The sequence below is a fragment of the Aromatoleum bremense genome, from assembly GCF_017894365.1.
Classification (GTDB): domain Bacteria; phylum Pseudomonadota; class Gammaproteobacteria; order Burkholderiales; family Rhodocyclaceae; genus Aromatoleum; species Aromatoleum bremense.
In genome coordinates, this window is sequence record NZ_CP059467.1 from 172,303 (window position 1) to 229,973 (window position 57,671).

Below are 57,671 nucleotides of genomic sequence, written 5' to 3' on the forward strand. Positions count from 1 at the left end.
AACAGTAGACGATCCGCTCGCCGCGGTGCACCGGCACCGAGACGCTGAGCGCCGGCCGGTGCACCACCGGCCCGACAAAAAGCCCGGAGACATACGTACGCCCTGTTTCCAGGACGTGCCTCAACTGCGGCATCACCCCTCTGAAAGGCAAGGGTTCACCGAACGGCCGGAACGTGTTGATCCGCTGTCGGCCGGTCGTATCGGTCAGCACGACGTTATTGGCCGACCGGGTTTGCAGAACCTGCATCGCCTGGTCGTGGAAGGCCGCGAGATCGTTGGAAGCCAGGTAGGGCGACGTCGCGAGGACGTTCAGCGCCGACTCCGTCGCGGCCAGTTCGCGGTCGACGGCGGACCGCAGTGCGCGGGCAGTCGCGATCACCTCGCGCACGAGTTGAGCGTTCTCGCGCTGATAGTTGTAATGGATCAGCGCCGCGGTCATCAATGACGCGGGCAAGATGCACGCCGTGACGAGCAGGGCGAGTCGGGAACGGATGGTCGGAGTGCGCGCTGCCGTCATGGGGCGATGATCGCTGAGCTGGCCGGATTTTCGTTTTTGGTCTTCGGCAGACTGCGAATGCCGCGATGCGCGAGGGTAGCGCCTTCCCACCTCCAGGGCCAGCCAATCGAATAACGCAAATTGAATAACGTCAGTCTATGATCAAACGATGAATGGCATCCGCTGCACGAACCCGGGCAGCGAACCATCCTGGCACGACGAGTACCGTCTGACCACAGTCGCCTCCCGGGCAACAAATTTTCCGGCGCACGAGCGGTCAAAGCGCCAGCAGGGGGAACTCCCGATGACTGCCGTTTGCCTTCATCCAGGCCGATTGACGCTCGCCGAACTGCGCACGATCGCGTTCAGCGACAGCCGGCTCGAGCTCGAACCGGCCTGCTTTTCGATGGTCGCACGCGGCGCCGCGACGGTTGCGGCGATCGCGCGCAGCGGCGAGCCGGCCTACGGCATCAACACCGGTTTCGGCCGCCTCGCGCAGACGCACATCCCGGACGATCAGCTCGAACTGCTGCAGAAAAACCTCGTGCTGTCGCACGCGGTGGGAGTCGGCGAACCGCTCTCGGTGCCGACGGTGCGCCTGGTGCTGGCGCTGAAGATCGCGAGCCTTGCACGCGGACACTCCGGTGTGCGCATGGAACTCATCAACGCGCTGCTCGGCCTCTTCAACGCCGGCGTCATCCCTCGCGTGCCGTCCAAAGGCTCGGTCGGCGCGAGCGGCGATCTCGCGCCGCTCGCACACCTTTCGGCGCTGCTGCTGGGCATCGGCGAGGCATATGTCGACGGCCGACACGTACCCGCGACCGAGGCCCTGGCGATCGCGGGACTCGCGCCGATGACGCTCGCGGCGAAGGAAGGCCTTGCGCTGCTCAACGGCACGCAGGTGTCGACGGCGCTGGCGCTCGTCAATCTGTTCGCGATCGAGACCGTGTTCCGCACCGCGCTCGTCGCCGGAGCGCTGTCGGTCGACGCCGCGGCCGGCTCGTTCAAGCCGTTCGATGCCCGGACCCACGCGTTGCGCGGCCAGCCGGGGCAGATCGACGCTGCCGCCACCTACCGGCAGCTGCTCGAGGGCAGCGGGATCAACCTTGCGCATCGCGACTGCGGCAAGGTGCAGGACCCGTACAGCCTGCGCTGCCAGCCGCAGGTCATGGGTGCCTGCCTCGACCAGACGCGCCACGCCGCGCGCGTCCTGCTGATCGAAGCGAACGCCGTGTCCGACAACCCGCTGGTTTTTCCGGACAGTGGCGAAGTGCTGTCGGGCGGGAACTTCCATGGCGAACCGGTCGCTTTCGCCGCTGACGCGCTCGCGCTGGCGGCGGCCGAGATCGGGGCGCTGGCCGAGCGGCGCATCGCGCTGCTGATCGACGCCACGCTGTCGGGCCTGCCGCCTTTCCTCGTCACCGAAGGCGGCGTCAATTCCGGCTTCATGATCGCGCACGTCACGGCGGCCGCGCTCGCCTCCGAGAACAAGCTTCTCGCGCATCCGGCGAGCGTCGATTCGTTGCCGACGTCGGCGAACCAGGAGGATCACGTTTCGATGTCGACGTTCGCAGCACGCAAGCTCGGCGAGCTCGCCGACAACACCGCGACGATCCTCGCGATTGAGCTGCTCGCCGCGGCGCAGGGCGTCGAACTGCGCGCACCGCACCGCACCTCGCCGCGCCTGCAGGCCGTGCTCGCGCTGATCCGCAGCCGCGTGCCGCATTACGACATCGACCGCTATTTTGCGCCGGACATTGCATCGATCAAGGACGAGGTGTCGGCGGGAGCCTTCGCACGCCATTGTCCCTTCTCCTTCGACTCCGAACGCGTGGCGGACGGCGAGGCGTCCCGCTCCGTCACACCGGATGACGAATCCCTCTGAAGCGCTCGCAGGAGGCTGCGATGAACGAAGTCCACAGCACCGATCCCCGCTACGCGCCGGGCCGCATCGTGCGGTCGCCGCATGGCGCGACGCTGCACTGCCGCAACTGGTTGATCGAGGCCGCGTGGCGGATGATCCAGAACAACCTCGACCCCGAAGTCGCCGAGCACCCCGAACATCTCGTCGTCTATGGCGGCATGGGGCGCGCGGCGCGCGACTGGGCGTGCTTCGACAGGATCCTCGCGACGCTGCGCGAACTGGGCGAGGACGAGACGCTGCTGGTGCAGTCCGGCAAGCCGGTCGGCGTGTTCCGCACCCACGTCGATGCGCCACGTGTGCTGATCGCAAATTCCAACCTGGTGCCGAAGTGGGCGACCTGGGAGCACTTCAACGAGCTCGACCGCAAAGGCCTGATGATGTTCGGCCAGATGACGGCGGGTTCGTGGATCTACATCGGCTCGCAGGGCATCGTGCAGGGTACGTACGAAACGTTCACCGCCTGCGCCGACCGTCATTTCGGCGGGCACGCCACGCGGCGGTGGATCCTCACCGGGGGGCTCGGCGGCATGGGCGGCGCGCAGCCGCTCGCGGCAACGATGGCGGGCTTCTCGATGCTGGCAGTCGAGTGCGACGAGACGCGCATCGACCTGCGCCTGAAGACGCACTACCTCGACCGCAAGGCCGCTTCGCTCGACGAGGCGCTCGCATTGCTCAATGCGGCGCGGGCCGAGGGCCGCGTGCTGTCGGTGGGCCTCGTCGGCAACGCGGCCGACGTGTTCGAGGAGATCGCGCGCCGCCGCGTCATCCCCGACGTCGTCACCGACCAGACCAGCGCGCACGATCCGATCCACGGCTATCTGCCGCAAGGCTGGACGCTGCAGCAATGGCGCGAGCGCCAGCGCAGCGACCCGCAGAGCATCATCGAGCCGGCGAAGCACTCGATGGCCAACCAGGTGCGCGCGATGCTGGCGCTGCAGCGAGCCGGTGCGGCGGTATTCGACTACGGCAACAACATCCGCCAGATGGCCCACGACGCCGGCGTCATCGACGCATTCTCGTTTCCCGGCTTCGTCCCGGCGTACATCCGCCCGCTGTTCTGCCGCGGCTACGGCCCGTTCCGCTGGGTCGCGCTGTCGGGCGAGCCGAAGGACATCCATCGCAGCGACGCGAAAGTGAAGGAGCTGATCCCCGACGACCGGCACCTGCACAACTGGCTCGATCTCGCTCGCCATCGCATCACGTTCCAGGGCCTGCCAGCGCGCATCTGCTGGCTCGGCCCGAAGGACCGTTACCGCGTCGGCCTTGCGTTCAACGAGATGGTGCGCCACGGCGAACTGCATGCGCCGATCGTCATCGGCCGCGACCATCTCGATACCGGTTCGGTCGCGAGCCCGAACCGTGAAACCGAGGCGATGCGCGACGGCTCCGATGCCGTGTCCGACTGGCCGCTGCTCAACGCGTTGCTCAACACCGCGAGCGGCGCGACGTGGGTGTCGTTTCATCACGGCGGCGGCGTCGGCATGGGGTATTCGCAGCACGCGGGCCAGGTGATCGTCTGCGACGGCACTGACGGCGCGGCGCGCCGGATCGCACGCGTGCTGTTCAACGACCCGGCAAGCGGCGTGATGCGCCACGCCGACGCGGGCTACGAGGAAGCGCTCGCGACGGCGCGGGAAATCGGCCTGCGCCTGCCGATGCACGACGCCTGATCACATGGCCGCCTGGGACCTGCTGTTCCGCCGCGTGCATCTCGCGACATTCGCCGGCGACGAACCGTACGGCACGCTGCGTGACGGCGCGCTCGCGGTGCGGGCCGGGCGCATCGTCTGGCTCGGCACCAAACGCGACCTGCCGCGCGAGGCCCGCGCCGCACAGGAGATCGATGGCGCCGGCGGCTGGCTGCTGCCGGGGCTGATCGACTGCCACACGCATCTCGTCCATGCCGGCAACCGCGCCCGCGAGTTCGAGCTGCGCATGCAGGGCGCGAGCTACGAGGAGATCGCGCGCGCCGGCGGCGGCATCCGCGCGACGGTCATCGCGACGCGGGCCGCCGACGAGGAAGCGCTCGTCGCCGCAAGCCGACCGCGTCTCGCCCGACTGATCGCCGAGGGTGTCACGACAGTGGAGATCAAGTCGGGCTACGGGCTGGAACTTGCAGCCGAGCGACGCATGCTGCGCGCGGCGCGCGCGCTGGGAGCCACCGCGCCGGTACGCGTGACGACAACGTTCCTCGGCGCGCACGCACTGCCGCCCGAATACGACGGACGCGCCGACGACTACATCGCCGAAGTCTGCGACGTGATGCTGCCGGCGCTCCACCGCGAAGGCCTCGTCGATGCCGTCGACGCGTTCTGCGAGCGCATCGCGTTCAGCCCGGCGCAGACCGAAGCGGTGTTCCGCGCGGCCCGGGCGCTCGGGCTTCCCGTCAGGCTGCATGCCGAGCAGCTCTCGGATTCGGGCGGCGCGGCGCTGGCGGCCCGGTACGGCGCGCTGTGCGCCGATCATCTGGAACACCTCTCCGAAGCCGGTGCAGCGGCGCTCGCTGCGGCCGGCAGCGTCGCCGTGCTGCTGCCGGGGGCATTCTATTTCCTGCGCGAGACGCACCTTCCACCGGTCGCGCGGCTGCGCGCGCTCGGCGTGCCGGTCGCCATCGCCACCGACTGCAACCCCGGCACTTCGCCGCTCAGTTCGCTGCTGCTCGCGCTCAACATGGCCTGCGTGCTGTTCCGTCTCGCCCCCGCCGAGGCGCTCGCCGGCGTCACGCGCAACGCGGCCCGGGCGCTCGGTCGCGGCGACGACCTCGGCACGCTGGAGGCCGGAAAACTCGCGGATCTCGGCCTGTGGAACGTCGATACCCCGGCCGAGCTGTGCTACCACCTCGGCTACAACCCGCTCGCACTGCGCGTGTTCGGTGGACGAATCAGCGGAGCAGGTGATGTCGCACAAGGATGAGGAGGATCGGGGGCCGTGGCAGGGCCGCATCGACGTGCATGAAGGCCCGCGGGCATTGCGCTGGCACCAGTGCGTCACGATGCTGCCGCCGCAGGCGTCCCCCGGCATCGCGCTGCTCGGTTTCCCCTGCGACCTCGGCGTGCGGCGCAACCATGGCCGCGCCGGAGCCGCCGCAGGCCCGGCGGCGCTGCGCCGGACACTCGCGAACCTGGCCTGGCACGGAGCGCGGCCGGTGTACGACGCGGGCGATGTGGGCGATGTGGGCGATGTGGGCGATGTGGGCGCCAGCACGCCCGACGCCGGCGAGAAGACGCTCGAGACGATGCAGGCCGGCTACGCTCGACGCATCACGGCGCTGCTCGACGCCGGGCATGTGCCGATCGGCCTCGGCGGCGGCCACGAGATCGCGTGGGCGGCCTGGCAGGGGCTCGCCGCACATGCTGCACGCGAACCACACCCGCCGCGCATCGGCATTCTCAACGTTGACGCTCATTTCGACCTGCGCACGGCACCCGCGGGCAATTCGGGCACGCCGTTCCGCCAGATCGCCGAGGACTGCGGAGTCCGCGACTGGAATTTCCGCTACTGCGTGCTGGGGATCGCCGAAGCGGCGAACACTGCCGCGTTATTCGACCGCGCCCGCGCGCTCGGCGTCGCGTTTCGCCTCGACGAGGAAATGGGCGCGCGCGATCTCGACGCGATCGACAGCACGGTGCGCGATTTCCTCGCCGGCATCGACTGGCTCTACCTGACGCTGTGCCTCGACGCGCTGCCAGGTGCGTGCGCCCCCGGCGTCAGCGCGCCGGCGACGATCGGCGTCGAGCCGGCCGTCGTCGAGGCGGTGATCCGCATCGCCGTCGCGAGCGGCAAGCTTCGCCTCGCCGACGTCGCCGAACTCAACCCTTCCCTCGACCCCAACGGCCGGACCGCGCGTCTGGCAGCACGCCTCGTCTGGCGGCTCGCGCGCGAAATCGCCCGTCGCCCATGTGATGTGCGGTCTGGGCTGCATCTCCCCGCGCGCGATTGAGCCAAGCGGCACAGGCGGGATTTCGGTACGATGCGCTTCATTCGTGAAGCGCCCCGTTTCTCTCGACGGCTCGGCGCCTTTTCCCTTTCCGCTGCCCGCACCAGACCTCCATGACTTCCCCCATCGAAAGCTTCGCCCAACTCGATCTCCGTGCACCGCTGCTCGATGCGCTGTCCGAAATCGGCTATGAAACGCCGTCGCCGATCCAGGCGGTCTGCATCCCGCATCTGCTCGCCGGGCACGACCTGCTCGGCGAGGCGCAGACCGGCACCGGCAAGACCGCCGCGTTCGCGCTGCCGCTGCTCGACCGGCTCGACCTCAGCATCAAGAATCCGCAGGTGCTCGTGCTCGCGCCGACCCGCGAACTCGCGATCCAGGTTGCCGAGGCTTTCCAGCGTTATGCGAAGAACCTGCCCGGTTTCCACGTACTGCCGGTGTACGGCGGCCAGAGCATGGTCGTCCAACTGCGCCAGCTCGCCCGCGGCGCACACGTCATCGTCGGCACACCGGGCCGCGTCATGGACCATATCGAGCGCAAGAGCCTCAATCTCGACAGCCTGACGACGCTGGTGCTCGACGAAGCCGACGAGATGCTGCGCATGGGGTTCATCGACGACGTCGAATGGATCCTGCAGCACACGCCGGCCGAGCGTCAGACCGCGCTGTTCTCGGCGACGATGCCCGATGCGATCCGCCGCGTCGCGCACCGCTACCTGCGCGACCCGCGCGAGGTCAAGATCAAGACCAGCACGACCACGGTCGCGGCAATCCGCCAGCGCTACTGCCAGATCAGCGTCGCGCACAAGCTCGACGCGCTGACGCGCATCCTCGAAGTCGAGGAGGATTTCGACGCCGCGATCATCTTCGTCCGCACCAAGACCGCGACCGTCGAGCTTGCCGACAAGCTCGAGGCGCGCGGCTACTCGGCCGCCGCGCTGAACGGCGACATGACGCAGCAGCTGCGCGAACGCGTCATCGAACAGCTCAAGGGCGGGCAACTCGACATCGTCGTCGCCACCGACGTCGCCGCACGCGGCCTCGACGTCTCGCGCATCAGTCACGTCATCAACTACGACATCCCGTACGACACCGAAGCGTATGTGCATCGCATCGGGCGCACCGGGCGCGCGGGCCGCACCGGCAGCGCGATCCTGTTCGTCGCGCCGCGCGAGATACGGATGCTGAAAGTCATCGAGCGCGCGACCCGCCAGCCGATCGAGGCGCTGCAACTACCGTCGCGCGAAGCCGTCGCCGACAAGCGAGTCGCCGCGTTCCGCCAGCAAGTCGCCACAGTGCTCGAATCCGAAGACCTCGCGTTCTTCCGCGACGTCGTCGCCGGCATGGAATCCACCCACGAAGCCGAACTCCACGACATCGCCGCCGCCCTCGCCTTCCTCGCGCAGCGCGAGCGCCCGCTGCAACTGCCGGAGTCGAAAGGCCCTGACATCGCGCGCCTGGCCGAACCGCAGCGTGAACCGGGCGCCGAGCGAGCCCCGCGCGAAAACCGCGAGAAAATACTCGAACGCCGACGCGAGTTCTCCGAGGGCAATCTGCAACGCTACCGCATCGAAGTCGGCCGCAACCAGCAGGCGACGCCGAAGGACATCGTCGGCGCGATCGCCAACGAGGCCGGCATCGAAAGCCGCTATATCGGGCAGATCAATCTCTACGAGGACTACAGCACCGTCGAACTGCCGAGCGGCCTGCCACACGACGTCCTCGACATCCTGCGCCGGGTGCGCGTGCGCCAGCACCAGCTGAACATCCGCCCGCTCGACGCCGAGGAAGCGAAGCGCGACGCGGCCCGCGTGCGGCCGGGAGCCCCTCGTCCCGGAGCAGCGCCGCGTCACGCCGCCCACCCCGGCGGCAAACCCGCCCGTCCCGGAAGCCCCGGCCCGAGATCCTTCAGCGGCGAAAAGCGCACGCCCTCCACCGGCTTCAAGCCCGGCAAGAAAAAACCGCATGATCGCTGAGCCGGCTTCGCGGCCAGGCACAGCCGGAGCCGTTGTGCAGGGGTGTCGGTCGCAGGGTAGAATGCGCCACCCATCGGCGCCGGGGTGGTGAAATCGGTATACACAGCGGACTTAAAATCCGCCGCCTTCGGGCTTACGGGTTCAAGTCCCGTCCCCGGCACCAGCGAGCGCGCTGCGCGTGATTTTCTCCAGGACTTCCTGCGGTGATCGTTCTGAACCTTTGCTGCGACCACGAGCACCTGTTCGAAGGCTGGTTCGGCTCGGCTGCCGCGTTCGAAACCCAGCGTGAGCGCGGACAGGTCGTCTGTCCCGTTTGCGGCTCAGCCTCGATCAGCCGGCGTCCGACCGCTCCGTACGTCAACACCGGCTCGATGCCCCCGGCAGCTCCACCACCTCGACCCTCGCCGCCCTCCGCAACCACCCGGCAGACGGACGCGGTCGCTACAGTCGTGGCGATGCTGCGCCGCTTCGGCAAGGAGTCGGAGGACGTCGGCGAGCGGTTCGTCGAGGAAGCCCGCCGCATCCACTACGGGGACAGCGAAGCGCGCAATATCAAGGGGAAAGCGTCGAGCGACGACATCGGGGAACTCATCGACGAAGGCATCATGGTGCTCCCCGTACCACCGGACGACGAAGAGTTGCACTGACCCGGGCGCCCCACCCCCGTACCCCTCAGCAGCGGGCGTGAATCAGCGGCACCCACATTTCCTGCGGCGACAGTCCGCCATGCACGCCGATCATCCGGTGCGCGTGTTCGCCGGGCACGCGGTCCGTGATCGTCCAGCCGGGTTCCATCAGCAGCGCATGGCTGCCGATGCGTTCGCGCAACTGCCGGTGTCGCGGCCCCGGGCCGAAAAACCCGCTGCGCAGCAGCTCCGGCGAACGGACCAGCACCGCCTTGCCCGCCAGCTCCGCCTCGACGAACGAACGGAAATCATCCTCCGCCCCCCGGCGAAGCTCACATAGCGCAGCCCGACGTTCGCCGAACAACGGTCCGGCGAGCATTGCCGCGGCCTCCGGAAACCGTTCGAAGCGGATCACGCGCTCCGCAGGCGAATCGATGAAGCCGTGATCTGCGCTCGCAACGACGTCGACGCCGGTTCCGGCCAGTTCATCGAGCAAGGCGGCGAACGCGGCGTCGATGTGGCGAAACTGCGCGACGGCCTCGTCGGACTCGCAGCCGTGCGCATGACTGAGCGCATCGAACACAGGATAGTAGGCGTGGATATAGCCGCCCGCTGCACTCTTCAGCGCCCTTGCTGCAGTCGCTATCGCATCGACCATCCCCTGGATGCCGCGATACGCGACCCTGTCGGCGCCACGGCCATGCCTCACAGAATATGGCGAATACGCGAGGCTGCGCGGATTGACGTAAATCGACTTGCGCCTGCGGTTCTGGAACAGGCTCGGGTACGGGAAGAGCCGCTCTCGCGCCATCGGGCCACGAATGAGTCCGCCCGAACGCTTCCTCATCGGCAATGGCGCGACCACGCCGCCGAAGCGCCGGTCATGGATGAACCAGCCGGTCAATCCATGCCGGGCCGGCGCGAGACCGGTGAGCGTGGTCGTTACCGCGCTCGCCGTCGTGCTCGGGAAAACCGAAGTCATCCGCCGCCGCCGGTGCGCGAGCAGCGCGCTTCCCGCGCCGAAACGCTGCAGAAACGCGTCGCCGAGGCCGTCGATGAGCAGGAACACCAGCACCGGCACGGGTTCATCCTGCGTGCGAGCGGGGCGTTCTTCGCCGGGCACCGCCCAGCGCTGGCCATCGAGATAGTTACGGATCGCGCCGACGAGGCCATAGAGGCCGTTCGCCCCGTAATCGGGTACGACGGCAGCACGCGGCAACGAAAATGGAATGTTTCGGCAGGCGGACATGGCCAGAGCCGGTAAACGACAAAAGGAAGGTGCGCTTGCACCTTCCTTTTGTCAATTTCTGGAGCGGGAAACGAGTCTCGAACTCGCGACCTCAACCTTGGCAAGGTTGCGCTCTACCAACTGAGCTATTCCCGCATGTACTTCTGGAGGCGCGAACCGGAATCGAACCGATGTACACGGCTTTGCAGGCCGTACAACCTTCAGTATTGGCGCGGGTTTGCGGGCCGCTGCCACTCGATTCTGCCACCCTTCGACAACCGCCTGCGTTGTCGAGGCGCGCATAATGCCGCATGTCTGCGCTTTGTGCAAGTGTAGCGTGTGGAGATTGCTGCCAACCGCGGAGCAAATGAGCTGTCCTGCCTTGTAACAAGGGGGCTATCCCCGGTTTCATTCGAGCACTTGCTGCGCCCTTCCCCCGCCGGGTCGAATCGCACCTGATGGACATGGCGGCAGCCAGCGCCGGCCGCGGCCTCGAAGGCGACCGCAGCGAATCCTGCGCCCATGCGTCGAGCGCCTGATCCGGCACGCATATCGGACTACTCAGACCATACTGGGATCGATACGGGCCGCCAGCTTCAGCAGCCTGTCATCGGCGGAAAGGAGGCGCGCCCCGAAGCGCATCGCAAGCACGACATACAGCAAGTCATAAACAGGGTGGTCGTGCAGGATGGCCTGCGACAGCGCTTCGGTAGCCAGTTGGTCGCCAAACTCAAAGGGCGGCTACGCGCAGAGCGCCGCGGCATTGTGCCCCAGCCCCTCGGTCACCGTCGCCGCGAACCCCGCCGCCTCGGTCGCGACGTGGGTCATGTAGAACTGCGCGAGCGCGATCTGCTCGCGGTTGAACTCCGGATCGCCTTCGCCGCGGTCGAGCAGCCCTTTCGCCGCGAGCGCCGCCTTGCCCCACATCCACGCGCCGCACGCCGTGCCCATCAGCATCAGGAACGGCACCGCGACCCACAGCGCCTTGCCCACATCACGCTCGCCCGCATCACGCTCGCCCACATCACGCTCGCCCACATCACGCTCGCCCGCGTCGCGCTTGCCGGCTTCGAGCAGGTGCCACGCGGCCGCCTCGAACTGCTCGATGCACGTCTCGAGGCGCGGTACGAACGCAGCGATCGTCTCGTCATCGACGGTCTTCAGGCTCGCGACCACCGCGCGCATCTGCCCACCGAGCAGCGTCAGCCCCTCGCTGCCGCCGCGCAGCAGCTTGCGCATCACCAAGTCGTTCGCCTGGATGCCGGTCGTGCCCTCGTAGATCGTCAGGATGCGTGCATCGCGCATGTGCTGCGCGGCGCCGGTCTCCTCGATAAAGCCCATGCCGCCGTGCACCTGCACGCCGAGGTAGGCCGAGTCGTTGCCGATCTCGGTGCTCCAGCCCTTCACGATCGGGATCAGGAAATCGACCATCAGCCGCGCGGTCTCGCACACCGGCGCGTCGGGGTGCGCGTGCGCGAGGTCGAACTGGCCTGCGACCCAGTAGGCGAGCATCCGCGCGGCCTGTGTGCGCGACTTCATCCGCAGCAGCATGCGCCGCACGTCGGGGTGCGCGACGATCGCGACGTTGTGGACCCCGGTGATCGCGTCGCGCCCCTGCACGCGCTCGTTCGCGTACGCAAGCGCCTGCTGGTACGCGCGTTCGGCGATCGCCACGCCCTGCAGGCCGACGCCGAAGCGCGCCTCGTTCATCATGATGAACATGTACTCGAGGCCGCGGTTCGGCTCGCCGACGAGGTAGCCCGTCGCACCGCCCGCGTCGCCGAACGCCATCACGCAAGTCGGGCTGCCGTGGATGCCGAGCTTGTGCTCGAGCGACACGCAGCGCACGTCGTTGCGCGCGCCGAGCGAGCCGTCGTCCTCGACGAGGACCTTCGGCACGACGAAGAGCGAGATCCCCTTCACGCCCGGGGGCGCGTCGGGCAGCCGCGCGAGGACGAGGTGGATGATGTTCTCGGTGAGCTCGTGCTCCCCGTAGGTGATGAAGATCTTCTGGCCGACGATGCGGTAGCTGCCGTCGGCGACGGGCTCGGCGCGCGTGCGGATCGCGGCGAGGTCGGAGCCGGCCTGCGGTTCGGTGAGGTTCATCGTGCCGCCCCACTCGCCCGCGACCATCTTCGGCAGGTACTTCTGCTTGATCGCGTGGGAGCCGGCCGTGAGCAGCGCGGCTGCCGCGCCGTCGGTGAGCATCGGCATCAGCGAGAAGCCGAGGTTTGCCGACTGCAGCATCTCGGTCACCGCGGTCGCGACGAGCTTCGGCATGTTCTGCCCGCCGAACGAGGACGGGGCGCCGATCGTGCTCCAGCCGCCGTCGCGGTACGCGTCGTAGGCCTCGCGCCAGCCGTCCGGCGTCGTCACGACGCCGTCTTCGACGCGGCAGCCCTGCAGGTCGCCGACGCGGTTGAGCGGCGCGAGCACCTCGCCGGTGAACTTGCCCGCCTCGTCGAGGATCGCGGCGGCGATGTCGGGCGTCGCGTCCTCGAAGCCGGGCAGCGTGGCGATCTCGTCGAGGCCGACGAGGTTTTCGATGATGAACCGCATCGCCTGGATCGGCGCGTCGTACTGGCTCATTAGGAGTCTCCTTGGGGGTCTTTTCGGGGTTGTCTTATCGGGGATCGGGCGGTCGCGCCGCCGGATCGTCATTCGGTTTCAGAGCGCTTCGAAGATGCCGGCGGCACCCATGCCGGTGCCGATGCACATCGTCACCATGCCGTAGCGCTGGCCGGTGCGGCGCAGGCCGTGCATGAGCGTCGCGGTGCGGATCGCGCCGGTCGCGCCGAGCGGGTGGCCCAGCGCGATCGCGCCGCCTTGGCGGTTGATCTTCGCCGGATCGATATCGAGCGTGCGCATCACCGCGAGCGCCTGAGCCGCGAACGCCTCGTTGAGCTCGAACCAGTCGATGTCGGCAAGGCGCAGCCCGGCCGCCTTCAGCGCGCGCGGGATCGCCTCGACCGGGCCGATGCCCATGATCTCGGGCGGCACGCCGGCGACCGCGAAGCTCACGAAGCGCGCGATCGGCTCGACGTCGTAGCGCCTGAGGGCCGCCTCGCTCATCAGCACCACGGAGCCCGCGCCGTCCGACATCTGCGACGCGTTGCCCGCGGTCACCGAGCCACCGCGCGCGAACACGGGCTTGAGCTTGCCGAGGCTCTCGGCGGTCGTGCCCGCGCGCGGGCCCTCGTCGCTGCGGACGAGCCGCTCGACCCGCCGCACCGCGCCGTCGGCACCCGGGAATTGCTCGGTGACCGCGTAGGGCGTGATCTCGGCGTCGAAGTGGCCGGCGGCGATCGCCGCGAGCGCCTTCTCGTGGCTCACGGCGGCGAACGCGTCCTGGTCGTCGCGCGACACCTGCCAGCGCTCGGCGACCCGCTCGGCGGTGAGGCCCATGCCGTACGCGAGCGCGACGTGGTCGTCGTTCATCCATTTCGGGTTGGCGTGGATGCCCTTGCCGAAGATGTTCGGCATCGCGCTCATCGATTCGGTGCCGGCGCCGATCGCGACGTCGGCTTCGCCGAGGCGGATGCGGTCGGCGGCCATCGCCACCGCGTTGAGGCCCGACGAGCAGAAACGGTTGATCGTGATCGCGGGCACGCTGTCGGGCAGCCCCGCCATCAGCACGCCGAGGCGCGCGACGTTCATGCCCTGCTCGCCTTCGGGGATCGCGCAGCCGACATAGACGTCGCCGATGTCGCGCGGGTCGAGCCGCGGCACCGCGGCGACGCTCGCCTGCAGCACGTGGGCGAGCATGTCGTCCGGGCGCACGTGGCGGAACATGCCGTTGCGACGCGCTACCGGCGTGCGCGTCGCGGCGACGAGGTAGGCGTCCTGGAATTGCTTGGTCATTGGGGTCGGTCTCCGGTCAGTTGCGCAGGGGCTTGCCGGTGTCCAGCAGGTGCCGGATGCGGGCCCGGGTTTCGGGGGTGCGAGCGAGCGCGACGAACTCGCGGCGCTCGACATCGAGGAGCCACTGCTCGTCGACGAGCGAGCCGCCTTCGACTTCGCCGCCGCGCGCGCGACGCGATAGTCGTGCGCCGAGATGAAGCCGCCGTCGCGCAGGTTCACGAGCTGGTGCTCGAGCGTCGCGATGCCGCCACGTCCCGCGACCTTCACCGCGCGCGGCGCGAGCGGCGGGTAGTGGCCTGTTTCGGCGCGCGCACGCGCCTGGCGGATCGCGACATACAGCAGCTCGTGCGGATTGAAGAGGATCGTGTCGGACGGCTGCAGCAGCCCCATCTCGCGCGCCTCGAACGCGCTCTTCGAGACCTTCGCCGACGACACATGCTGGAACGCCGCATAGATCGCCGCGTTCGGCTCGCCGTACTGCTGCTGCGCGGCGATGCGCGCGGCGCGCAGCGCGAACTCCTTGCAGCCGCCGCCGGCCGGGATCAGCCCGACGCCGGCTTCGACGAGGCCGAGCTGGGATTCGGCCGCGACGACGCGGTGCGTGCAGTGCATCGCGAGCTCGCAGCCGCCGCCGAGCGCCATCCCCTGCACCGCCGCGACCGTCGGCACCGCGCTGTCGCGCAGCGACCGCATCGCCGCCTGGAACGCGCGCACGTGCCGGTCGAGCGCGTCAGCATCGTCCGACTCGACGAGCGCGAGCACTTCGTCGAGGTTCGCGCCGGCGGCGAACGGCGCCTCGTTCCAGACGACGAGGCCGGCGTAGTCGCGCGCGGCGCAGGCGAGCGCTTCGGCGATGCCGTCGAGCACCGGTTTCGCGAGCACGTTGAGCTTCGTCTTGAAGCTCGCGACGAGGATCCCGGCATCGACCGCCGGCAGCGTGAAGAGCCGCACGCCGTCGTTCTCCCAGACGGTTTCGCCGCGGTCCTGCGCCTCGCCGAGCACGCGCTCGGGGAAGAGCTGGCGGCGATAGACCGGCAGCGCCGCGCGCGGCTTCAGCCGCGACTCGGCCGCCGACCACGAACCCTCGGCGCCATGCACGCCGTCGCGCGCGACGACCCATGCGGGCAGCGGCACGCCGGCCATCGCCTCGCCGGCCGCGACGTCGTCGCGGATCATCGCCGCGACCTCACGCCAGCCCGCTTCCTGCCACAGCTCGAACGGCCCGCGCCGCCAGCCGTAGCCCCAGCGCATCGCCAGATCGACGTCGCGCGCGTTGTCGGCGATCGCGTCGAGCGTCACCGCGCAGTAATGGAAGAGGTCGCGCAGGCACGACCAGACGAGGCGCGCCTGCGGATGCGGGCAATCGCACAGCATGCGCAGCCGGCGGCCGGCGTCGCGCACTTTGAGGATCTCGCCGACCTCGGGCGCGACGGCGCCGGCGGCGGCGCGGTACTCGCCCGACGCCGGATCGAGCACGGTGAGGTCGCGGCCCTGCCGGCGATAGACGCCGCCGCCCGTCTTCTGACCGAGCGCGCCGCGGTCGATCAGCGCCGCGATCCAGCCCGGCACCACGTAGTGGCGCGCCCACGGGTCGTCCGGCAGCTCGACGCGCATCCCGTCGATGACGTGCGCGAGCGTGTCGAGGCCGACGACGTCGAAGAGGCGGTACGTTGCGCTCTTCGGCAGGCCGATCGCAGGGCCGGTCAGCGCGTCAACGTCGTCGAGCGCGAGGCCGAGCCGCCCGGTGTGGTGCGCGACCGTCAGCAACCACATCGCGCCGATGCGGTTGGCGACGAAGTTCGGAGTGTCCTTCGCGCGCACGACGCCCTTGCCGAGCCGCGACACGAGCCACGGCTCGAGCCGGTCGAGCACGCCGGGGCGCGTCTCCGGCGCCGGGATCAGCTCGACGAGCGGCATGTAGCGCGGCGGGTTGAAGAAATGCACGCCGCAGAAGTCCGCCCGCAGCGACTCGGGCAGCACCGACGAGAGCTTCGCCAGCGAGAGGCCCGAGGTGTTGGTCGCGAGGATCGCGCCCGGCGCCAGATGGGGCGCGATCCTCGCGTACAGGCTCTCCTTCCATTCGAGCTTCTCGGCGATTGCCTCGATCACGAGGTCGCAGTCGCGCAACTGCGCCAGATGCTGGTCGTAGTTCGCGGCGTCGACGTAGTGGATGCGGTCGCGCGTGACGAACGGCGCCGGTTCGAGCTTCTGCAGCCCCTTCAGCGCCTTCGCGACGACGCCGTTCGCATCGCCCGACGGTGCCGCGAGGTCGAACAGCACGACCGGCACCTCGGCGTTCGCGAGGTGGGCCGCGATCTGCGCGCCCATCACGCCGGCGCCGAGCACGGCGACCTTGCGGAAAGTTGAATCATTCAAGGCATGTCTCCCGTACGAAGTTTCTGGTTGCGGGCCCGCGAGGGCCGCGCGGAATAAAAAGGGGGGATGTCCCGATCCTTGAGGAGGAGAGGTCAGGTGGCTGGAGGACACCCCCGCGAAAAGGGTCAGCGCTCAGTGAGCCGCTTGCCGGAACGGGCGGAAAACGAAGTTTCGGCGTAGCCAAAAGCGAAGCGCCTTCCGCCACACGGCGGCCCGACAGGTGTAGCGGTCAAATTGGCGGATAACGCCTTCGGCTCATCCGCCCTACGGCCGGGCGATCGGCCTCGCGTCAATCGAGCTTCATCGGCCTCAAGTCCTCCGAAACCGCGAAGCGCGCCTGCGTCCGCGCCCGGATGTCGGCGAGCGACACGCCCGGCGCGTGCTCGATGAGCACGAACTCGCCGTGTGTGATCCTGAACACGGCCATCTCGGTGACGACCATCGCGACCCGTCCCTTCGCGGTCAGCGGTAGCGTGCAGCGGTCGAGGATGCGCGGCTCACCGTCCTTCGTGCAGTGCTCCATCGCGACGATGACCTTGCGCGCGCCGGTCACGAGGTCCATCGCGCCGCCCATGCCGGGAACCATCTTCCCCGGCACCATCCAGTTCGCGAGGCTGCCTTCCTCGTCGACCTGCAGGCCGCCGAGCACGGTGACGTCGACGTGGCCGCCGCGGATCAGCGCAAACGACATCGCGCTGTCGAACATCGCGGCGCCCGGCATCAGCCCGCAGGGAATACCGCCCGCATTGACGACGCCTGGCAGCGGCTCGCCTTCGAGCGGCGCGAGGCCGAGGAAGCCGTTCTCCGACTGCAGCGTGATGTGCATCCCCGTCGGCAGGTAGCGCGGCACCTGCGTCGGCAGACCGATACCGAGATTGACGACGTAGCCGTCGCGGAACTCGCGGGCGACGCGCCGCGCGATGATTTCCTTCGCTTCCATGTTCAGGGCCTCCGCGCCAGCACGATCTTGTCGACGAGCGCCGCCGGCGTCATCACGAGATCGGGGTCGATTTCGCCGATCTCGACGATCTCGTCGACCTCGGCAATCACGAGGTCCGCGGCGAGCGCGATGATCGGGTTGAAGTTGCGTGCGGCGCGCTCATAGACGAGGTTGCCCGCGCGGTCGGCACGTTTCGCCTTCAGGATCGCGACGTCGGCGCGCAGTGGCAGCTCGATGAGGAAGGCGCGGCCGTCGACGACCATCTTCGTCTTGCCTTCCTCGACGACGGTGCCGACGCCGGTCGGCGTCAGCACGCCGCCAAGCCCCGCGCCGCCGCAGCGGATGCGCTCGACGAGCGTGCCCTGCGGGACGAGCTCGACGTCGAGCTCACCGGCGATCATCTTTTTGCCGGTCACCGGGTTCGTGCCAATGTGCGACACGACGACGCGGCTCACCTGGCCGGACGAGATCAGTGGACCGACGCCGGTGTCCGGCGCCGCGGTGTCGTTGCCGATCAGCGTCAGGTCCTTCGTTCCCTGCTCGCACAGCAGCGACACAATGCCCTCGGGCGTGCCGACACCGATGAAGCCGCCGAACATGATCCGCAGGCCGTCGCGGAAGAGCGGCCCGATTTCGGACCAGTCCACCTCTTTGTTCAATGCCATCTCTTTGTCTCTCCTCGGTGTGCGGACGGCCGTTCCCGCCCTGCCCGCTTCACGGGGCCGGGGCGTCGTCGCCGTCTGTCGTTTATCGGTTGGTGTTGTCGGGCCGCGCCGTGCTCAGCGCATCCACAGCAGGCCGCCCATGATCAGCGCGGCGAGGAACACGGTATTGACCGCGAGCATCGCCACCGGCCGCCAGCCGAGCGCGGCGAGCTGCTGGAACGAGGTCTTCACGCCGAGCGCCGCGATCGCCACGACCAGGCACCAGCGCGACAGGCCGGAGGCGACGTCGGTGACCGGCTGCGGGATCAGCCCGAGGCTGTTGACCGCGACCAGCACCGCGAAGCCGACGAGAAAGCCCGGCAGCACCGGCGGCTTCTTGCCGGCCGGCGCGCCGTTGCGAAACAGCAGCGACACCACCGCGACCACCGGCAGCAGCATCGCGACGCGGAAGAGCTTGACGAAGGTCGCCCCGTCGCCGACCTCGGGCGAGATGAGATAGCCCGCCGCGACGACCTGCGCGACGTCGTGGATCGTGCCGCCGAGAAAGACCGCCGCAGCGTTCGCGTCGAGCCCGAAGAGCTTCACGAGCGAGGGATAGACGACCATCGCGACGGTGGAGAGCGCCGTGACGCCGACCACCGTGAACAAGGTGAAGCGCTGGTTCGCGTCGCTCTTCGGCAGCACCGCCGAGATCGCCAGCGCGGCCGACGCGCCGCAGATCGCCACCGCGCCGCCGGTGAGAATCCCTTCGGTGCCGGGGCGGCCGAGCAGGCGCCCGACCAGCGCCCCGAACAGGATCGTCGCGACGACGCCGCCGGCGACCATCGCGATCGACCCGGCGCCCAGACCCGCAAGCTGCTCCGCGGTGATGCGCGCCCCGAGCAGTGCGACGCCGAAACGCAGCACATGGCGCGACGCGAACTCGATGCCGTCGCGGATCTTCTCGCCGTTCGCGGCGAAGTTGAACGCCATGCCGAAGAACAGCGCGTACAGCAGCTGCGGGCCGCCCTGGTGCTCGGCGACGAAGCTCGCCGCCAGCGCGATCGTGATCGCGGTCAGCACGCCGGGCCACAGCCGCTGCCACGCCGGGAGGTCGATCCATGCAAGCGCGCGCGCCGAAACGGTCGGATTACTCATCGCCTTGCCCATCGCCTTGTCCATCGAGTTGCCGATCGAATTGCCGATCGTATTGGTCATGGCTGCCCCCTTACCGCGCGGCGAGGCCGAGTGCCGGCGCGGCGGCGAAACGCCTTGCGCTGGCCGCATCCTTCAGCAGGAAGTGCGACAGCGCCGGAATCAGGATCAGCGCGCCGGCCATGTTCCACACGAACATGAAGGTCAGCAGGATCCCCATGTCGGCCTGGAACTTGATCGGCGACCAGATCCAGGTGACGACCCCGGCGGCGAGCGTCACGCCGACGAGCGCGACGACCTTGCCGGTGAATTGCAGTGCGCTGCGGTGCGCTTGCGCAAGCGAAGCGCCCGTGCGCTGCTGCGCGAGCTGGATGGAGAGCAGATAGAGCGCGTAATCGACGCCGATCCCGACCCCCAGCGCGATGACCGGCAAGGTCCCGACCTTCACGCCGATCCCCAGCACCACCATCAGCGCCTCGCACAGGATCGAGGTCACCGCGAGCGGCACCACCGCGACGACGACCGCGCGCCAGCTGCGGAAGGTGACGAAGCACAGCACAACCACCGCCGCATACACGTAGAGGAGCATCGTGCGGTTGGCTTCCCGCACGACGATGTTGGTCGCCGCCTCGATGCCGGCCGAGCCCGCTGCGAGCAGGAACTGGCGCTCGGGGGTGCTGTGCGCCTCGGCGAATTGCGCGGCGGTGGCGACGATGGCGTCGAGCGTCTCGGCGCGGTGGTCGGTGAGGTAGGCGATCACCGGCATCACCGAGCAGTCGTTGTTGAAGAGGTCGGGGTTGTTGACGGACGCCTGCTGCGCGCCGTAGTTGAGCACGTCCTGGTTGCGCGCGAGGGTGAGCCACTTCGGGTTGCCTTCGTACGAACCGGCGGTGATCTGGCGCACCGCATCGCCGAGGAACACCGTCGTCTGCACCCCGGGCAGCTGCTGCAGCTGCCACGCGAGGCGGTCGGCTTCGACGAGGGTCTCGTACTTGAGGCAGCCTTCGGCCGCGGTCCTGACGATCACGGCGAACTGGTCGGACGAGAGCGAGTAGTTCGCCGTGATGTAGGCGTTGTCGCGGTTGTAGCGCGAGTCGGCGCGCAGCTCCGGCGCGCCCGGCTCGAGGTCGCCGATCTTGAGCTCGAGGCTGACGACGAAGCCCGCGACGGTGAGCACCGCGGAGACCGCGATCGCGCCGATCGCCCAGCGCCGCTCGGTGAAGCGCTCGAGCCAGCGCCACAGGCCCGCGCCCGTGCCGTCGGCGGCCCCCGACTCGGCCACGAGACTGCGCTCGGCCGCCCGGGCGCTCACGCCGGTGTAGGACAAGAGCACCGGCAGCAGGATCAGGTTGGTGAAGATCAGCACCGCCACGCCGATGCTCGCCGCGAGCGCGAGCGCCTGGATCACCGGGATGTCGATGACCATCAGCACCGCGAAGCCGACCGCGTCGGCGACCAGCGCCGTCATGCCAGCGAGAAAGAGCCGGCGGAAGGTGAAGCGCGCCGCGACCAGGCGATGCGTGCCGCGGCCGATGTCCTGCACGATGCCGTTCATCTTCTGCGCGCCGTGGCTGACGCCGATCGCGAAGATCAGGAACGGCACGAGGATCGAGAACGGGTCGAGCTCGAAGCCGAGCGCGGCGATGAGGCCCATCTGCCACACCACCGCGATCACCGAGCAGGCGACCACCAGCGCGGTGCTCCTCAGGCAGCGGGTGTAGAAGAAGATCACGAGAATCGCGATCAGCGCGGCGATCGCGAAGTAAGCCATCACCTGGCTCACGCCGTCGATGAGGTCGCCGACGAGCTTGGCGAAGCCGATGATGTGGATGCGGATTTCGGGGCCGCCCGAGCCCGCCGCGCGCTCGAACCTCAAACGGATGTTCTCCTCGAGGTTCCGCGACAGCGCGCGGTAGTCGATCGCCGCGCCCGTCGCGGGATCCTTGTCGAGCAGCGGCACGAAGATCATGCTCGATTTGAAGTCGTTGCCGACGAAGCGCCCGACGATGCCCGAACGGGCGATGTTGAGCTTGAGCTCGCCGGTCGCCTGCGGCGAGCCGTCGTAGGAATCCGGCATCACCGGCCCGCCCTGGAAGCCTTCCTCGGTGACTTCGGTCCAGCGCACCGACGGCGTCCACAAGGATTTCACCCACGCGCGATCGACGCCGGGCGTGAGGATGAGCTCGTCGCTGATCTTCTTCAGCGTCTCCTGGTAGGCCGGGTCGAAGATGTCGCCGCTCGGGCTCGCGACGACGACGCGCAGCACGTTGCCAAGGCCGCGCAGCTCCTTGCGGCTCTCGAGGTAGTTCTGGATGTAGGGCTGGCTCTGCGGCAGCATGCTCTCGAAGCTCGCGTTCAACTGCAGCTTCATCGCGCCCACCACGGCCAGCACCACGGTCACCACGGCGCAGATCACGACCACCGCGAGGCGGTGGTTGAAGATCAGGCGCTCGAGGGCATTGCCGGAGTTGCGGTCGAACTCCGAGAGGGCACGCACGACGGGCGTGCGGTCATGCGAATCGAATGCGACGGCCATCGCGTCGGTCTCCTGTTAGCGAAGCGTCTGGACGCGCACGCCGCGGGCACCCGCGACGACCACCGCATCCGTGCCGAGGGGTTGCACCGCCGACGCCGGGACGGCGCGGTCGAGCTTGAGCGGCGAGAAATGCTCGCCGCCATCCGTGCTCACCAGCAGCCGCCCCGCCTGGCTCGCGAGGATCACGCCCTGGTCGCCTACGGTCGCAGCAGCCGTCAGGCCTTCTTGCACGCCGGTGTCGATCTTGTGCCAGGTCCGCCCGCTGTCGGTGCTGCGGAACGCGTTGCCGCGCAGCCCGAAGACGATCACCGCGTCCTTGGCGGGCGCGACGCCGAAATAGGTGCCCTGGTAGGGGGTCTGCAGTGCGCGAAAGACGCCCGCCGCGGCATCGAGGCGCAGCACGAGGCCCTGCTCGCCGGTCGCGAACACTTCGCCCTCGGCGCCGCGGATCGCATAGAGGTGCAGCGCCTGCGGGTTCTCGGTGCGGTCGAGCCACGGCTCCCAGTGCTTGCCGCCGTCCGTGGTGCGCAGGATCAGGTTGAACGCGCCGACGACAAAGCCGTTGTGCTCGTCGGCGAACCACACGTCGAGGAAGGGGTTCTCGGCGCCCTGCGCGGCGAAGCGCTCGGCCTCACTGACCCACTTCGCGGCCTCGTCACCGGACTGGGCCTTGTAGTACTCGACCATCATGGTGCCTACGGCACGCCCGTCGAGCTGCTTCGTCCAGCTCGCACCGGCATCATTGCTCGCGAGCACGACGCCGTCGTGCCCCACCGCCCAGCCGGCTCGCGGCGTCGGGAAGCTCACCGCGACCAGATCCGAGCTGACCGGCACTTTCGCCTGCCGCCAGCTCTTGCCCGCGTCGTCGGAATACACGACGTGGCCGCGCTGGCCGACGCCGACGACACGCTGGCCGGCGAGCGCCAGGCCGTTGATGAGCCCCCTGGCCGCGAGCTCGCTCGTCATCGCCGGGGTGTCGAGCACGTCCTGGAAGCCGGCCGCGGGGGCTGTCGCCGGCAGCGTCAGCGCGAGCGCAAGCAGGGCGCCGCCAAGTCGGTGCGCGTTCATCGTTGCTCCTCCGTGGGGTCGGAAAGGCCGGGCGGGCGGCACAGCGCCCTGCCCGGCTCGAATCATTGTTGTTGTGGTTTCAGCGGATGCCCGCGCCGGCGAGCGAATCCGGCGACCACTCACGATCGCTGAGCGGCTTGGTCTGGCGCATGCCGCCGGTCTCGGCACTGAAGCCGGTCAGCGAGTAGATGCCCGCAACCAGGTCGTAGTGGCCGAACATGTCGGTGTAGGGCGCCGGCAGGTCGTAGCTCGGGGCCATGTAGGCGAAGCCGGCGCGGTAGAGCTGGCCGCGGGCGTCGTACTGGTCGGAGGCGAGCGCCGCCCACGAGTCCTCGTCGAGGTAGAAGGTGCGCTTGCTATACACGTGGCGCTTGCCTTCGCGCAGCGTCGCCTCCACCACCCACACGCGGTGCAGCTCCCAGCGCACCAGATCCGGGTTGAGGTGGTTGGGTTTCACGAGCGCGTCCTGCTTGGCCTGGTACACCGCGGCGTAGGCGTTGTACGGCACGATCATCTCCTTCTTGCCGACGAGCTTGAAGTCGAAGCGCTCCATCGAGCCGATGAAGATGAAGATGTCGTCGAAGGTGTTGCCCCCCGCCGTGCCCGGGTTCGGCGTGTCGTGCGAGAGGTCCGGGGCGACCTTGACGCGCCGCTGCCCCGGCAGGTAGGTCCAGGCGCGCCGGTCCTTGGTGCCGATGTCGAGCGGATCGACGATCAGGAGCGCCTCGCCCGCGCGCCGCGCCGGACCCGTGTAGGTGTTCTTGATGCGCCAGTAGGTCTCGGCCGAAGTCTTGCCCGCGTCCCAGAACGGGAACTCCTGGACGTTCATGCCTTCGGTGGCGAGCGTCGTGCGCCCGCTCGCGTCGACGTTGAGGTTGCGGTACTTCACCTCGTAGGCCTGGCCGTTGTAGCGCACCAGGTGGTTCCACATCGCCTCGAAACCGGTCTTGGGGATCGGGAAGGGGAAGCCGGCGTGCGCGCCTTCGATCGAGCGCCCGTCGTTGTGGGTCTTGGCCTGCGTCGCGATCTTCGCGGTGTTGTCGGCGATGAACTTGGGGAAGGCGACGCTGCGGTGCGTCGGATAGACGTCCACGCGGAAGCTCGGATACTTCTGCAACAGCGCCTTGGTCCCTTCGGTGAGCTTGTCGGCGTGCTGCGCCATGTTCTTGGCGTCGATCACGAGCCGCGGCTTCTCGGCGCCGAAGGGGTTCGGGCGGATGCCGTCGCCCGGCTTGAAGCCCGCCGGGGGCGTGGTGAGCCCGCCGGTGTATTCGGGGATGGTGCCGTCCTGGTTGCCGGCGCGCTCGGCGCCGACCGCAGTGAGCGTGGTGCCGAGCTTCTTCGCCTCTTCGGGCGTGATCGCGGCCAGGGCCGCCCCGCTCAGGGCCAGCGCGAGCGCCGCCGGCAGCAGTGCTTTCGTGAATTTCATGGGGTCCTCCTCCTTAGAAGGTCGTCTTCAGCGTCAGGCTCACGAAGCCGCGATCCTTCAGCAGCGTGGTGAAGCCGTTTTGTGTCGTCACGGCGGTGCCGTTGTCGCGGTACTTGCCGAAGTAGTCGATGTACTTCAGGTCGATGCGGTACTTCTGGAACACGTCGGCAGCCAGGCCGAGGCTGTAGTTGCCGTTGCCTTCGTTGCCGCCGAACACCGTCGCGGCGTTGCCGGACAGACCCAGCGACATCGTCATCGGCGCCGACAGATCGACGCCCGGCATCACCTGGTACCAGGTCGGCGTGAAGGCGACGCCGAGGCCCCAGAAGTCCTTCGTCGTGCAGCCGTCCCACTTGTCGAGGTCGCGCGGGCGCGTCGTGCCGTTAGCCTCGCACGGTGCGAAGCCCACCGCATTGAAGAGGTTCTCGCCGCTACGAACCTTGTCCCAGCGGCTCCACGTGAGCTCGGCGGCCCAGCTCGCCTGGTCGAAGAGCGGCGTGTCGGGGATCAGGCCGAGCACGTTCACGAGGCCGTGGAAGGTGTCGCCGCGCGGGCCGCTGGTGTCGCCGCGGTCCGGGAGCCCCGTCGCCGAGATGCCGAGCACCTGCGCGTTGAGCGGCGTGTTGCGCCGGTACGAGAGCTCGGCGCCGACGCTCACGCCGCCGATGTTCTTCGCCAGGCTGACGCCGAACAGGTCGATGTCGTCGGCGTAGATCAGGTTGTAGCGGCTCACCCCCGGGCCGACCCGCGTGAGCAAGGTCTGCGGCAGCTTGTCGGCGTAGCGCCGGTAGTAGACGCCGAGCGTGCCGTCGAGCGCCGCGGGGGCCCAGCGCAGCGACACGCCGTATTCGCCGCGGTTCTTCGGCTCGAGCGCATCGCCGTTGGTCGCGAAGCCGAGCGCCGGGCTGAGGAACTGGCGGTCCGGGCCGTTGAAGGCGAAGTCGACCGGGCCGAGGTAGGTGCCGCCTTCGGGGTAGCGGTAGGCTTCCCACTGCAGGAAGTACTGCGCGGCGACCGACAGCGTGTCGGTGACCTGCGCCTGGGCCGAGAGCTGGTTGAGCGGGCGGAAGAGCTCCTTGGCTTCGACGCCGGGGGTGGCGAAGCCCTTCTGCAGGTCGAGCGGCATCTGCGCATACGACACGCTGTGCAGCGCGCCGCCGAGGAACAGCGACTCGCCCCAGAACACCGAGTGCCGGCCCGCCTTCAACCGCACCGGCACCTCGCCCGCGTCGAAGTTGGCGAACGCGAACGCGTCAAGGAGTTCCCCCGACGGGCCCTGGTAGAGCCGCTTGGTGTAGCGGCTGTACTGGTGACCCGCGTAGCTCGGGATGTTCACGAGCGGCGCATTCGGGTTCGAGCGGCTGTCGTCGTCATAGGCCGCGTCGTACCAGCCGGTGGCGCTGACGCGAAAGCCGGTCTTGCCCTGGTACACCACGTCGAGTTCGGACAGCAGGTCGAAGCGGTTGGCGACGAAGTCGCCGTTGTCGAAGCTGTACGTGCCTTCGTCGGTGACCGCCGAGCGGCCGAACTTGTCGTCGCGGCCCTCGACGCGCGTCGCCAGGTTGTAGCGCACCGTGTTGTCCCAGCGCACCTGCAGCTCAGCGTTGCCGGTGTCGAACTCGAACGCCACCGCGTTGCCGCCCATCGCGACCGTCGCCGCCGCAACCGCAAGCACGCACGGCCTGTGCGCCGACGCGAAGCCTCGTCTCGTCCTCTTCATCTCTTCCGCCTCTCCGTGGTCGTTTTGCTGTTCGTTCTGCCCGGCATCGTCTGGCCGGTTGAGGCGTATTGTCCGGACGCCGGGATCGACCCTCCCCCCAGCGACGGGGGGTAGGAGGGGGAGATGCGCCCCCCGCCTCGCCCCCCGTCTCGCCCCCCTTTCCGCTCGCGTCGCGGGTTTCGCCGTGCGCAGGATGAGAGGCGGGACGCGATTCTCGTGGGTCGTCGCAGGTGGGAAGGATCGAACCTGCAATCCGAATGTCTTTAACTACAGACCCCGGCACCCCCTACACTTGGAACGAGAGTCGCCAACAGCGAGGCCGCAGCCATGAAGCGAGAGGGAGAACCCGCAAAACCGAGCCGCCCGCATTCGGCTGAAGTCGAGCGTGCGATCCGGGCGCATCGCACGCTGAGCGCCGGCAACCGCACGCTGCTGCGCGCTTCCGACGAGCGGGAGCTGCTCGAGGAGATGTGTCGGGTGATCGTCGAGGTCGGCGGCTACCGCGTCGCGTCCGTCGGCTACGCCGAACACGGCGAAGAGAAAGGCATCCACGTAATGGCCTGCGTGGGGATGGATCTCGCAGTGCTTCAGGCGCTGCCGCTGACGTGGGCCGAGGCCGACACCGAAATGGGCCAGTGGGCGATCTCGGCCGCGATCCGTACCGCCAGGCCGTCGATCGGGCGGCACCTTCTGACCGAACCGACCTACGCCTCGATCCGGGAATACGCGAAGCGGGCCGGCTACGCCGCAACGAGCGCGTTTCCGCTGCGCGTCGGCGACGAAGTCATCGGCGCGCTGTGCATCCTCGCGAGCGAGCCGGACGCGTTCGACGAAGCCGAAGCCGATCTCCTCGGCGAGCTCGCCGACGACCTCGCCTACGGCATCGCGAACCTGCGCATGCGGGCGAAGCACGCGGAGGCCGAGAAGACGATCGCGCGGATGGCCTTCTACGACGGGCTCACGAGCCTCCCCAATCGCGTGGCGTTGTGCGAGCGGCTCGGCGACACGCTGCACGACGCCAAGCCGCAGCACCGCCCGCTCGCGCTGCTGGTCGTCAAGATGGGCCAGTTCCATGAGATCAACGAGACGCTCGGCTACAAGGAAACCGACCGGTTCCTGCAGATGGTTTCCGCGCGTGTGCTCCCGCTGGTTCGCGAGCCGCAGATGGTGGCCCGGGTCGGCGAGGACGAATTCGCCGTCCTGCTGCCCGACGCCAACGCCGAGCACGCGACGCGCTTCGCGCACCAACTGCTCGAGGTGCTGCGCGAGCCCATCGACTTGCTCGAATTCGCGGTCGATCCGTGGGCCAGCATCGGCATCGCGCTCTTTCCCGGCCACGGTGCCGAGCCGGCGGCCCTGCTGCGCCGCGCGAGCGCCGCGGCCGGCCAGGCGAAGCATTCGGCGGCGGGCTACACGCTCTATTCGGGCAACCCGGACAAGGAGTTCTCGCGCCGCCTCGCGCTGATGGGCGAGCTGCGCGGCGCGATCGCGAAGAACGAGCTGCGTCTGTACTGCCAGCCGAAGGTCGATTTCGAATCGCGCCACATCTGCGGCGCCGAGGCGCTGGTGCGCTGGCAGCATCCGCGCCTCGGCATGCTGTCGACCGGCGAGTTCATCAAGCTCGCCGAGCACGGCGGCCTGATCACCCCCCTCACCCATTGGGTGCTCGAAGCCGCCTTCCGGCAAAGCTACGCGTGGGACGAAGCCGGCATCCGGCTGCCGCTCTCCGTGAACCTGTCCGCGCACGACCTGCGCGACCCGCGGCTCATCGACCGCATCAGGGGCCTGTTCGCGACCTGGGGCATCCGGCCCGAGCTGATCCAGTTCGAGCTCACCGAAAGCGTGCTGATGCAGGATCCCGAAGGCGCGGTCGACATGTTGACGCGCTTGAAGGCGCTGGGCGTGCAGCTCTTTGTCGACGACTTCGGCACCGGCTATTCGAGCCTCGCGTACCTGCAGAAGCTGCCGGTCGATTCCCTCAAGATCGACCAGTCATTCGTCTCGGACATGCTCGCGAACGAGGACTCCGCGATCATCGTGCAATCGACCATCGACCTCGGCCACAACCTCGGCCTCGAGGTTGTCGCCGAGGGCGTCGAGACCGAAGCGGTCTGGCAGCGCCTCGCTTCCCTCGGCTGCGACACTGCGCAGGGCTACTTCATCAGCAAGCCGATCCCGGCGGACGCGTTCGGCGAATGGGAACAGCAATCGGCGTGGCATCCGCAGGGTTGAGCGTGCGTCGCGCGGCTCGCCGGGCGCCGAAAGTTTCTGCTCGCGGGGCGCAAAAAGCCCCCCGCATACGAGATCGGATCGTGCGTGACACGGCGATCCCACCCGCGGGTTGCCGCAAGACCTTTTAAGGACTACATTCGGTCGTGTTTTCCGCTTCGAAGGATGTCCCCATGCGCTACTCGTCGCAAGTCAAGCCGATCAGCTATCTGAAGGCCAACGCCGCCGAGGTCCTCGCATTGCTCGCCGAGCAACGCGAGCCCTTGATCATCACGCAGAACGGCGAAGCCAAGGCGGTCCTGCAGGACGTCGCCTCATTCGAGGAAACCCAGGAAACCCTCGCACTGCTGAAGATTCTGGCGCTCGGCAATCAGGAGGTAATGGCCGGCAAAGTAAAACCGGTCGCCGACGTGGTGGCTCGCCTGCGGGCCCAGAGAACCGCCGGGTAATGTGCCCTGCCGGCGCCGCCTACGAGGTCCTGCTCACCGAAGGGGCCGAGAGCGACCTCGAATCCATCTACGACTACATCGCCGACTTCGATTGCCTCGAGAACGCGAACTACGTCCTGGACCGCCTGATGGAGGTTGTCGAGAGTCTTTCGAGCTTCCCCGAGCGCGGCAGCTACCCGAAAGAATTGAATGCGCTGGGCATCAGGGAATATCGACAGGTCTTCTTCAAGCCCTATCGGGTGATTTATCGCGTGATCGAAACGCGCGTCGTCATTTACCTGGTCGCCGACGGCCGCCGCGACATGCAATCGCTGCTCGCGCGAAGGCTGCTCGGCGCGTAGATACCTTTGCGCCCTGCTCGCCGATTCAGGCCGAGCGCTCGCGCAGCACCTTCTTGTTGATCTTGCCGACGCTGGTCTTCGGGATCTCGTCGACGAACACGACGTGGCTCGCCTCCGGCACCGCATACTTGCTGATGCGATTCGACTCGACGTGCTGCATCAGCCGGCTGCGGATCGCCTCGACCTCGACGCTCGCGCCCGGTTTGCAGACGACGAACGCCTTCGGCCGCTCGCCCCACTTCTCGTCGCGCACGCCGACGACGGCGGATTCCTGCACGCCCGGCACCTCCGCGATCAGGCTCTCGACCTCGATCGACGACACCCACTCGCCGCCGGTCTTGATGACGTCCTTGATGCGATCGACGATCTGCACGAAGCCGTCAGGCCGCACGATCGCGACATCCTGCGTGTGCAGGTAGCCGCCCGCCCACAGCTCCTCGGACGCCTCCGGCTTCTTGAAGTAGCCCTGCGTCAGGAACGGTGCGCGCAGCACGATCTCGCCCTGGCTCTTGCCGTCGCGCGGCACGTCGTTCATGTCGGCATCGACGACGCGGAAATCGACCATCGGCACCGGCCGGCCGGTCATGCAGCGCAGCCGCACCTGCTCGTCGAGATCCGCCGACGCGTCAGCCGCGGAAAGCTGCGCGAGCGCGACGACCGGCCCGGTCTCCGACATCCCGTAGCCGGCGAACACGTCGATGCCCCGCTCCACTGCCGCCCGGCACAGCACCGGCGACAGCGCCGAGCCACCGATGATCACCTTCCAGCCGGACAGATCCTGTGCCGCCCCCGACGGCGCCTGCAGCAGCATCTGCAGGATCGTCGGCACGCAGTGCGAGAACGTCACCTTCTCCTCGCGCTTCAGCTTCAGCAGCATGTCCGGCACGTAGCGCCCGGGGAGCACCGTCTTCAGCCCGAGCAGCACCGCGATGTACGGGATGCCCCACGCGAGCACGTGGAACATCGGCGTGATCGGCATATAGACGTCGTCACGGTGCAGCCGCTGCCCCTCCGGCTGCGCCGACAGCGTCATCGCCGTGGAGAGCGCGTGCAGCACGATCTGGCGATGGCTATAGAACACCCCCTTCGGGTCGCCGGTCGTGCCCGTCGTGTAGAACGTCGCCGCCTTCGTGTTCTCGTCGAAGTCGCGGAACTCGAAATCCGCCGACGCGTCGCCGACCAGTGCCTCGTACTCGCCGTCGAACGACAGCGTCGACGCCGGCACCGCCTGCCCGTCCGCCATCACGACGATACGGCGCACCGACTTCAGCTCGGGCTTCAACTGCTCCAGCAGCGGCACGAAGTCCGCATGCACCAGCACCACCTCGGCCTCGGCGTCGTTCAGCGTGTAGGCGATCTGCTGCGGTGACAGGCGAACGTTCACCGTGAACATCGTCGCCCCCATCATCGGGACCGCGAAGTAGCTCTCGAGATAGCGATGGCTGTCCCAGTCCATCACCGCGACGGTCGTGCCGTGCCGCACGCCGAGCGACGCGAGCGCGGAAGCGAGCTTGCCGATGCGGTCGCGGAAGTCGCGGTAGGTGAAGCGCAGCTCGCCGCGGTAGGTGATCTGCTGGTCGCCGTGCAGGCTGACGGAATTGAGGAGCAGCTGCTTGACGAGCAGGGGGTAGGCGTAGGCCGAGGGGGTGGGGATGATGGTGTTGTCTGGCATGGCGAGTCTCCGTCTTGGTTGTTCGGGCAACGGGTGCGGGGAGCGAATCCGGGTCGTCGAATGCGACAACCGGTCACGGGGACGCACCGACGGAGGGAGACTACCCAGCGGTAGCGCGGAAATTCCCCCCTGTTTCGAGGGGGGAGTGGAGCATGTGGTTCGTACGGCGATGGGTGATGGTTGGCGGCATATCGGCCATTGCGGCCGGTGGCTTCTGCCCGCACCATCGGTTGGTATGCAGCCAGAAGCAGTCGTTGATTCCGTGCCGCTAACCCGCTGTCTCGCTTTAATAAATGACCAGCGATCGCTTCGCTGCCTTGAATTCTGGTTGCGGCAGCGGCGCCTTAAACGCCATTTTTGCAACGTAGCGACGGTCAAAAGCCTCCCGCGTCATACTCCGGAACGAGGTGTTCTCCATCGACGGCCCTCGCACCAAGTTTGCGGAACCACTGTACACCTCGCACCAACTGTCCGACAGGCCAGCATAGAACTTTGCATGGAAATCCTGTTTCGACTGGCCCGCCGAGACTACCTTGTTCTCCAGGCCGAACTGCTCCAGCACGTCAACTGGCAACCCTGCTACTTGCATGGAGCGGCGGTACGCCTTCCAGGTGGTCGCTCGCGTCACGAATATAGCTATCCGCGAATCGAGCATGCTGAGCAGCCATTCCCAGATGCCCATCTGGTCCTCCGGCGAGAGGTACTGGTGGCCGATGAAGGGCGAGGCCACCAAGACCTGGTCCGCTATAAGGTTCCACCGCATGACGAGCTTGGCGAGCAGGTCCATTGCGTCGTCCTTGGAGCGGATGCCGTCCAGGGTGTCTGACAGTTGAGCGCCAGACACATCGGCAAGGATGTAGTCGTCGATCTTTAACGGCGGTTGGTCATCGTCGACGACGAACCGCGTGTAGTACGTCGCCACATGCTTCGCTCCGCATTCGCAGGCAAAGTGCACTTTCGCTACCACGTACTCGGCGTAGAACCTGCCCTTAAGCGCGTAGTGGACTCGGTACCGGTACTGCTTATTGACCTCCTCGAACTCTTCTACCAACTGCTGTCGAGCCAGTTGATCCAGCGGTTTAGCGCAAGAGCATTCATACAGCGAGCATGCTGCATAATCATATTGCAGCCGGAGCACGTTCAGCTCAAGGTTGTAGACAGCAACCTCGTGAGCCACTGGTGCTTGAGCCAGTTCAATGCTTCCTTCCTCTCGCGACAGGATGGTGACGTCTGTGAAGGAGTCGTAGACGTCATGCAGATTCGCGACGCAGAAGGGCTCCGCGCAGCCCGAGCACTTCACCACCCAGTAACCAGGATCATTCGCCATGGGGTTCGTCACATCGACGTACTGATGTGGCGTTCCACAGCGAGGGCACTTCGCGACATGATTGCGCTTACGCGGACCAAACGGGTTTTTCATATCGTCCTTCTTCGTCATCATCCCGCAAGGTGGAGTGAGCTGTACCCGCTTTTGCCGCAGGATGGTCACGTGAGAGCCGCTGCCTGAGTGTCTACAACTTGTCGAGAAGGCAGATCGGAGGAGCCGACGTTTGGTTAGAGCTCCCCGTGTATGTCCGGCAACCAGCTCTTTACAGCCGCAAGACTTCCGACGGTTCGATGTCTCCTCCAGCTTTCCCTTCACCTGTCATGGCCAAGGCAAAAGATGGTGCTCCACCTTCATGCTATGGCCGGGTCTGCATGTGTGCGTGGAACTAAAGCGAGTGGGCATCCCCGGTAGCGATGGGCGGTCCTGCTCGGCGGTCAGTCCAAGGGTCGCTGTGCGTGCCTTCATGACTTTGCGCAGACCACTACGCGCCCTGCCGTTGTCCCCGTTCATGACGTAACCGATCATCGCCGCCATCGGAAGGTCTTTGGAATACTGGCCAGTCACGAAGCGCATCAGGCCGTCTTTGACATACGGGACACAAAGGGTACGCACGCGAGCTGCGTATGGCACGTTCAGCCGCTTGCATTCATAGGCCAGATAGACGTCTTCATCGTCACCTACCGTGAGCACAAAGTCGATGCTGCTCGACAGGGACACGTTGCCGCTGACGTCTTCGACCAGAAGTACATACTGGTATGTGATCCGACCCGGCACCTTCTTCGTTCGTCTCAGGGCCGTCACGAGATGCTCGGTAATGTGGTCCTCATGCGTCATCGCGCCCTTCTTGGCCTGCAAAGGTCCAATGCAGATCGGCCAGGCAGCTTCAATCGCTTCGGACATTTGCTCCCCAAGATCTCGGAAATGAGCAAGCCAAGCATCAGGGCTACCCGCCAGCATGGACCGCCCCCCCTTGCCCATGGCGAGCCGCGGCCGCTACGAACTCCGCGGCGATCTGCTCCGCGTCGGCCAATGCTGTGGATCGAAGCCAGTGCCGCAACGCCGTTGGCTTCACGAGGTACATGTCACGGTCAACGACGAGACGCAGATCAGGTATCAATTGCACGTTGCCAGGCAAAGCGATGGGAAGCTTTGCGGCGATCGACCCGAGGAAGTCGTTGAACTCGCCAGACGAGTCCTCGGTGTACGGCGCAATCTCATCGCCGATCGTTAGTTTCAACACCGCCACATCTGTGGAGTGCGCTGCCAACGAGGCTTTGACGGGCACGCGAAAGTGCGGCGAGAGCGCATTGCACAGCATGTCGGCGTAGGCCGCCCGCTGATGCGAGCTGGCCTGCGCCCAAATGGACTGTAGGCCGGCGTTGCGTCGGGGCTGCATAGCCGGAATGACAGAGTGAATCGTGTCTTCGACGATGGCCACGTCGCTGTCGTCGAGCCCGTAATACTCGAACACCAGACGGTCGATGACACTTAGCACATCTTGTTGCGAGGTAAGCAATTTCTTCGCGTTCGCCAGCTCCCCATCGATCAGCTCCACCAACCCTCTTTCCGCATTCAGCGCCTTCGCAGGATCCGGCATGTTCTCAGGGTCGTCGAACGGCAGCTTCAGCAGTTCGCCTTGATGGACCTTGGCTCGATCGGTTCCCAGATTCGCCGTGTCATGGAAATAGAACCAGGCCGCCAAGCTGCTGTTCAGCACTGCCGTCAGCACCTTGGCTTTGCGTTCCTGACTAAGCGGCACGGCTATCGACTGAAGCGAATGCTGAAACACGACATCCTGTTCGCTGAATGCTGCCCGCACCCGGCCTACGGCGCGCTCCACCCCTTGCGGGATCAAGATGTGAGGACCGAAGAATCCGGCGTCGAACCCTGCCCGGTGCACGACGGACGTGTGCCAGGGATTGGTCTCTATACGTGGCAGGGCGACTGCCTGGAACTCACTGGCATCCAGATAAGGCAGCTGGGTCACGATCTCAGCGGTGGTCGTCTGGTATTCAGCATCGTCCAGGCGGCTCTCCTGCGCGGGCTTGAAGCCCTGCCCGATCACCCAGTGCTTGTCCCGGTTGAACTCAACCTTGGAGCGCTTGACGGCCTTGAACTCCTGTATGAACGAGCCCATGGGCGGGATCGTACGAAGGTATTGCAGCAGTCGCTCTTCGGGCGCCCGCGTCCACAGGCGACGCTTGAACGCGGTGGGATCCTCAGCGACCAGATCGGAGCGAAACGTCAAACGATCGGCGCGCGACAGCGTCACCACCCGCTTGAGTCGCAGGTTGAGGTCAGCCTTGGGGACCCAATACTCGAAGCGGTAGGGAGCTTGTTCCTGCTTCTGAGGGCCATACAACACGAAGGCGGTTGGGCGCTGCGCTCCATCGAATAGCTGGAAGCATAGATCGGACATGTTGATAATTCGGCGGATTCTGGACCTATGCAGCAACATCCGGCGCGCGGCTTGGCTCTCGGTGTTGTGCAATATCCCCATGGCAGGCAGCAAAAATGCCACCAGACCGGTTGGCTTGACCTCTTCAAGGGCTTTCCACACGAATGCCCATGCAATGTCTTTGGCGGGCGCGAGGTAGCCCTTGGAAGTGGTCCAGCGTTGCGCCGTCGTCAGCTGTCCGGTACGGCCATTCCAAGGCGGATTGCCGATGATCACGTCAAACTGGTGCGCATCGTTGACGCTGAAGAAGTCCGACCGGGGACGCAGCGTCTTCCCATACAGAGGCGGCAGCAACTTGCCGGCCTCGATGAGCTTGGGCAAGTCCGAAGGGCTCGATTGCTCAAGGAGTGCGATGTACAGCGAAAACGCCGCGACCCGCACTGCGGAAGAGTTGATGTCTCCCCCATGGAGGCGGTTCGCAATGGCCTTCAAGTCGGTCCACGTCGCATGCCGCATCTTCTTGATGTGGCAATGATGTGCGACTAGGCGCTGAAACAACCGCACCAGGAAGATGCCAGATCCGCAGGCCGGATCGCAGTAGACGCCATTGGCCTTCTGTTCGTTGGTTAGCTCGTCCCACAGTTGGTTGACGACGATATCGGCCAAGAACATCGGGGTGTAGAAGGCCCCGTCAGCGCTCTTCTTTTCCGCCTCTTCCTTCAGGAATCTGTCGTACACCGCGCTGATGAGTCCGATCGACATGTATCGGAAGTCGTAGCCCCAGAACCGAAGCTGGCGGTCGGCCATATTCTCGTGACCATGGCGGAACCGTGCAAGCACGCATAGGTGCTCAGGCTTGAGCTTCGGTGGAGCATCTTCTTCGGTCTCGAATGCGCAAGGGGCCTTGAAAAGATTTCCGTTGAAAGCGCCGTGCAACCATGTGAACAGCACTTCAAAGGGCTCAGGATTTCCGGCCCTGAGCAACTCAAGCAAGGTGGCATAGCGGTCCTGCGAAGCAGCACGAAATACCGCTTCACCGATGATCTGGCGGTCCTCCAAGTAGGCGACGAACATGGTTTGCATCAGCAGCGCCTGGGCGGCGTCTGTGCCCAAATCGTCCTTGAGGCTGCGAAACGCCGTCAACAGGTTGGCCAGAAGAACGCTATCAACCCGATTGTCCGGATTAAAATAGTCATCGTTCTCATACCAGAATCGGCCAGACTCCGCCGAGTCGAGCAATTCGCGCAGTGCCAAGGCATCGTCGAGAAGGGAGAGCGTCTTGACTATGCGCAGGTCTTTGTCCCGGCTCTTGTCGCGGTGCAACGGGCGCTGTACCAGCGAGTACGCCGTCAGTTCGTCACTGCGAATGACGAGCAGCATGCTCATCAAGCCCTGGTTCCACAGAATCCGATGAAGCTCGTCGATGCGCTCTATGGAAACGAGGGGATCGTTCAGAAAGCCGATCGTGGGAACGCCATTGATGCAGCTGACAGCCGAAAGGCCCAACTCATCGAGTGCAAAGCGGATCGCCTCGGCATGCGCGCCAGCGGTGACCTTGCTGCCGGCCGCATAGAACTCGGGGGGGCGGCGTCGATCGAGCGCCAGAGCCTTCGACCAGCGGGAATCGATGACCGCGCTCATGAGCGGAACCGCCGTGGTTGCATCGGAGCCGTGACGCTGACCGACACCCCAGCGCCCTGGTGCTCAGTCATTGGTGAACCCCAGCGTGGTCTGCTTGTCTCCTGCGAACCGTCCGGCGATTGCGCCGCCGCGCGGCCGCTTCTTGACGGGCTGTACTCGCACCATGACAGGTTTGTAATCGATATGGCGAGCGGACATTTCAGCAAGAAGACTGGCGATCAATGCGAGATGGATGGGGACTTCGCCCCGCTTCTTATAGTTGGAAACCGAGTTGGGCTGCATGCCAACAAGATCAGCAAAGCGCTTGACACTGAGACCCGCACTGTTTAGCTCACCAAGAAAATCGTCGTAGGTCACGGCACGATCGAGTCATTATTTAATGAGACTTTAATACATAAAAACATGAGGCTCAACCAGAAAATGCCGGCCGCGTACTGCCGGCCACGAGCGGGCACTCAGCAGTCCCGCTCGTGCGACCGCTTCAGGCTGGTGGGGATCATCGGCACCTGCGGACGCGGGAGACCTCGGCAACCGCCGGTGAGCGGCCTCAAAAGCTCCAATCGTGCTTCTCGGAGCGGCGTCGATCCACCTTGTAGGATGTGCGCTGCACCTGGACCCAGTCAACGTGATGGACCTCGACGGACGTAGGATCAACCCGCAGCATCGCCTCCCTGAAGTCGTCACTCCAACGAGGAGGGGATTCATGATGCGACAGAAATCCGAACACGTCGTCGTCCTGTTTCGGGGGTGGTGAAGCTGGCGGCGGCACCAGCTCGCTTACCGAGTAGTCGGTCTCCCATCCGTCTTCGGTCCCATACCCTCTGTGCGCCTTGAACTCGGTCCCTTTCGGGAACTCCATCGCTTCAATCCGCGCCGCCTTATGGAAGAGGACAACGTTGCGGCCCTCTTTCGATTGCGCCGATTGGAAGATGATCCCGTCGAGGCGCGGCTCGTTTTCCGTTGCCAGGAAGTCAGCGATGGCCTGCGTCGCCAGATAGTCGAACGCTTCATCATCGGGCATGACTGGCCGTGTGATCCGCAGACCAAGGGATTGCAGGAAAGCAGCGCGCTCGAGTCGGTTCTTCAGGGATGGATCGAAGATGCTTCCCCGGTCATGCACCTTCTCCAGCGCGGTAAGGTCCAGCAAGCGCAGCGGACGGATGATGACGAACCGGGCGACGGCGGCCTTGCTGCCCACGGGAGGACGCACCTCGGCTATTGCCACGCCCGCATCCGTCGCGCCGTAGAATACAGAGATGCCGCGCGCGTTCATCCGGCCTGCACTGGCGAGCCGTGCCGGAGGCGAGCCGAGATGGAGGTCCGGGCGACACAGTGCTTCTTCGAGCTTCTCGTCCGCTTGGAACACGCGCGCGCGGTAGAGATGATTGAGCGCGAACTGCGGTCCTGCATCGACGACGAGCGGGCGACCGTCCCTCGTCCTCAGCTTGTCGATGTCACCGAATACCGAGGCAAGATGCGCTGCGGCGGTACGGCTGAAGAAGCGGGCTTCTTTCTTCAATGACTCCTCGAAGCAGCGCCACTCCTCGTGCCAGACCTGAGAGTTCGGCCCCGTCTCCTCGTAGTATGAGTCGGGGGAGAACTCGGTCTCCTCTCCCATGGCGGCTGAATCGAAGTCACCGTGCTTGTCGTCGAGGATCGCCAGCACGTCCTTCGCCGCCTGGCGCGAAATGTCGGCTGCACCTTCTATCGCATCAAGGACTGGATAGCCGTCACGCTCCCACTCGTAGTCAGACTCCCGGTCAGAGAGCAGACTCTGTTGCCATGCTGTCGGCTGGTCGGAGGTGCGGACGAAGTGGTGCTCGAACGCAGTCTCGATCCGGTCGGCGAGGTTCTCGACCGTCCAGCACTGAGCCGTCTCCTCGCAATAGGAACACTCGGCTTCGTCGCCAGTCCGGTGGATCTCTTGGGAGAGGTAAGATTCGCCGACGCACCCGTAGCAGATACGTTTGGCTTTAAGTTCGTCGCTGTCGTCAGATTGAAGCATGAGTGTTGTACCTCCTTCTCCTCCGCATGTAAGCATACCGGTTAGGGCACATTGAGCGAGAGAGGCGTTTGGCAGTTCAGCAGACTAGCCGACCAATCCGCAAATTTTTTAGCGAAATGAGCGCATCCGCAATCCGCGATTGATTTTCCATTTTCAGTGGTTCAACGCCACGAGTTTAGTGAACCGAGGACCTGCCGTTCGACGGCGCTGAGCGCCGTGCGGCCGCTATTGGCTGGATTGCTGACCGACTGTCGGCATGCGCTGTCCGGCTGCTCTGGCCGAGCAGCCGCCGATTGCGCCACCCGCCTTCTGAACGCGTGCAAGGGTAAATTGGCATCATCGGGAAGTCCGAACATCCCAGGCACCGCGGCGCAAAGTCAAAGTGCGCGAAACCAAGACCCACCGCCCGCCGCAATGAAACTGCAACACCCAAGTGCCCCCTGTCCCCAACGCCAGCGACGCTGGCCGCTGACGGATAGGCGCCAGGCCCTAACAGGAATCAGGAAATGGCAGATTCCGCCGGCGGCACAACCAGGGCCGCCTGCTGCATCACTTCCAGCAGAGCACCCGGCGGACGGGCGCCGGACACGGGGAAGCGACCGTTGAAGATAAAGAATGGAACACCCGGCACCTCGCGGGGATCTGCCGCCTCGTGCTCCCGGTCTCGCTCACAGCCATCCGGCACGGACATGGCGGTCGCCAGCGCCGTCGTATCCACTCCGCAGTCGGCACCGATCCGCAGCAGAACCCCCGGGTCACCGATGTTCTCGCCATCCATGAAGTAGGCGCTGAACAGGCGGTCGATCAGGATCGCTGTCTGTTCTTCATTGCCGTGGCGGGACGCGAGGGCGATCAGCCTATGGGCCGAACGGGTGTTCGGCATTACCTGGATGCGGTCGAAAGCGAAGGCGATCTCCGCCGGGCGGGCGGCTTCCTGCACCTGGGCCCGACGCGCAGCTACCGAAGCCGGGCTGCCCAGGCGGCGCAGGTAGAAAGCCTGATAGGGCAGACCCTCGGGCGGCGTGTCAGGCAGCAGTTGATGGGACCGCCAGATGATTTCGGTCTGGATATCCGGCCGCAGGCGGTGCAAGGCCGCCAGGGCGGTGTCCAGGTGGCGCTTGCCGATCAGGCACCAGGGACAGATCAGGTCGAAATGGATTTCGACGGTGAGGACAGGGCTCATGATGTTTCCGAACAGGGCATGGATTCAGGAATCGACCGGCGTTTTGCCCGTCGCTCCAGCAGCACGGCGAGGCCGCCTGCCAGCGTCAGGACCCCGATCCCGAGCGCCAGGGAAAACAGGGAATCCCACAACAGGGGGGCGAGCAGGCCGGCCGCCACGGCGGTCATGGCGTACTGCAGGAAGGTCTGGCACGAGGCGGCCACGCCGGCGCTCTGGCGCAGGGGTTCCAGGGCGCCGCTGACCAGGATGGGCAGGGCGACGGCCAGACCGAAGGAGTAGGTGAAGAGGGGCGCCAAATGGATGATGCCGGCAGGCCACACCCAGGCCGCTGCCAGGTTTAGGACCGTGGAGGTGCCCACGATGAGATAGGCCGCCGCCAGCGTACCGCCCGCCTGCCAGCGGCGGAGCAGGCGGGGGAACAGCCAGAAGCCGGACGTCAGGCCGAGGGTGATCGGACCGTAGACCAGGTAGATGTCGGTCCCGTTTCGTCCCAGCAGCCCGACGACGATGGCCGGTGCTGAAACGACATACAGGACCATGCTGGTCCAGTTGGCGACGTGGGCCAGGGACAGGCGGACAAAGCGCGGAGTCCGCAGCACCGCCAGGTAGGCCCGCCCCAGCGTCGCCGGCTTCAGGCTCAGGCGCCTGTCCCGCGGCAGGGTTTCCGGCAGCCAGCGCCAGTAGACGGCGGCAAGGATCAGGACGATAGCGGCCAAGGCCGCGAACACCATGCGCCATCCGTAATGGGCGGTCAGCCAGGCGCCCAGGGAAGGCGTCACCAGGAGGCTCGCGGTCTGGATCAGGGTGATCCGGCTGAGAAGGCGCTGGACGTCGGGGCCCTGGTGCAGATCATGGAGGATGGAACGGCTGAGGACCAGGCCTGCCCCGGCGGCCAGTCCCTGGAGGATGCGCAGGCCCCAGAGTTGTTCGATGCCGGTGGCAAAGACGCAGGCGGCTGCCGCCAGGCCGAGCAGGAATAGCGAGGCGAAAAGGGTCAGCCGCCGCCCCCAGGCGTCGGCGATGGCGCCGTACCAGAGGGACGCGAAGGCGCAGGCCACAAAGAACAGCGATATGGTCTGCTGAGTCTGCCAGCTGCTGATGCCGAGATCGGCGCCCATGGCCGGCAGGGCCGGAATGAGCATGTCCGTGCAAAAGGAATTCAGCAGCGTCATGAAGGCCAGCAGCAGGATGAGTGCTGCCGGCGATGGCAAGTTCATGTTTTTCCGTTCCGCGCTCACCACAGCAATTCCTCAACCCGGGGTCACGGCAGCGATTCGCCATCGCGTCCGGCAGATGGAGCTTGTCCCACAGCCATCCTCTTGACTCCCCCTCGCCTCAGGGGGGAGCCCCCCCTTCCACCCCTGCGACGCCTTACGAGTGCCAGGCGGAATGCAGCATGCGGGAGACGGCGGATGCTGCATTCCGCGTAGGATGGGTTGAGCGAAGCGATACCCATCGCTTGGCGATGCATCGCGACTGGCGATAACCATCGCCGATGGCCGCTCAACCAGCGATGATGGGTATCGGCCTGCGGCCTCAACCCATCCTACGCCTCACCACCCTCCAGCAACCCGAGCAGCTGCGCCCGCCTCACCACATGCTTCCTGTTCGCCGCGTCCAGCTTCGCGAACAGGTTCTTCAGGTGCCATTTGACGGTCTCCTCGCCGACGCCCATCGCCTGGGCGACTTCCTTGTTCGAGAAGTTGCGGGCGAGCAGTTCCAGCACCTCGCGCTCCTTCGGCGTGAGCACGGTGCTCGGCACGGCGCGCGGGGCGGTGGCATCGCGCGCGGGCTGAGGAGCGGCCGGGCGCAGGACGCGCGAGACGGCGATGCTGCGACCGGGTTCGGGGTGGCCGGCGGCGTCGACGGAGAGGCTGCGCGCCCAGTCGGCGATCGCGGGGTGGGCGTCGACGAAGACGCGGGCGAGGCCGTAGGTGTGTGCTAGGTCCATCGCCTCGCGCAGCAGATCGCGGCCGTGCTCGCTGTTGCGGTCGAGGACGTAGGCCCGCAGCGCGAGGATCTCGATGCCGACGCGGCCGAGCTTCATCGCGCCGGCGAACGGGGCGGCGCGTTCGAGCGCCGTCTTTGCGCCGCGCCAGTCCTGCGCGGCGATCGCGGCGTTCGCGTGCGCCATCGCGCGCTGCAGCTCGACCATGCGGCACCATAGCGGGCCGCGCCCCACCTCCTCGCGCGCGACGATCTCGTCGATGCGCTGCGCGAGCGCACGACAGGTCTCGGGACGGAATCGGCCGGCGTGCATGCGGGTCTGCTCGGCGAGGCTGACGATGCACAGGCGCGGCATGCCGCGGGCGGCGCCGATCGCGAAGAGCGTTTCGAGCAGATCGAGCGCGCGGTGCTCGACGCCCTGCGCGACGGCGACGCGGGCCGCGGTGCGGTAGCTGAGCAGCGCGGTTTCAGGCGTGCCGCCGCGCTCGAGCACGTCGAGCCGGTTCGCGAGCAGGGCCGCGGCCTCATCGACCTGATCGCGTTCGTACGCCGCCGCGGCGCGCAACGCCGCGAGCATGCACGTGAGCGGATGGCGTCGGCCGAGCGACTCCTCGGCGCTCGCCAGCGCCGGCCGGAGCATGTCCTCGGCGAGCCGCATCTGCCCTTCCCAGAGATAGCTGAGCCCGGTGATGAACTCGCTCCATCGCACCGAATACGCGTGGCCGCGCGCCGCCTCGCCGCGCCCGAGCTGCTGCAGGTGGCGGCGCGCGAGCGCCGGGTCGCCGCGCAGGATCGCCAGCGCCGCGAGCCGGTTCGCATGCATCCGGGCGAGCCGCGGTTCCTGCGCCCGCGGCGCGTCGGCCCACGGTTCGAACAGCGCGACGCAGCGATCCGGCTCGTCGGCGTAGTAGGCGGCGCCGCTGCCGATCAGCGCGCATTCGTAGCGCAGCCCGTCGTCGATCGCCGGATCTTCGAGGATGCGGGCGACGAGGCGCTCGGCCTCCTGGTGGCGTTCGCTGAGCGCGAGCACCCACGCCGCCGTCAGTCGCAGCCGGGGCCGGCGGTCGAGCTCGGCCTCGGGGACGAGCTCGACCCATTCGAGCACCGCGCCGGTATTGCCCTGCATGGCGGCGTCGTAGAGGCACTGCTCGGCGAGCCCGTAGGCGACTTCGCGCTGCCCGGCCGCGAGCGCGTGGCGCGCCGCCTCTTCGAGCATGCCGCGCTGCTCGAGCCAGCGCATCGCGGCGAGGTGCAGGTCAGCCTGCTCGGCGGCCGGCAAAGCGGCGAGGCGCGCGCGCAGCGCGTCGCGCACGAGCATATGCAGCCGGCACCACTCGCGGTCGTCGCCGACGACGAAGATCGGGGTGTCGCGGATCAGGCGGGCGAGGCGCTCGGCGGCGTCGTCGAGGCCGGTAAGCGCCGCGCAGAGCTCCGGATGCAGCAAGTCGACCGTCGCGATGCGCGTCAGGAACTCGGCGTCGTCGGGCGTGAGGTCGGCGAGCAGCCGGCCGACGAGCTGTTCCTGCGGGTTGCCGGCGCTCGCCGACATTGCGTCGACGACCGCGCGCGGCTCGCCGCCGCGCTCGAGCGCGGCGAGCGCGACCTGCACGCCGAGCGGCCAGCCTTCGACCATCTCGTGCAGCCGCGCGGCGGTGTCGGCGTCGACCTTCGTGCCGAAGCGGCTGCGCACGACGTCGAGCGTCTCGTCGAGGCGGAAACGCAGCAGCTCGGCGTTCGCGACGGCGCCGTGCCCGTAGGTGCAGAGGTCGGCGACCTCGTCTTCGAGGCCGCTGCGCGTCGCGACGACGAGGCGCAGGTTCGGCGGCGCGTTGTGCAGCACGTAGCACAGCAGACCGAGCGCGCCACCGGAAAGTCGCTCGGCCTCGTCGACCATCAGCACGAGGTCGAGCGAGGTCTGCGCGACCTCGGCGAGCCACGCGGTGACGCCCTCGAGCTCGCCGATCGACGCGCCCGCCCCCTCGATCGTGCGGCCGAATGCGGGCCGGCCGCAGCCGGCACGCACCGCATGGACGAGGCACCGCACGAAGCGCTGCGGGTCGGTGCGCTCGTCGGCCGAGATCCACGCAACCGCGGCGCCCCCGGCGAGCAGCTCGCGCCGCCACTGCGCGAGCAGCGACGTCTTGCCGAAGCCCGGCGGCGCCTGCACGACGATCACCTGGCGGTCGCGGAAGCGTTCCTCGTCGAGACCGAGCCGCGGACGCAGCAGCAGATGCCGCGGCGCACGCGGCGGGGTCGTCATCAGCACGAGTTCCGGCAGCGCCGCGGCGCCTGTTGCAGTGTTCATGGACATCCCGATCGGTTGGATTCGACGTCGGCGCACGAGCGGAGTGCCGGCCCACAGCATCCGGTGCTCCCGCGCGCGCCCGGCCTCCGTCGCGGCCTACCGGCCATTATAGGCACGGCCCGCGCCGCCCCACCCTCCCCCCCCTGTTTCGAGGGGGAAGAGTGCCGGGCCCCCTCTCTAACATCGCCTCCGTGTCACCCCCTAAGCGAGGAGAAACGGATGCAGTTCGTCGATGTTTGCGCGCTGGAAAGTATCGCCCCCGGCAGCTCGCGGGCGGTCCGCGCCGGCGATCGTGACGTCGCGCTGTTCAACGTCGACGGCACCGTCCATGCGCTCGAGAACGCCTGCCGCCACGCCGGCGCGGCGCTTTCCGGCGGAAAGCTGTGCGGCCGCGTCGTCGCCTGCCCCGCCCACGGGTGGAAATACGACGTGACGACCGGCGCCCTCGTCGTCGCGCCGACGCTGTCGGTCGCCCGCTATCCGGTCCGGGTCGTCGACGGCAGGGTCCTCGTCGAAACCGGGGGTGAGGCGGGGGTTTCGCGAAGCACCGCTTCGCGCCCGCCGAACGGGCTGGCTGTGCAAAGCCAGCCCTCCGAGGCGCAGGTTTCGCGAAGCACCGCTTCGCGCCCGCCGAACGGGTTGGCTGTGCAAAGCCAGCCCACCTCCGCAGCTGCAAGAGGGTCGTCCGATGAGCACTGAATCGCTTCGCCACCAGGAGCCGCCAGCCATGTATCGCCATCTGCTCGTTCCCGTCGACGGCACGGATCTCTCGACCGAGACCGTCAGCAACGCGGTCGAATTCGCCCGCTCGCTCGGCGCCCGCATCACGTTCTTCCACGCACAGCCGAACCATGCCGCGCCGCTCTCCGGCGAGGCCGAGGTGGTGCGCCTGACGTCGCCTGCGGAGTTCCTGTACGCCTACGAAGGGCGGGCGCGCGAGCTGCTCGCGAAGGCCGAGTCGGCCGCGCGCGCCCTCGGCGTGCCGTGCGCGTCGATGACGACGGTCAACGATTCGCCCTACCGCGCGATCATCGCCGCGGCGCGCGAGGCCGGCTGCGACCTGATCTACATGGCGTCGCACGGGCGGCGCAGCAGCCTCGGCATGATGCTCGGCTCGCAGACGCTGAAGGTGCTCGTGAACGCCGGGATGCCGGTGCTGGTCGCGGCGACGTCGAACCCGCCCGCGACCTCGCAGGCGATCGGCATCATCCGCGACGAGCACCGCTCGCTCGCCGCGGTGCTGCACGCCTGGCTGCATCTGCTCGGCAGCGACGAAGACCCGCGCGACGTGCCACGCAACGGGCTGATGCGCGCGATGGTCCACTACATCAAGGCGTTCCCGGTCGCGCTGCACCACCCGAAGGAAGAGGAGTACCTCTTCCGCAAGCTGCGCGAGCGTACCTCGCAGTGCAACGCCGAGCTCGACGAGCTCGAGCGCCAGCACGCGCGCGACCACCAGCTCGTCGACGAGCTTGCCGAGACCGTCGAGCGCCATCTCGCCGGCCGGGCCGACGTCGCCGCGGTCAAGGAGGCGGTGAGCCGCTACGCGCTCTTCATCTGGGAGCACATGGGCCGCGAGGAAGGCGTGATCCTGCCCGCCGCGCAGCGCTTCCTGACGCCGGCCGACTGGGACGAGATCAACGCCGCCTTCTCCGAGAACTGCGACCCGCGCTTCGGCGGCGACACCGACGCCGAGTTCCGCCGTCTGTTCTCGCGCATCGTCAATGTCGTGCCGGCGCGCGCACTGGATGAATAAGAGCTTTACTTCAAACAAACCACGGCCCGAGCTTCGCGCCGCACCAAGGAGAACACCATGACCAATGCCATTCGTATCCATGAGACCGGCGGCCCGGAAGTCATGCGCTGGGAAACCGTCGAGGTCGGCGCGCCCGGCCCCGGCCAGGTCCGCCTGCGTCATGAGGCGGTGGGACTGAACTTCGCCGACACCTACTTCCGCTCCGGCCTGTATCCGGTGCCGCTGCCCAACGGCCTCGGCGTCGAAGCCGCGGGAGTCGTCGAAGCCGTCGGCGAAGGCGTCACGAACGTGGCCGAAGGCGACCGCGTGACGTACACGGGCTTCGTGAACACGCTGGGCGCATACAGCACCGCGCGCATCATCCCGGCGACACCGCTGATCAAGCTTCCCGACGCGATCTCGTGTGAAACCGCCGCGGCGATGACGATGCGCGGACTCACCTCGGCCTACCTCGTGCGCCGCATCTGGCCGCTGCAGGCGGGCGACACCGTGCTGCTGCATGCCGCGGCCGGCGGCGTCGGGCTGATCGTCTGCCAATGGGCGAAGCTGCTGGGCCTGACGGTGATCGGCACGGTGTCGAGCGAGGAGAAGGCGGCGGTCGCGCGCGCCCATGGCTGCGACCACGTGATCTTCTACCGCCGCGAGGACGTCGCCGCGCGAGTGCGCGAGATCACGAACGGCGTCGGCGTGTCCGTCGTCTTCGACAGCGTCGGCAAGACCACCTTCGCCGGCTCGATCGACTCGCTGAAGCGCCGCGGCCTGATGGTGTGCTTCGGCACCACGTCCGGGCCCGTCGAGCCCTTCAACCCGCAGCAGCTCGCGATGAAGGGTTCGCTGTATCTCACGCGCCCGGCGCTCGCCGACTACATCGCCGACCCCGCCGAGCGCGACGTGCTCGCCGGCGAACTCTTCGATCACGTCGCCGCCGGCCGCATCAGGATCGAAATCAACCAGCGCTACGCGCTGCAGGACGCGGTGCAGGCGCATCGCGACCTCGAAGCCGGCAAGACGACCGGCTCGTCGGTGTTCATCGTCTGATCGAAAAGAAAAGAAGACGTCCCGCAGAGAGATAACGAAAACCCACGGACCCACTGGAGACAGCTTCATGAACCAGACGACAGATGAAAGACCTGCAGCGCCGGCCATCGTGCGGCCGGGCGTGTTGCACGATTCGGTGAAGGCCGAGCCGCTCACCGCGAGCATCGGCGCCGAGCTCATCAACGTGAACCTCGGCGACGCCTCGCGCGACGCCGCGCTCTTTGCCGAGATCAAGGCCTTGCTGCTGCAGTACAAGGTGCTGTTCCTGCGCGACCAGGACATCACCCGCGGCGAGCATGTCGCCTTCGCCGAGCGCTTCGGCAAGCTCGAAGACCACCCGGTCGCCGGCAGCCATCCGGACTACCCCGGCCTGGTGCAGATCTACAAGTCGCCCGACCAGCCGATGGACCGCTACGAAAACGCGTGGCACACCGACGCCACCTGGCGCGAAGCCCCGCCGATGGGCTGCGTGCTGCGCTGCGTGGAGTGCCCGCCGGTGGGCGGCGACACGATGTGGGCAAACATGGTGCTCGCGTACGAGCGGCTGCCCGAGGACGTCAAGGCGAAGATCGCCCAGCTGCGCGCCCGCCACAGCATCGAGGCGAGCTTCGGCGCGGCGATGCCGATCGACAAGCGCCTCGCGCTGAAAGCCCAGTACCCCGACCCCGAGCATCCGGTGGTGCGCGTGCACCCCGAGACCGGCGAGAAGGTGCTGTTCGTGAATGCCTTCACGACCCACTTCACCAACTTCCACACGCCGGCCAACGTGCGCTTCGGCCAGGACTACGCGCCGGGCGCGGCCGAGCTGATGCAGTATCTGATCCGCCAGGCCTTCGTCCCCGAGTACCAGGTGCGCTGGCGCTGGAAGCCCAACAGCATGGCGATCTGGGACAACCGCAGCACCCAGCACTACGCCGTCATGGACTACGCGCCCTGCCACCGCAAGATGGAACGCGCCGGCATCATCGGCGACGTGCCCTACGGTCTCGAAGGCGCGGGCGCCTGAAGCACCCGACTCGAATTCCCCGATCGCAACCCATCCCTGCAAGGAGCACCTCAAATGAATTTCCTCGACGGCTCGCTGTTCCCCGAAAACCAGCAGAAACTGGTCATCACCGCCGCCCCCTACGGCCCCGAATGGATGCCGTCCGACTTCCCGGAAGACATCCCGGTGACGATGGAGGAGCAGATCCAGAAGGCGGTCGACTGCTACAACGCCGGCGCCACCGTGCTGCACCTGCATGTGCGCGAACTCGACGGCAAGGGCTCGAAGCGCCTGTCGAAGTTCAACGAACTGCTGGCCGGCATCCGCGCCCGCGTACCCGACATGATCCTGCAGGTCGGCGGTTCGATCTCGTTCGCCCCCGAGGATGATGGCGACACGGCAAAGTGGCTATCCGACGATACCCGCCACATGCTCGCCGAATTGCAGCCGACGCCGGACCAGGTGACGATCGCGATCAACTCGAACCAGATGAACGTCGTCGAGCAGATGTGCGAGGCCGACGTCGCCGGCACCTCGCTCGCCGATCCGGCGATGTACCAGGCCTACCGCGAGATGACGATTCCGGCCGGCCCGGGCTGGGTCGAGGAGCACATCCGCCGCCTGTCCGAAAAGGGCATCCAGACCCACTTCCAGCTCGCGACGATCTCGCAGCTCGAGACGGTGGAACGCATGATGCGGCGTAACGTCTGCAACGTGCCGCTGATCCTGACCTGGGTCGCGATCGGCGGCGGCTTCGACGCGCCGAACATCTACAACCTGGCGAACTTCGTGCGCGCGTGCCCCGACGGCTCGGTGCTGACGCTGGAAACCTCGATGCTCAACGTGCTGCCGCTCAACATGATGGCGATTGCGATGGGCCTGCATGTGCGCTGCGGCATCGAGGACAACATCTGGACCCAGCGCCGCGACCGCAAGATGGGTTCGGTCGAGCAGATCGAACAACTGGTGCGCATCTCGCGCGAGTTCGGCCGCGAGGTCGCGAACGGCAAGGAAGCGCGCGAGATCTACAAGATCGGCACCTTCTACGAAGGCGCCGACGAGACCCTGGCGAAGAACGGCTTTGCGCCGAACCGCAAACCCGGCCAGGTCGGCTTCCTGCAGCACGCCGCGTAATCCGCCGCGCGGGGGACTACCCTGCAAGCAGGGCGAGGCGTCGAACGGCGCCTCGCCCCGATGAACTCGAAAAAGAACGATTGCCGGCCGGCGTCGCAGCTCGCGGCGCCCGACCGGCCACACACGAGAGGAGACAACATTGGCCGTCTATATCGCAGAGTCCCTGCCCGAGGCCCCGACCGCCGCACCGACGGCGCCGCGCACCTATGCGTGGATCGTCTTCGCGCTGACCTTCGGACTGCTGCTGTCCGACTACATGTCGCGCCAGGTCCTCAACGCCGTATTCCCGGTGCTGAAGGCCGAATGGGCGCTGACCGACACCCAGCTGGGGTCGCTGTCGAGCATCGTCGCGCTGCTCGTCGGCCTGCTGACCTTCCCGCTGTCGGTCGTCGCCGACCGCTGGGGACGAGTCAGGAGCGTCACGCTGATGGCCGCGCTGTGGAGCCTCGCGACGCTCGGCTGCGCGATCGCCGCGAACTACAACCAGATGTTCGCCGCGCGCTTCTTTGTCGGCGTCGGCGAAGCCGCCTACGGCAGCGTCGGCATCGCGTTGATCCTGAGCATCTTCCCGGCGCACCTGCGCGCGACGCTGAGCAGCGCGTTCATGGCCGGGGGACCGGTGGGCTCGGTCATCGGCATGGCCTTCGGCGGCGTCATTGCCGCGCAGTTCGGCTGGCGCTGGGCGTTCGGCGCGATGGCCGCATTCGGGCTCGCGCTCGTCGTCCTCTATGCGCTGATCGTGCGCGAACGCCGGCTGCGCGCGCCCGACGGCACGATGCCGGTCGCACAGGCCGCCCGGCCCGGCCTGCGGACGATCTTCTCGGGCCTCTTCTCGTCGGTGTCGGTGATCGCGGCCTACGTCGGCAGCGGGCTGCAGCTCTTCATCATGGCCGCGATGCTCGCCTGGCTGCCGAGCTTCTTGAACCGCTACTACGCCCTGCCGACCGACAAGGCGGGCGTCGGCGCCGCCATCTTCATCCTCGTCGGCGCCGTCGGCATGGTCGTCTGCGGCATCGTCACCGACCGCCTGAGCCGCCCGGCGCCGGAGCGCAAATGGACGATCGCGATCACCTACTCGCTGACCTCGGCCGCGCTGCTGCTCGTCGCCTTCCGGATGCCGCCGGGCACCGCGCAGCTCGTACTGATCGGCGCCGGCATGGCGATGGTCGCGGGCACGACGGGTCCCGCCGGCGCGATGGTCGCGAACCTCACGCACCCGTCGATCCATGCGACCGCGTTCGCGACGCTGACGCTCGCGAACAACCTGCTCGGCCTCGCCCCCGGCCCGTTCGTCACCGGCCTCCTTGCCGACCGCATCGAGCTGATGGGAGCGATGCAGCTGGTGCCGCTCGCCGCCCTCGGCGCGGTCGCCGCGTTCGCCGTCGGCAAGCGCCACTACGCCGACGACCTGAAGCGCATCCGGACGCTGCAACGCTGAGTTTTCCCGACCTCGTCCAACCCCAACCACTTCGAAACTCGACGATGACGACCCCGACCATCCTGATCGTTCCCGGCCTGCGCGACCATGTCGCGGAGCACTGGCAGACGCTGCTCGAACAGAAACTCCCGAACGCCCGCTCGGTGCCGCCGCTCGAGCACGACAAGCTGAGCCGCGACGCACGCGTCGCCGCGCTCGATCGCGCGCTCGCCGACATCGACGGTCCGGTGATCCTCGTCGCCCACAGCGCCGGCGTGATGATCACCGTGCATTGGGCGCAGCAGCACGACCGCCCGATCCTGGGCGCGCTGCTCGCCGCACCGGCCGATCTCGAATCCCCGTTCCCGCCCGGCTATCCGACGACCGACGCGCTGCGCGACAACGGCTGGCTGCCGATTCCGCGCAAGCCGCTGCCCTTCCCGAGCATCGTCGCCGCAAGCACCAACGATCCCCTGGGCAAGCTCGAGCGCGTCACAGAATTCGCCGGCGACTGGGGAAGCCGCCTCGAAAACGTCGGCGCGGTCGGCCATCTGAATCCGGCTGCGGGTTTCGGCGAATGGCCCCGGGCGGAAGAGCTGATCGCCGAACTCCTCGCCGGGGCCGTTCATCACCATCACCGGGCCGGGTCGGTGCTCTGAAGGATCCGGCCCTACGAGCCGCATTTCCCGCACGCCGTGACGACCCACGGCAAACCGTCGAAGCGCCAGCCGTTGACTTCGCCGCGCCGAAGGCTCGGCCCGACGTCCCCCTCGAAGCCGTACATGACGGTGGCGACGTTCGAAAAGCCCGCGTCTTCCAACGCTCCGCCCGCCTCCACCGAGCGATCTCCGGCCCGGCAGATCAGCACCACCGGGCGGTCGTGCCTGCCATCCGCGATCTTCTCGACCTCGGGAACGAAGCGGGGGTTTATTTCCCAACCCGGCCCGTCATTCCAGGAAATTTGCTGCGCACCGACAGGGTGACCGGCGAAGCGGTATTCCATTTCGCTTCGACAGTCGATGAACAGCGCGTCGGAATGATCGCGCAGGAATTGCGCGGCTTCCTTCGGAAAAAGATGCTCCATTCCTACTCTCCCATCGCCAATCGGGCAATCCGCACGGCCGGGCCTGGATCTTTGATCCGGGCAATTCGCCGTCGAGAAGTGCATCACGTCCGACCATGCCGCGAAATCACAGACAAATGATGCGGATGCGTTCGGGCACTTCCGTTGCCAAATGGGGACAGCCACTTACCATTTCGCGACAGCCCGCAGCGCTGCGACAGGCCGGAGTTCGCAGGACAGGCGATAGCCGGAGCGGCCCAATGCTCTCGACGAATCATCCGCGGCAGGGTTTGGGTCTGGCCGTCGGAGGCGGCGGGCGCTATCCGGCCAGCCCTTGGCAATAAGCGCGCGTGACCGGGTGCGACGGCGTCGTGAAGATGTGTTCGGTTCCCCCGCTCTCGACGACGCAACCGCAGCCGTCCTCGACCCAGCAGACCGACACCGAATCGGCCAGGCGCCTTGCCTGGGCGAGGTTGTGGGTGACCATCAGCATCGTGAACCGGCCCTTGAGCTCGCGGATCAGCGCTTCGACCGACGCGGTCGCGATCGGATCCAGCGCGCTGCACGGCTCGTCGAGGAGCAGCACGTCGGGGGCAAGGATGAGCGCGCGAGCGATGCACAGCCGCTGCTGCTGACCGCCCGAGAGCGTCAGCGCGGAACGGTCGAGACGCCCGGCGACCTCTGTCCACAGGCCGACGTCGCGCAGCGCGCGTTCGACCATCTGCTCGCGCCGCTCCCGCCGTGCGATGCCGTGCTCGCGCAGCGGAAAATGCAGGTTGTCCGCGATCGACAGCGGGAATGGGTTGGGCTGCTGGAACACCATGCCGACCCGGCGGCGCAGCTGCGGCAGGGAAACCTGTGCGTCCAGCACCGAGTCGCCGCCGACGCGGATGTCGCCGGTGATCGTGCACTCCGACAGCAAGTCGGTCATGCGGTTGATCGCCGCGAGCAGACTGCTCTTGCCGCAGCCGCTCGGCCCGACCAAGGCCATCAGCTCCCCGGAGGCAACGCGCAGGCTCGCATGGCGCACCGCCCAATGGCGACCATAGCGGATGGAGACGTCATCCAGTTCCAGCGTCGGCGGCAAGACGCGATCTTCGGTCATCGTGACACTCCTGCGGAAAGCCGGCCGAGCGCAGCGGCGAGGCCCTGAATCACGAGCCCCAGCGCGAGCAGCACCAGCGCGGACGCCGCCGCGTTGGCACCGCCGCCCGATACGTTCATCGCCAAGTCATAGATATGCACGGCCAGCGTGCGACCCGAGTCGAGCCAGCTTTCGGGCCAGCGCGTGACGTAGCCCGCGGTAAACAGCAGGACGGCCGTTTCCGCGAGCGCCCGGCCCGACGCGAGCACGATGCCGAGCGCGATGCCGGGAGCGGCCACCGGCAGCAGGATGCGGCGCACGAAGCCCCAGCGCGACACGGCGAGCGCGGCGGCCGCGCGGCGATAGCCGATCGGGCATTGGCGCAGGGCCTGCTCGGCGGCGCGGATGAAGAGCGGCAGCACCATGCAGGCGAGTGTCAGCCCCCCGGACAGGATCGAGAAGCCCAGCCCCAGTTCGACCGCGAAGAACCGGTTGCCGAAGAGCCCGAAGACGATCGACGGCACGCCACCCAGCACGTCCAGAACGAGGTCGAGACTCTGCCCGATGCGGCTGCCGGGGCGCACCTGCTCGACGAGGAACAGCGCGCAGCCGAGCCCGAGCGGCAGCGCGACACCGAGGCACACCGCCAGCACCCACAGCGTCGACACGAAGACCGAGCCGATGCCCCCTGCCCGACCGGCGTCCGTCGGCGCATCGAGCAGGAAGTCGAGCGACAACCCCGGCAGCCCGTCGACGAGCAGCTCCCCCAGCAAGAGTCCCGGCACGAGCATGGTTGCGACGGCCACCGCTCCCATCCAGCGCGCATGGAAGCGGTCGGCCCGCCGTACGTGGTCACCGGACTCAGGTCGCATCACGCCCCTCCGGCGAAACGTGGTGCGCGAGATGACGCGCGGCGAGCATCAGCGCGGTGACGAGCACCAGCAGCAGCCAGCCGCTCGCGAACAGGGCGGTCTGGTGCGCCCCGGTCGCGTAGGCCATCTCCAGTGCGATATTCGCGGTGAGGGTGCGGATCGGCGTCGTGAGCGAATCGGGCAATTGCACGACATTGCCGGCGACCATCAGCACCGCCATCGTCTCGCCGAGCGCCCGCCCGAGCTGCAGCAGCACCGCCGGCAGCAGCTGCGGCGCGGCCGCCGGCAACAGAATCCGGCGCACGGTGCCGCTCACCGATGCGCCGAGCGCCATCGCCGCGGCGAGGTGCCGGCGGCGCGCCTCCTCGAGCGCGAGGTCGGCCTGCAGCACGAGGATCGGCAGGATCATCAGCGCGAGAATCAGTGCCCCGGCCAGGAGGCTCGCGCCGGGCGGCGCCCAGCGGTTGAGCCATGGCACCAGCGCGACCAGCCCCCAGAAACCGTACACCACCGAGGGCACGCTCGCGAGCAGGCCCATCATCCCACGGTAGAACGCGCCGACAGCACGCGGCGCAAAGAAGCGCCCCCACACCGCGAGCACGATCCCCGGCGGCACCGCGATCAGGAGCGCCAGCGCACTCACCGCCACCGAACCGACGAGCATCGCCAGCAGGCCGTAGGCACCTGCCGACGGAAGCCACCGGAGCTGCCACAGACCGGCATCGGCAAACAGCAGCGATGCACTGGCCGCCGTCAGATAGACGAGGATCAGCGCGAGGATGGTCGCAACGACGCCGGCGCTCAGCGCGAGCGCGCGATACAGCGTCCGGTCAGCGGCCAGCGACGGGAACGAAATACTGGCCGGTGACAAGATCGTGCACCTCGGCGGAGCGCGCGAACGCGACGAATTCTCGCGCGATGCCACTGAGTTCGCCGCGATGGACGAGGTTCAGCGGACGAGACAGCGGGAAGCGTCCGGCCGCGACGTTGGCGGTCGAAGCCTCCACGCCGTCGAGCGGCAGCACGCGGATCGGCGTACCGCGGCTCGCCTCGTATTCGGCCGTGCCGATCGACACGTAGCCGATCGCCTGCGGGTTGCCCGCCACGGTCTTGATGCCCTGCTGGTTGTCGCCGATCACGACGTCCGCGCGGATCGCACCGGCGTCGAGCTTGAAATGGTCGAGGAACAATTCGAGCGTCGACCGCCCCTCGGCCTTGTTCACCACCGTGATCGGCGCGTCGGCGCCGCCTACCGCGTGCCAGCTGCGCACCCGCCCCGTGTAGATCGCGACGATCTGCTCGCGCGTGAGCGCCGCGACCGGATTGTCGCGATGCACGATCATCGCGATGCCGTCATGCGCGATCGTGTCGGCGGCGAGATCGCCTTCGTCCGCCTTCGGCGCGCGCGACACCATGCCGATGTCCGCGAGGCCCTGGCGCACGTCGGCGATGCCCCGCGAGGAGCCGCCGGCCTGCACGTCGATCTTGACGCCCGGATGGCTGGCCTCGAAGCGCTGGGCGAGCACCGACGTGAGCGGCGCGATGGTGCTCGATCCGGTCACGACCAGATGCTCGCCCGCCCCGCGCGAGCACCCCGTGGCGAACAGCACGCCAAGCAGCGACAGCGCGGCAATGACGAATTGCCACGTACGCATCATGGCCCGGCGCCTCAGCAGCACGCGCCGGCCGCGCCCGGCTGCGTGTCGCGGTCGAAGGGCATCGCACTGCCGCAGCCCTCGAACAGGCCATAGTGCTGATCGAAGCTGCCGATGAATTCGAAATGCTCTCGAAAGCGCGTCTCCTGCAGCATGCGCCAGGTGTTGCCGCACACCGGAAAGACGCGATCCGCCTCGATGTCGTGGTGCTTGTCGAGCCGGAAACGCTGCGCCATCGCCGGCACGCTGCCGCGGTAGATCACCGCCTGGCCGTAGTCCTCACATTGCGGCTCGAGGCCGTCGAGCTTGAAGAGCCGGTAGGTCGCCGAGTGGAAGCCGATGCCCGCTGCGCGTTCGGCCAGCGCCGGGTCCGTGATCGCAATTGGGCGGTCCTCGACGAGGCGCGGATCGGCGAAACCATGACGCTTCGCCAGCGCCAGGAAGTCCGCCCAGTACAATGCGCCGCCGAGGCATTCGCCGTAGAGCAGCGGATCGTTGCGCACCTGCGCCGGCACACGCCGGTCCGCGTAGATGTCGGAGAAGTAGAACTCGCCGCCGGGCTTCAGCAAGCGGAAGACCTCGTGCAGCACCGCGTCCTTGTCCGGTGAAAGATTGACGACGCAGTTCGACACGACGACGTCGAAGCTCGCGTCCGCGAGACCCAGCTCGTCCAGGTGCTCGATGTAGCCGAGGCGGAACTCGACGTTGTCGCGTGCGAAGCCGAAAACCTCGCGATGCCAGGCCTGGTGGCGGCGGGCGACCTCGAGCTGCTCCTCGGTCATGTCGACGCCGACGACCTGTCCCCGCTCGCCGACGAGTTGCGACAGCACATACGCGTCGCGCCCCGAGCCGCTGCCGAGGTCGAGCACGCGGCAGCCTTCGAGCAGCGGCGGGCACACGAGGCCGCAGCCGTAATAGCGCGACAGCACCTCGGCATGCACTTTCGCCAGCAGCGGCTTGAGCCACGCGGGCATCTGGCTTGCGTCGCAGCAGGCCGTGGTGCGCAGGTCGTCGCTCGTCTGCAGCTGATTGCCGTAGTAGTCCTTCACCACTTCATGCATGTAATGCTCTCCCCGTATTGATCGGTTGAGTTTGCTTGGCTTGATTCGTCGCGGCCGACCGTCACGCGGCGCAGCCGGGCGCTTCGGCGCGCGCCTCGGCCAGCGCTCCACCGCAGCTCGACCCCTGCCCCGCCGTGCAGCCGTAACAGTGGTCGGCGACGCGGATCGCGCGGCCCGCGAGCGTCTCGGCGGACGCGTCGCGAATGTGCAGGCGCGGATGGGCGCCGTCGCCGATCGGCATGTCGAGCTGCTGGTTGAAGTCGCAGTCGTAGAGGTAGCCCTGCCAGTCGACGCTCACGAGGCTGCGGCACATCACCGCCGCGAGATTGTCCGGACGATGCGCAGCGCGAAGCGTCTTCATGTAGTCGTCGAACTGGCCCGTCGACACGAGGGTGCTGCCGAAGCGCTTGATCGGCATGTTCGCGAGCGTGAAGAGCCGGTTGAAGCGAATGCCGAACTCCGCGCCGAGATGTTGCCGGTAGGCCTGTTCGAGCGCTTCCTGGGGCGGCGGCAGCATCGGCCCCTGCGGGTTGTAGACCAGGTTCAGGGTGAGCCCGCTGCCCTCCTCACCGTATCCGAGCGCGTTGAGTCGCTGCAGGCCGCGGATGCTCGCCCCGAACACGCCCTTGCCGCGCTGCTTGTCGACGTTGTCCTCGAGATAGCACGGCAACGAGGCGACGACATCCACCCCCTGTTCGGCGAGGAAGCGTGCCAGGTCCTCGTATCCGGGTTCCTCGAGGATCGTCAGGTTGCAGCGGTCCAGCACGTGCAGGCCGCGCGCGCGCGCCGCGCCCACCAGGCGGCGGAAGTTCGCGTTCATCTCCGGGGCGCCGCCCGTGAGGTCCAGCGTCGAGATCGTCGGGCTTGCGTCGATGAAGTCGATCACCGCATTCGCGGTATCGGCGGCCATTTCCTCGCGGCGCGCCGGCCCCGCATTGACGTGGCAATGCACGCAGCTCTGGTTGCAGCGGTAGCCGAGATTCACCTGCAGCGTCTCGACCGTTCCGCGGCGAATCCGGGGAAAGTCGGTGACGGCGAGCAGTGGAAAGGTGGGATGCATCGAGAGGTTCCTTGAGTGCAGTTTTCTTCGTCGTTATCCAATAGTCGGACGAGCCGCGAGATCCTTACACAAATTCGGGGCTCTTCGCGGGCCTGGCCGAGCCAACAACGGTTTCATCGACCTGTACCGGCGCGGCAGCGAGGATGCGGAACGCGGTATTCGCGCCTATTATTACAAGTGTTATAACGGCTCGCGAGGTTCGCCATGCATGTGCTCAAACTGACCCAGATCGGCAATTCGGTGGGGCTCGTGCTACCGAAGGAAATGCTCGCGCGGCTCAAGCTCGAAAAGGGCGACACCGTTTTCGTCACCGAAAGCCCCGACGGCTACACGATCACGCCCTACGATCCGACCCTTGCCGAGCAACTGGACGCAGGCCGCGAGTTCATGCGCGAATTCCGCGACACCTTCCACGAACTGGCCAAGTGAGCGCGTGTGCGCGATGGCTCGCTGGCGCTGGATCGACAAACGCGCGCTGATCCTGCTGCACGATGAAAGTCTCGCCGAGCACGGCGGGGCTTCCGGGATGCGTGACGAGGGCTTGCTCGATTCCGCGCTGGCCCGCCCGCTCAACCTCACCGCCTACGGCGAACCCAACTTCGCGGCATTGGCCGCGTCGTACGGCGTGGGCGTGGCGAAGAATCATCCGTTTGTCGATGGCAACAAGCGCGCGGCCTTCCTCTGTGTCGGCCTGTTCCTGTATCTGAACGGTTATCGCCTGCGCGCGACGCAGGCCGAGGCGACCGTCGCCATGCTCGCGGTCGCCTCCGGCGAACTCGATGAAGCGGCCTTCGCCGAGTGGCTGCGGCGCCATACCGGCTCGCGCTGACTCCTCGACGATATCAGCCCGGCCCCGAGGAAGACTTGCCCCGGCTTGTCGGAATTTCGCGGCGCTCCGCTTCGATCTCGGCACCGCGGGTTGCGCCCGTCCGCCTTCCTCCATGCACGCGCACTCACGGGGCGCGCGGTCGCCACCGCGTCACCCGGTCATTGCCGAAGCCGGCCGCGAAGACGCTGCCGTCGTCGGCGACCGCGATAGCGATCGGGTGTTCGAACTCGCCGTCGCCGTTTCCCTTCTCGCCGAAGGCCGTGAGAAAGTCGCCGTCGGCAGCGAATTTCTGGATGCGGTGATT

At 67.3% G+C, this 57,671-nt stretch carries 46 protein-coding genes, 2 tRNA genes and 1 pseudogene (2 of these 49 only partly in view); 19 read left to right on the top strand and 30 right to left on the bottom strand.

From position 1 onward, the window contains the following. Nucleotides 1-517: the 5' portion of a bifunctional diguanylate cyclase/phosphodiesterase gene (locus tag pbN1_RS00755; RefSeq protein ID WP_169204037.1), read on the bottom strand. The gene continues 1,079 nt to the left of window position 1, outside the view; the window shows 517 of its 1,596 coding nt (coding positions 1-517); it begins with the start codon at nucleotides 515-517; the stop codon falls past the left edge of the window. A gap of 283 nt (nucleotides 518-800) precedes the next feature. Here pbN1_RS00755 and hutH point away from each other — a divergent pair, with 283 nt between their 5' ends. The 7 genes from hutH to pbN1_RS00790 all read left to right on the top strand — a co-directional run bounded on the left by hutH (nucleotide 801) and on the right by pbN1_RS00790 (nucleotide 8,980). Continuing rightward, complete coding sequence (gene hutH, locus pbN1_RS00760) at nucleotides 801-2,381, top strand: histidine ammonia-lyase (RefSeq protein WP_169204038.1); 1,581 nt, start codon at nucleotides 801-803, stop codon at nucleotides 2,379-2,381. Nucleotides 2,382-2,401: 20 nt separating this feature from the next. Then, nucleotides 2,402-4,090, top strand: a complete 1,689-nt coding sequence (hutU, locus tag pbN1_RS00765) for a urocanate hydratase (protein ID WP_169204039.1) — start codon at nucleotides 2,402-2,404, stop codon at nucleotides 4,088-4,090. Between the two features lie 4 nt (nucleotides 4,091-4,094). Beyond that, nucleotides 4,095-5,333, top strand: a complete 1,239-nt coding sequence (hutI, locus tag pbN1_RS00770; protein ID WP_169204040.1) for an imidazolonepropionase — start codon at nucleotides 4,095-4,097, stop codon at nucleotides 5,331-5,333. Beyond that, a complete protein-coding gene (gene hutG, locus pbN1_RS00775; RefSeq protein ID WP_169204041.1) occupies nucleotides 5,317-6,360 on the top strand; it encodes a formimidoylglutamase in 1,044 nt (347 codons plus the stop codon). Before hutI ends, hutG begins: the two co-directional genes overlap by 17 nt. 110 nt (nucleotides 6,361-6,470) lie before the next feature. Continuing rightward, a complete protein-coding gene (locus pbN1_RS00780; RefSeq protein ID WP_210147618.1) occupies nucleotides 6,471-8,333 on the top strand; it encodes a DEAD/DEAH box helicase in 1,863 nt (620 codons plus the stop codon). Nucleotides 8,334-8,411: 78 nt separating this feature from the next. Next, a tRNA-Leu gene (locus tag pbN1_RS00785) sits at nucleotides 8,412-8,496 on the top strand. A gap of 40 nt (nucleotides 8,497-8,536) precedes the next feature. Then, nucleotides 8,537-8,980 carry a DUF1178 family protein gene (locus pbN1_RS00790; protein WP_169204087.1) on the top strand — a complete coding sequence of 148 codons (444 nt, stop codon included), beginning with the start codon at nucleotides 8,537-8,539 and terminating at the stop codon, nucleotides 8,978-8,980. A 25-nt stretch (nucleotides 8,981-9,005) separates the two neighbouring features. Here pbN1_RS00790 and pbN1_RS00795 read toward each other — a convergent pair whose 3' ends face one another. The 12 genes and pseudogenes from pbN1_RS00795 to pbN1_RS00850 all read right to left on the bottom strand — a co-directional run bounded on the left by pbN1_RS00795 (nucleotide 9,006) and on the right by pbN1_RS00850 (nucleotide 25,916). Further along, a complete protein-coding gene (locus pbN1_RS00795) occupies nucleotides 9,006-10,208 on the bottom strand; it encodes an alkaline phosphatase family protein (RefSeq protein WP_169204086.1) in 1,203 nt (400 codons plus the stop codon). A gap of 59 nt (nucleotides 10,209-10,267) precedes the next feature. After that, nucleotides 10,268-10,343, bottom strand: a tRNA-Gly gene (locus tag pbN1_RS00800). Nucleotides 10,344-10,928: 585 nt separating this feature from the next. Continuing rightward, complete coding sequence (locus tag pbN1_RS00805; RefSeq protein WP_169204085.1) at nucleotides 10,929-12,776, bottom strand: acyl-CoA dehydrogenase; 1,848 nt, start codon at nucleotides 12,774-12,776, stop codon at nucleotides 10,929-10,931. A gap of 78 nt (nucleotides 12,777-12,854) precedes the next feature. Further along, nucleotides 12,855-14,048, bottom strand: coding sequence for an acetyl-CoA C-acyltransferase (locus tag pbN1_RS00810; RefSeq protein WP_169204084.1), 1,194 nt, complete (start codon nucleotides 14,046-14,048; stop codon nucleotides 12,855-12,857). A 16-nt stretch (nucleotides 14,049-14,064) separates the two neighbouring features. Further along, nucleotides 14,065-16,424 (bottom strand): annotated as a pseudogene (locus pbN1_RS00815) (3-hydroxyacyl-CoA dehydrogenase/enoyl-CoA hydratase family protein). A gap of 289 nt (nucleotides 16,425-16,713) precedes the next feature. Next, nucleotides 16,714-17,364 (bottom strand): 3-oxoacid CoA-transferase subunit B, encoded by a 651-nt coding sequence (locus pbN1_RS00820; RefSeq protein ID WP_169204083.1) that lies wholly within the window; start codon nucleotides 17,362-17,364, stop codon nucleotides 16,714-16,716. 2 nt (nucleotides 17,365-17,366) lie between these two features. Next, the gene (atoD, locus tag pbN1_RS00825; RefSeq protein WP_169204082.1) at nucleotides 17,367-18,029 is read right to left on the bottom strand and encodes an acetate CoA-transferase subunit alpha; all 663 of its coding nucleotides are present in this window, start codon (nucleotides 18,027-18,029) and stop codon (nucleotides 17,367-17,369) included. Nucleotides 18,030-18,143: 114 nt separating this feature from the next. After that, nucleotides 18,144-19,166: a YeiH family protein gene (locus pbN1_RS00830; RefSeq protein ID WP_210147717.1), complete on the bottom strand. Its 1,023-nt coding sequence runs from the start codon at nucleotides 19,164-19,166 to the stop codon at nucleotides 18,144-18,146. A gap of 70 nt (nucleotides 19,167-19,236) precedes the next feature. After that, nucleotides 19,237-21,699 carry an efflux RND transporter permease subunit gene (locus pbN1_RS00835; protein ID WP_210147619.1) on the bottom strand — a complete coding sequence of 821 codons (2,463 nt, stop codon included), beginning with the start codon at nucleotides 21,697-21,699 and terminating at the stop codon, nucleotides 19,237-19,239. A 15-nt stretch (nucleotides 21,700-21,714) separates the two neighbouring features. Continuing rightward, the gene (locus pbN1_RS00840; RefSeq protein ID WP_210147620.1) at nucleotides 21,715-22,767 is read right to left on the bottom strand and encodes a WD40/YVTN/BNR-like repeat-containing protein; all 1,053 of its coding nucleotides are present in this window, start codon (nucleotides 22,765-22,767) and stop codon (nucleotides 21,715-21,717) included. Nucleotides 22,768-22,846: 79 nt separating this feature from the next. Beyond that, nucleotides 22,847-24,196, bottom strand: coding sequence for a DUF1329 domain-containing protein (locus pbN1_RS00845; protein WP_210147621.1), 1,350 nt, complete (start codon nucleotides 24,194-24,196; stop codon nucleotides 22,847-22,849). Nucleotides 24,197-24,209: 13 nt separating this feature from the next. Continuing rightward, nucleotides 24,210-25,916 (bottom strand): DUF1302 domain-containing protein, encoded by a 1,707-nt coding sequence (locus pbN1_RS00850; RefSeq protein ID WP_210147622.1) that lies wholly within the window; start codon nucleotides 25,914-25,916, stop codon nucleotides 24,210-24,212. A gap of 327 nt (nucleotides 25,917-26,243) precedes the next feature. Here pbN1_RS00850 and pbN1_RS00855 point away from each other — a divergent pair, with 327 nt between their 5' ends. The 3 genes from pbN1_RS00855 (at nucleotide 26,244) to pbN1_RS00865 (ending at nucleotide 28,935) form a co-directional block, all read left to right on the top strand. Continuing rightward, nucleotides 26,244-28,148 carry a putative bifunctional diguanylate cyclase/phosphodiesterase gene (locus pbN1_RS00855; RefSeq protein ID WP_169202736.1) on the top strand — a complete coding sequence of 635 codons (1,905 nt, stop codon included), beginning with the start codon at nucleotides 26,244-26,246 and terminating at the stop codon, nucleotides 28,146-28,148. Between the two features lie 170 nt (nucleotides 28,149-28,318). Beyond that, nucleotides 28,319-28,594, top strand: a complete 276-nt coding sequence (locus pbN1_RS00860; RefSeq protein ID WP_169202735.1) for a type II toxin-antitoxin system Phd/YefM family antitoxin — start codon at nucleotides 28,319-28,321, stop codon at nucleotides 28,592-28,594. Continuing rightward, a complete protein-coding gene (locus pbN1_RS00865; RefSeq protein WP_169202734.1) occupies nucleotides 28,594-28,935 on the top strand; it encodes a type II toxin-antitoxin system RelE/ParE family toxin in 342 nt (113 codons plus the stop codon). The genes pbN1_RS00860 and pbN1_RS00865 overlap by 1 nt, the downstream gene beginning before the upstream one ends. Before the next feature lie 25 nt (nucleotides 28,936-28,960). Here pbN1_RS00865 and pbN1_RS00870 read toward each other — a convergent pair whose 3' ends face one another. From pbN1_RS00870 to pbN1_RS00910, 9 genes are all read right to left on the bottom strand, one after another. After that, entirely contained in the window at nucleotides 28,961-30,607 is a 1,647-nt protein-coding gene (locus pbN1_RS00870) for a fatty acid--CoA ligase (protein WP_169202733.1), read from the bottom strand. Between the two features lie 286 nt (nucleotides 30,608-30,893). Then, nucleotides 30,894-32,096 carry a phospholipase D-like domain-containing protein gene (locus tag pbN1_RS00875; protein ID WP_169202732.1) on the bottom strand — a complete coding sequence of 401 codons (1,203 nt, stop codon included), beginning with the start codon at nucleotides 32,094-32,096 and terminating at the stop codon, nucleotides 30,894-30,896. Between the two features lie 156 nt (nucleotides 32,097-32,252). After that, complete coding sequence (locus pbN1_RS00880; RefSeq protein ID WP_169202731.1) at nucleotides 32,253-32,834, bottom strand: hypothetical protein; 582 nt, start codon at nucleotides 32,832-32,834, stop codon at nucleotides 32,253-32,255. Nucleotides 32,835-32,877: 43 nt separating this feature from the next. Next, nucleotides 32,878-35,973 (bottom strand): HsdM family class I SAM-dependent methyltransferase, encoded by a 3,096-nt coding sequence (locus tag pbN1_RS00885; protein ID WP_169202730.1) that lies wholly within the window; start codon nucleotides 35,971-35,973, stop codon nucleotides 32,878-32,880. A gap of 63 nt (nucleotides 35,974-36,036) precedes the next feature. Next, the gene (locus pbN1_RS00890; protein ID WP_169202729.1) at nucleotides 36,037-36,330 is read right to left on the bottom strand and encodes an XRE family transcriptional regulator; all 294 of its coding nucleotides are present in this window, start codon (nucleotides 36,328-36,330) and stop codon (nucleotides 36,037-36,039) included. Nucleotides 36,331-36,520: 190 nt separating this feature from the next. Continuing rightward, complete coding sequence (locus pbN1_RS00895) at nucleotides 36,521-37,978, bottom strand: RES family NAD+ phosphorylase (protein WP_169202728.1); 1,458 nt, start codon at nucleotides 37,976-37,978, stop codon at nucleotides 36,521-36,523. 499 nt (nucleotides 37,979-38,477) lie between these two features. Next, the gene (locus pbN1_RS00900) at nucleotides 38,478-39,161 is read right to left on the bottom strand and encodes a DsbA family oxidoreductase (protein ID WP_169202727.1); all 684 of its coding nucleotides are present in this window, start codon (nucleotides 39,159-39,161) and stop codon (nucleotides 38,478-38,480) included. Beyond that, nucleotides 39,158-40,399 (bottom strand): multidrug effflux MFS transporter, encoded by a 1,242-nt coding sequence (locus pbN1_RS00905; RefSeq protein ID WP_169202726.1) that lies wholly within the window; start codon nucleotides 40,397-40,399, stop codon nucleotides 39,158-39,160. Before pbN1_RS00905 ends, pbN1_RS00900 begins: the two co-directional genes overlap by 4 nt. Nucleotides 40,400-40,707: 308 nt before the next feature. Then, nucleotides 40,708-43,413, bottom strand: coding sequence for a winged helix-turn-helix domain-containing protein (locus pbN1_RS00910; protein WP_169202725.1), 2,706 nt, complete (start codon nucleotides 43,411-43,413; stop codon nucleotides 40,708-40,710). 219 nt (nucleotides 43,414-43,632) lie between these two features. Here pbN1_RS00910 and pbN1_RS00915 point away from each other — a divergent pair, with 219 nt between their 5' ends. From pbN1_RS00915 to pbN1_RS00945, 7 genes are all read left to right on the top strand, one after another. Further along, nucleotides 43,633-44,112: a Rieske (2Fe-2S) protein gene (locus pbN1_RS00915; protein WP_169202724.1), complete on the top strand. Its 480-nt coding sequence runs from the start codon at nucleotides 43,633-43,635 to the stop codon at nucleotides 44,110-44,112. Further along, a complete protein-coding gene (locus pbN1_RS00920) occupies nucleotides 44,102-45,169 on the top strand; it encodes a universal stress protein (RefSeq protein ID WP_244857084.1) in 1,068 nt (355 codons plus the stop codon). The genes pbN1_RS00915 and pbN1_RS00920 overlap by 11 nt, the downstream gene beginning before the upstream one ends. A gap of 57 nt (nucleotides 45,170-45,226) precedes the next feature. Then, entirely contained in the window at nucleotides 45,227-46,207 is a 981-nt protein-coding gene (locus tag pbN1_RS00925) for a quinone oxidoreductase family protein (protein ID WP_169202723.1), read from the top strand. A gap of 67 nt (nucleotides 46,208-46,274) precedes the next feature. Further along, on the top strand, nucleotides 46,275-47,213 hold the full coding sequence (locus pbN1_RS00930; RefSeq protein ID WP_210147623.1) for a TauD/TfdA dioxygenase family protein: 939 nt from the start codon (nucleotides 46,275-46,277) through the stop codon (nucleotides 47,211-47,213). Nucleotides 47,214-47,267: 54 nt separating this feature from the next. Next, the gene (locus tag pbN1_RS00935) at nucleotides 47,268-48,326 is read left to right on the top strand and encodes a beta-keto acid cleavage family enzyme (RefSeq protein WP_169202722.1); all 1,059 of its coding nucleotides are present in this window, start codon (nucleotides 47,268-47,270) and stop codon (nucleotides 48,324-48,326) included. 139 nt (nucleotides 48,327-48,465) lie between these two features. Continuing rightward, on the top strand, nucleotides 48,466-49,764 hold the full coding sequence (locus tag pbN1_RS00940) for an MFS transporter (protein WP_169202721.1): 1,299 nt from the start codon (nucleotides 48,466-48,468) through the stop codon (nucleotides 49,762-49,764). A gap of 44 nt (nucleotides 49,765-49,808) precedes the next feature. Next, nucleotides 49,809-50,402, top strand: coding sequence for an RBBP9/YdeN family alpha/beta hydrolase (locus tag pbN1_RS00945; protein WP_169202720.1), 594 nt, complete (start codon nucleotides 49,809-49,811; stop codon nucleotides 50,400-50,402). An 11-nt stretch (nucleotides 50,403-50,413) separates the two neighbouring features. On the opposite strand, the gene pbN1_RS00950 is transcribed toward pbN1_RS00945, so the two are convergent. The 7 genes from pbN1_RS00950 to arsS form a co-directional block, all read right to left on the bottom strand. Then, on the bottom strand, nucleotides 50,414-50,992 hold the full coding sequence (locus pbN1_RS00950; protein WP_244857086.1) for a rhodanese-like domain-containing protein: 579 nt from the start codon (nucleotides 50,990-50,992) through the stop codon (nucleotides 50,414-50,416). A gap of 133 nt (nucleotides 50,993-51,125) precedes the next feature. Continuing rightward, a complete protein-coding gene (locus pbN1_RS00955) occupies nucleotides 51,126-51,911 on the bottom strand; it encodes a phosphate ABC transporter ATP-binding protein (protein WP_169202719.1) in 786 nt (261 codons plus the stop codon). Beyond that, entirely contained in the window at nucleotides 51,908-52,762 is an 855-nt protein-coding gene (pstA, locus tag pbN1_RS00960; protein ID WP_169202718.1) for a phosphate ABC transporter permease PstA, read from the bottom strand. Before pstA ends, pbN1_RS00955 begins: the two co-directional genes overlap by 4 nt. After that, nucleotides 52,752-53,633, bottom strand: a complete 882-nt coding sequence (locus pbN1_RS00965; protein ID WP_210147624.1) for a PstC family ABC transporter permease — start codon at nucleotides 53,631-53,633, stop codon at nucleotides 52,752-52,754. The genes pstA and pbN1_RS00965 overlap by 11 nt, the downstream gene beginning before the upstream one ends. Continuing rightward, nucleotides 53,593-54,420, bottom strand: a complete 828-nt coding sequence (locus pbN1_RS00970; RefSeq protein WP_169202717.1) for a phosphate ABC transporter substrate-binding protein — start codon at nucleotides 54,418-54,420, stop codon at nucleotides 53,593-53,595. Before pbN1_RS00970 ends, pbN1_RS00965 begins: the two co-directional genes overlap by 41 nt. Nucleotides 54,421-54,431: 11 nt before the next feature. Continuing rightward, nucleotides 54,432-55,478: a methyltransferase domain-containing protein gene (locus pbN1_RS00975; RefSeq protein WP_169202716.1), complete on the bottom strand. Its 1,047-nt coding sequence runs from the start codon at nucleotides 55,476-55,478 to the stop codon at nucleotides 54,432-54,434. Nucleotides 55,479-55,539: 61 nt separating this feature from the next. Next, nucleotides 55,540-56,538 (bottom strand): arsenosugar biosynthesis radical SAM (seleno)protein ArsS, encoded by a 999-nt coding sequence (gene arsS, locus pbN1_RS00980; protein ID WP_169202715.1) that lies wholly within the window; start codon nucleotides 56,536-56,538, stop codon nucleotides 55,540-55,542. A gap of 204 nt (nucleotides 56,539-56,742) precedes the next feature. On the opposite strand from arsS, the gene pbN1_RS00985 reads away from it, so the two are divergent. Together pbN1_RS00985 and pbN1_RS00990 are read left to right on the top strand one after the other, a co-directional pair. After that, complete coding sequence (locus pbN1_RS00985) at nucleotides 56,743-56,967, top strand: AbrB/MazE/SpoVT family DNA-binding domain-containing protein (protein ID WP_169202714.1); 225 nt, start codon at nucleotides 56,743-56,745, stop codon at nucleotides 56,965-56,967. Nucleotides 56,968-56,980: 13 nt separating this feature from the next. After that, nucleotides 56,981-57,367 carry a type II toxin-antitoxin system death-on-curing family toxin gene (locus pbN1_RS00990; protein WP_169202713.1) on the top strand — a complete coding sequence of 129 codons (387 nt, stop codon included), beginning with the start codon at nucleotides 56,981-56,983 and terminating at the stop codon, nucleotides 57,365-57,367. A 124-nt stretch (nucleotides 57,368-57,491) separates the two neighbouring features. Here pbN1_RS00990 and pbN1_RS00995 read toward each other — a convergent pair whose 3' ends face one another. Further along, nucleotides 57,492-57,671: the 3' portion of an NHL repeat-containing protein gene (locus pbN1_RS00995; protein ID WP_169202739.1), read on the bottom strand. The gene runs 78 nt beyond the window's last position; the window shows 180 of its 258 coding nt (coding positions 79-258); its start codon lies beyond the right edge, outside the window — the gene reads right to left on this strand; the stop codon is at nucleotides 57,492-57,494.

Coding starts and splice junctions, on each gene's coding strand:
- hutH (WP_169204038.1), top strand. CDS start 801: ATGACTGCCGTTTGCCTTCATCCAGGCCGATTGACGCTCGCCGAACTG.
- hutU (WP_169204039.1), top strand. CDS start 2,402: ATGAACGAAGTCCACAGCACCGATCCCCGCTACGCGCCGGGCCGCATC.
- hutI (WP_169204040.1), top strand. CDS start 4,095: ATGGCCGCCTGGGACCTGCTGTTCCGCCGCGTGCATCTCGCGACATTC.
- hutG (WP_169204041.1), top strand. CDS start 5,317: ATGTCGCACAAGGATGAGGAGGATCGGGGGCCGTGGCAGGGCCGCATC.
- pbN1_RS00780 (WP_210147618.1), top strand. CDS start 6,471: ATGACTTCCCCCATCGAAAGCTTCGCCCAACTCGATCTCCGTGCACCG.
- pbN1_RS00795 (WP_169204086.1), bottom strand. CDS start 10,208: ATGTCCGCCTGCCGAAACATTCCATTTTCGTTGCCGCGTGCTGCCGTC.
- pbN1_RS00805 (WP_169204085.1), bottom strand. CDS start 12,776: ATGAGCCAGTACGACGCGCCGATCCAGGCGATGCGGTTCATCATCGAA.
- pbN1_RS00810 (WP_169204084.1), bottom strand. CDS start 14,048: ATGACCAAGCAATTCCAGGACGCCTACCTCGTCGCCGCGACGCGCACG.
- pbN1_RS00820 (WP_169204083.1), bottom strand. CDS start 17,364: ATGGAAGCGAAGGAAATCATCGCGCGGCGCGTCGCCCGCGAGTTCCGC.
- atoD (WP_169204082.1), bottom strand. CDS start 18,029: ATGGCATTGAACAAAGAGGTGGACTGGTCCGAAATCGGGCCGCTCTTC.
- pbN1_RS00830 (WP_210147717.1), bottom strand. CDS start 19,166: ATGAGTAATCCGACCGTTTCGGCGCGCGCGCTTGCATGGATCGACCTC.
- pbN1_RS00835 (WP_210147619.1), bottom strand. CDS start 21,699: ATGGCCGTCGCATTCGATTCGCATGACCGCACGCCCGTCGTGCGTGCC.
- pbN1_RS00840 (WP_210147620.1), bottom strand. CDS start 22,767: ATGAACGCGCACCGACTTGGCGGCGCCCTGCTTGCGCTCGCGCTGACG.
- pbN1_RS00845 (WP_210147621.1), bottom strand. CDS start 24,196: ATGAAATTCACGAAAGCACTGCTGCCGGCGGCGCTCGCGCTGGCCCTG.
- pbN1_RS00850 (WP_210147622.1), bottom strand. CDS start 25,916: ATGAAGAGGACGAGACGAGGCTTCGCGTCGGCGCACAGGCCGTGCGTG.
- pbN1_RS00855 (WP_169202736.1), top strand. CDS start 26,244: ATGAAGCGAGAGGGAGAACCCGCAAAACCGAGCCGCCCGCATTCGGCT.
- pbN1_RS00860 (WP_169202735.1), top strand. CDS start 28,319: ATGCGCTACTCGTCGCAAGTCAAGCCGATCAGCTATCTGAAGGCCAAC.
- pbN1_RS00865 (WP_169202734.1), top strand. CDS start 28,594: ATGTGCCCTGCCGGCGCCGCCTACGAGGTCCTGCTCACCGAAGGGGCC.
- pbN1_RS00870 (WP_169202733.1), bottom strand. CDS start 30,607: ATGCCAGACAACACCATCATCCCCACCCCCTCGGCCTACGCCTACCCC.
- pbN1_RS00880 (WP_169202731.1), bottom strand. CDS start 32,834: ATGTCCGAAGCGATTGAAGCTGCCTGGCCGATCTGCATTGGACCTTTG.
- pbN1_RS00885 (WP_169202730.1), bottom strand. CDS start 35,973: ATGAGCGCGGTCATCGATTCCCGCTGGTCGAAGGCTCTGGCGCTCGAT.
- pbN1_RS00895 (WP_169202728.1), bottom strand. CDS start 37,978: ATGCTTCAATCTGACGACAGCGACGAACTTAAAGCCAAACGTATCTGC.
- pbN1_RS00900 (WP_169202727.1), bottom strand. CDS start 39,161: ATGAGCCCTGTCCTCACCGTCGAAATCCATTTCGACCTGATCTGTCCC.
- pbN1_RS00910 (WP_169202725.1), bottom strand. CDS start 43,413: ATGAACACTGCAACAGGCGCCGCGGCGCTGCCGGAACTCGTGCTGATG.
- pbN1_RS00915 (WP_169202724.1), top strand. CDS start 43,633: ATGCAGTTCGTCGATGTTTGCGCGCTGGAAAGTATCGCCCCCGGCAGC.
- pbN1_RS00920 (WP_244857084.1), top strand. CDS start 44,102: ATGAGCACTGAATCGCTTCGCCACCAGGAGCCGCCAGCCATGTATCGC.
- pbN1_RS00925 (WP_169202723.1), top strand. CDS start 45,227: ATGACCAATGCCATTCGTATCCATGAGACCGGCGGCCCGGAAGTCATG.
- pbN1_RS00930 (WP_210147623.1), top strand. CDS start 46,275: ATGAACCAGACGACAGATGAAAGACCTGCAGCGCCGGCCATCGTGCGG.
- pbN1_RS00935 (WP_169202722.1), top strand. CDS start 47,268: ATGAATTTCCTCGACGGCTCGCTGTTCCCCGAAAACCAGCAGAAACTG.
- pbN1_RS00945 (WP_169202720.1), top strand. CDS start 49,809: ATGACGACCCCGACCATCCTGATCGTTCCCGGCCTGCGCGACCATGTC.
- pbN1_RS00955 (WP_169202719.1), bottom strand. CDS start 51,911: ATGACCGAAGATCGCGTCTTGCCGCCGACGCTGGAACTGGATGACGTC.
- pstA (WP_169202718.1), bottom strand. CDS start 52,762: ATGCGACCTGAGTCCGGTGACCACGTACGGCGGGCCGACCGCTTCCAT.
- pbN1_RS00970 (WP_169202717.1), bottom strand. CDS start 54,420: ATGATGCGTACGTGGCAATTCGTCATTGCCGCGCTGTCGCTGCTTGGC.
- pbN1_RS00975 (WP_169202716.1), bottom strand. CDS start 55,478: ATGCATGAAGTGGTGAAGGACTACTACGGCAATCAGCTGCAGACGAGC.
- arsS (WP_169202715.1), bottom strand. CDS start 56,538: ATGCATCCCACCTTTCCACTGCTCGCCGTCACCGACTTTCCCCGGATT.
- pbN1_RS00985 (WP_169202714.1), top strand. CDS start 56,743: ATGCATGTGCTCAAACTGACCCAGATCGGCAATTCGGTGGGGCTCGTG.
- pbN1_RS00990 (WP_169202713.1), top strand. CDS start 56,981: ATGGCTCGCTGGCGCTGGATCGACAAACGCGCGCTGATCCTGCTGCAC.